General features: G+C 74.0%; 43 protein-coding genes and 1 riboswitch (2 of these 44 running past the window's edge). Of the genes, 20 read left to right on the forward strand and 23 right to left on the reverse strand.

Features of this window, described 5'->3' with window-relative positions; all coding sequences use genetic code 11:
- Positions 1-1117: the 3' portion of a helix-turn-helix transcriptional regulator gene (locus IF45_RS0109115; protein WP_030306696.1), read on the forward strand. Its footprint begins 137 nt before the window's first position; the window shows 1117 of its 1254 coding nt (coding positions 138-1254); its start codon lies off the left edge, out of view; its stop codon occupies positions 1115-1117.
- Between the two features lie 14 nt (positions 1118-1131).
- A complete protein-coding gene (locus IF45_RS0109120) occupies positions 1132-1503 on the forward strand; it encodes a hypothetical protein (protein ID WP_018470694.1) in 372 nt (123 codons plus the stop codon).
- An 80-nt stretch (positions 1504-1583) separates the two neighbouring features.
- On the opposite strand, the gene IF45_RS0109125 is transcribed toward IF45_RS0109120, so the two are convergent.
- Positions 1584-2207: a TetR/AcrR family transcriptional regulator gene (locus tag IF45_RS0109125; protein WP_008413091.1), complete on the reverse strand. Its 624-nt coding sequence runs from the start codon at positions 2205-2207 to the stop codon at positions 1584-1586.
- A 161-nt stretch (positions 2208-2368) separates the two neighbouring features.
- Between IF45_RS0109125 and IF45_RS0109130 the strand changes: the two genes are divergently transcribed.
- Positions 2369-3943: an MDR family MFS transporter gene (locus IF45_RS0109130; RefSeq protein ID WP_234344655.1), complete on the forward strand. Its 1575-nt coding sequence runs from the start codon at positions 2369-2371 to the stop codon at positions 3941-3943.
- Between the two features lie 299 nt (positions 3944-4242).
- Here IF45_RS0109130 and IF45_RS0109135 read toward each other — a convergent pair whose 3' ends face one another.
- Positions 4243-4827 carry a pyridoxamine 5'-phosphate oxidase family protein gene (locus tag IF45_RS0109135; protein ID WP_030306700.1) on the reverse strand — a complete coding sequence of 195 codons (585 nt, stop codon included), beginning with the start codon at positions 4825-4827 and terminating at the stop codon, positions 4243-4245.
- Positions 4828-5107: 280 nt separating this feature from the next.
- Here IF45_RS0109135 and IF45_RS0109140 point away from each other — a divergent pair, with 280 nt between their 5' ends.
- Both IF45_RS0109140 and IF45_RS0109145 read left to right on the forward strand, forming a co-directional pair.
- Positions 5108-8113 (forward strand): bifunctional [glutamine synthetase] adenylyltransferase/[glutamine synthetase]-adenylyl-L-tyrosine phosphorylase, encoded by a 3006-nt coding sequence (locus IF45_RS0109140; RefSeq protein WP_030306702.1) that lies wholly within the window; start codon positions 5108-5110, stop codon positions 8111-8113.
- Positions 8114-8519: 406 nt separating this feature from the next.
- Positions 8520-9446: a hypothetical protein gene (locus tag IF45_RS0109145; RefSeq protein ID WP_242536816.1), complete on the forward strand. Its 927-nt coding sequence runs from the start codon at positions 8520-8522 to the stop codon at positions 9444-9446.
- Positions 9447-9470: 24 nt separating this feature from the next.
- Here the strand turns inward: IF45_RS0109145 and IF45_RS0109150 are convergent, their stop codons facing one another.
- A complete protein-coding gene (locus IF45_RS0109150) occupies positions 9471-10085 on the reverse strand; it encodes a TetR/AcrR family transcriptional regulator (RefSeq protein ID WP_003947738.1) in 615 nt (204 codons plus the stop codon).
- A gap of 183 nt (positions 10086-10268) precedes the next feature.
- On the opposite strand from IF45_RS0109150, the gene IF45_RS0109155 reads away from it, so the two are divergent.
- Both IF45_RS0109155 and IF45_RS0109160 read left to right on the forward strand, forming a co-directional pair.
- A complete protein-coding gene (locus IF45_RS0109155; RefSeq protein WP_030306706.1) occupies positions 10269-11756 on the forward strand; it encodes an APC family permease in 1488 nt (495 codons plus the stop codon).
- Between the two features lie 34 nt (positions 11757-11790).
- Positions 11791-13371 (forward strand): amidohydrolase, encoded by a 1581-nt coding sequence (locus IF45_RS0109160; RefSeq protein WP_030306707.1) that lies wholly within the window; start codon positions 11791-11793, stop codon positions 13369-13371.
- Between the two features lie 18 nt (positions 13372-13389).
- Here the strand turns inward: IF45_RS0109160 and IF45_RS0109165 are convergent, their stop codons facing one another.
- From IF45_RS0109165 to IF45_RS0109175, 3 genes are all read right to left on the reverse strand, one after another.
- Complete coding sequence (locus IF45_RS0109165; RefSeq protein ID WP_030306709.1) at positions 13390-13803, reverse strand: hypothetical protein; 414 nt, start codon at positions 13801-13803, stop codon at positions 13390-13392.
- A gap of 125 nt (positions 13804-13928) precedes the next feature.
- Entirely contained in the window at positions 13929-14897 is a 969-nt protein-coding gene (locus IF45_RS0109170; RefSeq protein WP_030306711.1) for a phosphatase PAP2 family protein, read from the reverse strand.
- Positions 14898-15025: 128 nt separating this feature from the next.
- Positions 15026-16099, reverse strand: a complete 1074-nt coding sequence (locus IF45_RS0109175) for a LacI family DNA-binding transcriptional regulator (protein ID WP_008409232.1) — start codon at positions 16097-16099, stop codon at positions 15026-15028.
- 328 nt (positions 16100-16427) lie between these two features.
- On the opposite strand from IF45_RS0109175, the gene IF45_RS0109180 reads away from it, so the two are divergent.
- The 7 genes from IF45_RS0109180 (at position 16428) to pulA (ending at position 27116) form a co-directional block, all read left to right on the forward strand.
- Positions 16428-17711, forward strand: a complete 1284-nt coding sequence (locus IF45_RS0109180; protein ID WP_030306713.1) for an extracellular solute-binding protein — start codon at positions 16428-16430, stop codon at positions 17709-17711.
- An 83-nt stretch (positions 17712-17794) separates the two neighbouring features.
- Positions 17795-18805, forward strand: coding sequence for a carbohydrate ABC transporter permease (locus tag IF45_RS0109185; RefSeq protein ID WP_003947731.1), 1011 nt, complete (start codon positions 17795-17797; stop codon positions 18803-18805).
- A gap of 2 nt (positions 18806-18807) precedes the next feature.
- Positions 18808-19644, forward strand: a complete 837-nt coding sequence (locus IF45_RS0109190; protein ID WP_008409230.1) for a sugar ABC transporter permease — start codon at positions 18808-18810, stop codon at positions 19642-19644.
- A 47-nt stretch (positions 19645-19691) separates the two neighbouring features.
- Positions 19692-21353, forward strand: a complete 1662-nt coding sequence (locus tag IF45_RS0109195) for a glycoside hydrolase family 13 protein (protein ID WP_030306716.1) — start codon at positions 19692-19694, stop codon at positions 21351-21353.
- Positions 21338-22405, forward strand: a complete 1068-nt coding sequence (locus IF45_RS0109200; RefSeq protein WP_030306719.1) for a LacI family DNA-binding transcriptional regulator — start codon at positions 21338-21340, stop codon at positions 22403-22405. The genes IF45_RS0109195 and IF45_RS0109200 overlap by 16 nt, the downstream gene beginning before the upstream one ends.
- Positions 22406-22628: 223 nt before the next feature.
- Positions 22629-24329 carry a carbohydrate-binding module family 20 domain-containing protein gene (locus IF45_RS0109205; RefSeq protein WP_015507988.1) on the forward strand — a complete coding sequence of 567 codons (1701 nt, stop codon included), beginning with the start codon at positions 22629-22631 and terminating at the stop codon, positions 24327-24329.
- 111 nt (positions 24330-24440) lie between these two features.
- Positions 24441-27116: a pullulanase-type alpha-1,6-glucosidase gene (pulA, locus tag IF45_RS0109210; RefSeq protein ID WP_078842854.1), complete on the forward strand. Its 2676-nt coding sequence runs from the start codon at positions 24441-24443 to the stop codon at positions 27114-27116.
- 127 nt (positions 27117-27243) lie between these two features.
- Here the strand turns inward: pulA and IF45_RS0109215 are convergent, their stop codons facing one another.
- The 3 genes from IF45_RS0109215 to IF45_RS0109225 form a co-directional block, all read right to left on the reverse strand.
- Positions 27244-28005: a TetR/AcrR family transcriptional regulator gene (locus tag IF45_RS0109215; RefSeq protein WP_078842855.1), complete on the reverse strand. Its 762-nt coding sequence runs from the start codon at positions 28003-28005 to the stop codon at positions 27244-27246.
- Between the two features lie 186 nt (positions 28006-28191).
- Positions 28192-29274 (reverse strand): PDR/VanB family oxidoreductase, encoded by a 1083-nt coding sequence (locus IF45_RS0109220; RefSeq protein ID WP_030306724.1) that lies wholly within the window; start codon positions 29272-29274, stop codon positions 28192-28194.
- Positions 29274-30200, reverse strand: coding sequence for a metal-dependent hydrolase (locus IF45_RS0109225; RefSeq protein ID WP_030306726.1), 927 nt, complete (start codon positions 30198-30200; stop codon positions 29274-29276). The genes IF45_RS0109220 and IF45_RS0109225 overlap by 1 nt, the downstream gene beginning before the upstream one ends.
- Before the next feature lie 207 nt (positions 30201-30407).
- Here IF45_RS0109225 and IF45_RS0109230 point away from each other — a divergent pair, with 207 nt between their 5' ends.
- On the forward strand, positions 30408-30839 hold the full coding sequence (locus IF45_RS0109230) for a GNAT family N-acetyltransferase (protein ID WP_030306728.1): 432 nt from the start codon (positions 30408-30410) through the stop codon (positions 30837-30839).
- On the opposite strand, the gene IF45_RS0109235 is transcribed toward IF45_RS0109230, so the two are convergent.
- The 4 genes from IF45_RS0109235 to IF45_RS0109250 all read right to left on the reverse strand — a co-directional run bounded on the left by IF45_RS0109235 (position 30821) and on the right by IF45_RS0109250 (position 37615).
- The gene (locus IF45_RS0109235; RefSeq protein WP_030306730.1) at positions 30821-31846 is read right to left on the reverse strand and encodes an NAD-dependent epimerase/dehydratase family protein; all 1026 of its coding nucleotides are present in this window, start codon (positions 31844-31846) and stop codon (positions 30821-30823) included. The genes IF45_RS0109230 and IF45_RS0109235 overlap by 19 nt on opposite strands.
- 61 nt (positions 31847-31907) lie before the next feature.
- The gene (locus tag IF45_RS0109240; protein ID WP_030306732.1) at positions 31908-32549 is read right to left on the reverse strand and encodes a winged helix-turn-helix domain-containing protein; all 642 of its coding nucleotides are present in this window, start codon (positions 32547-32549) and stop codon (positions 31908-31910) included.
- Between the two features lie 390 nt (positions 32550-32939).
- Positions 32940-33959, reverse strand: a complete 1020-nt coding sequence (gene glnII / locus IF45_RS0109245; protein ID WP_008409218.1) for a glutamine synthetase — start codon at positions 33957-33959, stop codon at positions 32940-32942.
- A gap of 116 nt (positions 33960-34075) precedes the next feature.
- Positions 34076-37615 (reverse strand): NB-ARC domain-containing protein, encoded by a 3540-nt coding sequence (locus tag IF45_RS0109250; RefSeq protein ID WP_030306734.1) that lies wholly within the window; start codon positions 37613-37615, stop codon positions 34076-34078.
- A 97-nt stretch (positions 37616-37712) separates the two neighbouring features.
- On the opposite strand from IF45_RS0109250, the gene IF45_RS0109255 reads away from it, so the two are divergent.
- Positions 37713-38630 carry a Gfo/Idh/MocA family protein gene (locus tag IF45_RS0109255; protein ID WP_030306737.1) on the forward strand — a complete coding sequence of 306 codons (918 nt, stop codon included), beginning with the start codon at positions 37713-37715 and terminating at the stop codon, positions 38628-38630.
- Between the two features lie 16 nt (positions 38631-38646).
- Here IF45_RS0109255 and IF45_RS0109260 read toward each other — a convergent pair whose 3' ends face one another.
- On the reverse strand, positions 38647-39021 hold the full coding sequence (locus tag IF45_RS0109260; protein WP_003947715.1) for an arsenate reductase family protein: 375 nt from the start codon (positions 39019-39021) through the stop codon (positions 38647-38649).
- Between the two features lie 181 nt (positions 39022-39202).
- Between IF45_RS0109260 and IF45_RS0109265 the strand changes: the two genes are divergently transcribed.
- Positions 39203-39514, forward strand: coding sequence for a hypothetical protein (locus IF45_RS0109265; RefSeq protein ID WP_030306740.1), 312 nt, complete (start codon positions 39203-39205; stop codon positions 39512-39514).
- A 68-nt stretch (positions 39515-39582) separates the two neighbouring features.
- Here the strand turns inward: IF45_RS0109265 and IF45_RS0109270 are convergent, their stop codons facing one another.
- The 5 genes from IF45_RS0109270 to cobN all read right to left on the reverse strand — a co-directional run bounded on the left by IF45_RS0109270 (position 39583) and on the right by cobN (position 49967).
- The gene (locus IF45_RS0109270) at positions 39583-40959 is read right to left on the reverse strand and encodes an NAD-dependent succinate-semialdehyde dehydrogenase (RefSeq protein WP_003947713.1); all 1377 of its coding nucleotides are present in this window, start codon (positions 40957-40959) and stop codon (positions 39583-39585) included.
- A gap of 162 nt (positions 40960-41121) precedes the next feature.
- Positions 41122-42132, reverse strand: a complete 1011-nt coding sequence (gene meaB, locus IF45_RS0109275; protein WP_003947712.1) for a methylmalonyl Co-A mutase-associated GTPase MeaB — start codon at positions 42130-42132, stop codon at positions 41122-41124.
- A gap of 11 nt (positions 42133-42143) precedes the next feature.
- Positions 42144-44354 (reverse strand): methylmalonyl-CoA mutase, encoded by a 2211-nt coding sequence (scpA, locus tag IF45_RS0109280; RefSeq protein ID WP_030306743.1) that lies wholly within the window; start codon positions 44352-44354, stop codon positions 42144-42146.
- Positions 44354-46198: a methylmalonyl-CoA mutase family protein gene (locus tag IF45_RS0109285; protein WP_030306745.1), complete on the reverse strand. Its 1845-nt coding sequence runs from the start codon at positions 46196-46198 to the stop codon at positions 44354-44356. The genes scpA and IF45_RS0109285 overlap by 1 nt, the downstream gene beginning before the upstream one ends.
- A gap of 160 nt (positions 46199-46358) precedes the next feature.
- Positions 46359-49967, reverse strand: coding sequence for a cobaltochelatase subunit CobN (gene cobN, locus IF45_RS0109290; RefSeq protein ID WP_030306747.1), 3609 nt, complete (start codon positions 49965-49967; stop codon positions 46359-46361).
- 54 nt (positions 49968-50021) lie between these two features.
- Positions 50022-50099: riboswitch (cobalamin riboswitch) on the reverse strand.
- Positions 50100-50514: 415 nt separating this feature from the next.
- On the opposite strand from cobN, the gene cobG reads away from it, so the two are divergent.
- The 3 genes from cobG to IF45_RS0109305 are packed head-to-tail and all read left to right on the forward strand — an operon-like array spanning position 50515 to position 54033.
- Positions 50515-51852, forward strand: a complete 1338-nt coding sequence (cobG, locus tag IF45_RS0109295; RefSeq protein ID WP_030306749.1) for a precorrin-3B synthase — start codon at positions 50515-50517, stop codon at positions 51850-51852.
- Positions 51845-52471 carry a precorrin-8X methylmutase gene (locus IF45_RS0109300; protein ID WP_030306751.1) on the forward strand — a complete coding sequence of 209 codons (627 nt, stop codon included), beginning with the start codon at positions 51845-51847 and terminating at the stop codon, positions 52469-52471. Before cobG ends, IF45_RS0109300 begins: the two co-directional genes overlap by 8 nt.
- Entirely contained in the window at positions 52468-54033 is a 1566-nt protein-coding gene (locus IF45_RS0109305; protein ID WP_030306754.1) for a precorrin-2 C(20)-methyltransferase, read from the forward strand. Before IF45_RS0109300 ends, IF45_RS0109305 begins: the two co-directional genes overlap by 4 nt.
- Positions 54034-54154: 121 nt before the next feature.
- Here the strand turns inward: IF45_RS0109305 and IF45_RS0109310 are convergent, their stop codons facing one another.
- The 4 genes from IF45_RS0109310 to IF45_RS0109325 form a co-directional block, all read right to left on the reverse strand.
- The gene (locus IF45_RS0109310; protein WP_008409268.1) at positions 54155-54925 is read right to left on the reverse strand and encodes a cobalt-precorrin-6A reductase; all 771 of its coding nucleotides are present in this window, start codon (positions 54923-54925) and stop codon (positions 54155-54157) included.
- Positions 54909-55661 (reverse strand): precorrin-4 C(11)-methyltransferase, encoded by a 753-nt coding sequence (gene cobM, locus IF45_RS0109315; RefSeq protein ID WP_008409267.1) that lies wholly within the window; start codon positions 55659-55661, stop codon positions 54909-54911. The genes IF45_RS0109310 and cobM overlap by 17 nt, the downstream gene beginning before the upstream one ends.
- Positions 55662-55725: 64 nt before the next feature.
- Positions 55726-56964 (reverse strand): bifunctional cobalt-precorrin-7 (C(5))-methyltransferase/cobalt-precorrin-6B (C(15))-methyltransferase, encoded by a 1239-nt coding sequence (locus IF45_RS0109320; RefSeq protein ID WP_030306757.1) that lies wholly within the window; start codon positions 56962-56964, stop codon positions 55726-55728.
- 144 nt (positions 56965-57108) lie between these two features.
- Positions 57109-57478, reverse strand: the 3' portion of a protein-coding gene (locus IF45_RS0109325; protein ID WP_030306759.1) for a DoxX family membrane protein. It continues 317 nt past the right edge of the window; the window shows 370 of its 687 coding nt (coding positions 318-687); its start codon lies beyond the right edge, outside the window — the gene reads right to left on this strand; the stop codon is at positions 57109-57111.

Here is a 57478-nt window from a genome sequence, read left to right on the forward strand (position 1 = left end):
CGCCCACGCTCTCGGGCTCAGCCTGGACGAGTTGGACTGCCTCTTGGCGATGCCTGCCGTTAGGGTCCAGGAGACCGCTCGGTGCCAGACCGAGGAATCCCCGACACCGGGAGACTCCGACGAGATGATGCGTCGCGCTTTTCTTCGCGTGCTGAGCGTCAGCGGTGCGTTGGCGGTGCTGCCCGTCGACGAGGCCGAGGCACTCCAGGAAGGGGCCGGCCTGGGTGCTTCGGCAGACTTCGACCGGATGAACGGTCATCTCTGGCAGGTCTACCAACTGGCCCGTTCCAAGAAAGCTGTGCACCCCGTCCTTCGTGACCAGTTGTCGATGCTGAACGAAGCCCTGGCGAGCGGGCGGGGACCCACCCGCTCCCTGTTGAGCGCCGCTGCCGACCTCTTCCAGCTGGCCGGTGAGGTCGCCTTCGACGGCAACCGCTACTCCGAGGCAGCCTCCTCGTACGCCCTCGCGGCCTCGGTCGGAAGGGAGGCCGACGCCTACGACCTGTGGGCCTGCGCCCTGGTACGCCATGCCTACGTGGAGATGTCGGAACGGCGCCACCGGCAGGCAGTGCAGTTGCTCGGGGCGGCGGCGCGGCTGGCCCGTCGGGGAGACAGTGCTCTGTCGACCCGGCAGTGGGTCGCGTCCGTGCAGGCGGAGGCGTATGCCGGGCTCGGTGATCTGACGGCCTGCGAGCGGGCGATGGACCAGGCCGAGACCGTGCGTGAGCTGGCCGGGGGCAGTGCCAACGGCGGGTGGCTGCGGTTCGACGGGGCGCGGCTCTCGGAGGAGCGGGGAGCGCGTTACGTCCAGCTCGGACGGTTCGACCGGGCCGAGGAGACGCTGACGGACGCGTTGAAGCAGTCGGATCTTGCGGCCGGCCACTCGTACCGGAGGCGGGGTGCGGTGCTCACCGATCTCGCGGTGATCGGTGTGCGGCGGGGTGACGCCGAGCAGGTGGTGGCGTACGGAGGTGAGGCTGTGGGGCTGGCTCGGGCTACGGGTTCGGGTTATGTGGTTCATAGACTCCAGGCTCTGCGTGGTGAGTTGGGCTCCCTGAGTGAGGACCGCCGGGTGGCCGGACTGGGTGCGGAGATTGCCGCGCTGGGCATGTCGTGACGAGAGGGGTAGGTATGTCGGAGGTTGACGGGGCGCGGTTGTTTCGGGAGGGGTGGATCGCTGGGGTGCGGCGGCATTTTCCCGGGGAGCCGAAGGCAGGTTATGTCACGCCGTGGGAGGGGACTCCGGAGTGGGAGCGGGAGGCCGCCGGGGCTGTGTGTGCGCAGGTGAGGCAGTTCGTGGAGGTGAGTGCGGGGAAGGCGGGGCGGCTTTCGCGGGAGCAGAAGGGGCGGTTCGTCGCCACCTGCTGGACGGCTCAGATGTACAAGCATTTCGAGGAGCCGAAGCCCGGATATGTGGCCGACTGGGCCGAACTGCCGAAGTGGCAGCAGGAGACCGACGCCGACATCTTCGAGGCGATCGAGAGGCATTTCCCGCCGAGTTGAGCGGGATGGGTGCTGAAAGCCAGAAGTGAAAAGGGGGGTGGGCGCGCATGCAGGCGCGCTCACCCCCCTTTCGTGTGCGGTCAGACGAACCGTGCGCCCATTTCGTCCATGGTGATCATCATCAGTTCCATGGGGTCCTCGGCCTGTTCGTTCTCCTCGATCCAGAGTTGCATGGCGATGCGGAGGGCGACGAGGAAGGCGGCGGCCATGACGCGGGCGCGGACCGGGTCGGTGGGGCTGCGGGCGGTGAGGGTGGCGGCCAGGTCGCTTTCGAGGGTGGCGAGGGTGCTGAGCTGGCGGCCGAGGAGGGAGGGGTGGCTCATCGCGAGGCGGGTCTGCTGGGCCCATTCGCGGCGCGGGGGGTCGAGGCGGGGGTCGCGGAGCACCTGGGTGGCGGCGCGCAGGGCCTGCCAGTTGGTCTCCTCGGCGGGGCGGTCGCGTACCGCGTCCAGGAGGCGCTGGATGTACTGCTCCTTGCCGTAGAGGAGGGCGTCCTCCTTGCCGGCGAAGTAGTTGGAGAACGTGCGCCGGGAGATGCCGGCGGCGTCGGCGATGGCCTCCACCGTGACGTGGTCCAGGCCGTGCTCGCGGGTGAGCCGCATCGCGGCCTCGTGGACGGCCTGGCGGGTGGCGGCCTTCTTGCGTTCGCGCAGGCCGAGCGGTGCGTCGGGGGTGGCCGCCGGGGTCTCCTCGGTGCTGTCCATGGGGCAGATATTACTCACTCATTACCCAGTGGGCATTATTGCAGGGTGAGCAAACTTGCCCAGTGTGCATGTATGGTGAATCAGTCACCTCATCTGCTCATCACCTCCGGAGGTTGCGCGTGAGCGCACACTCGGCCGCCGCGCCGACGGCCGCCGCCCCGATGGACCACCGGCACGTCATGCGCGCCTTCAGCGGTCTGCTGGTCGTCCTGTTCGTGGCGATGATCAGCGGCACCGTGGTCTCCGTCGCGCTGCCCCAGATCATCGGCTCGCTCGACGGAACCCAGTCGCAGTACACCTGGGTCGTCACCGCGACGCTGCTGGCCTCCACGGCCTCGACGCCCATCTGGGGCAAGCTCGCCGACCTGTTCAGCAAGAAGCTGCTGCTCCAGATCGCCATCGGCCTGTTCATCGTCGCCTCGCTGGCCTGCGGCTTCGCCCAGAACACCGGCCAGCTCATCGGCTTCCGCGTCATCCAGGGCCTCGGGATGGGCGCTCTCCAGGTGCTGGTCCAGGTGATCATCGCCGCGATGATCAGCCCCAAGGAGCGCGGCCGGTACAACGGCTACCTCGGCGGGGTCATGGCCGTCGCCACCGTCGGCGGGCCGCTGCTCGGCGGGTTCATCACCGACACCTCCTGGCTCGGCTGGCGCTGGTGCTTCTTCATCGCGGTGCCCTTCACCCTGATCGCCCTGGTGATGCTGACCCGCACCCTGCACCTGGACGAGATCAAGCGCCCCGACACCAAGGTCGACTACCTCGGCGCCGCGCTGATCGCCGCCGGTGTCTCGCTGCTGCTGCTCTGGGTCACCTTCGTCGGCAACAACTTCGACTGGATCTCCTGGCAGACCCTTGCCATGGTCGCGGGCAGCGTGCTGCTGCTGGGGGCCGCCGTCATGGTCGAGGCCAAGGTCGCCGAGCCGATCGTGCCGCTGCACGTGGTGCGGCGGCGTGACCCCGCGCTCGCCATCGTCGCCTCCCTCGCGGTGGGCATGGCGATGTTCGGCGGGGCCGTCTTCCTCGGGCAGTACTTCCAGATCGGGCGTGGTTACTCGCCGACCGAGGCGGGGCTGCTCACCATCCCGATGATGGCGGGCGTGCTCATCTCCTCCACCGTCGCCGGGCGGCTGGTCTCCAAGTCCGGCAAGGTCAAGCCGTACATCATCGCCGGTGTGGTGCTGCTGACCGTGGGCTTCCTCGGGCTCTCGCTGATCGACCACAAGACCTCGCTGGTCGGGGTCTCGCTGGGGATGCTCGCCGTGGGGGCCGGGGTCGGTATGTCGATGCAGAACCTGGTGCTGGTCCTCCAGAACACCGTGCCGCTCTCCGAGCTGGGGGCGGCCAGTGGGTCGATCACCTTCTTCCGGTCGCTCGGGGGGACCGTCGGGGTGTCCGTGCTCGGGGCGGTACTCGCCAACCAGGTGTCGGCGAAGATCGCCGACGGGCTCAGCCGGATCGGGGTTGATCCGGCGGCCGGGGGGTCCGGGAGCGGGACGCTCAACATCGCCGCGATGCCGCCGCAGATTCAGGAGATCGTGCGGGCGGCCTACGGGGAGGCGACCGGGCACATCTTCCTGATCTCTGCGGGGATCGCGCTCATCGGGGTCGTGGCCACGATCTTCCTCACGCCCACTCGGCTGCGGGACAGTGTTGACCTCGCCGACGGCTCGGGTGACGCGGGCGGCGCCGGGGGCGCCGGGGAGGCCGGGGAGCGCGTTCCCGCTGCTGCGGGGTGAGCCCTCCGGGGTGCTGAGGTCGGGCCTTGCCGCCCCTGCTGGGTTCGCCCGGTGGGGGCGGTGGTGTTTGCCTCGGGTGGGGCTGGGGTGGGGTGGCCTCAAGCGCCGGCCGGGCTTGGATTGGGCTGGGATGTGGCTGCGGGTGGTTGTCCGCTGCGGGTCACAGATGGCCTCAAGCGCCGGCCGGGCTGAGATTCGCCGGACTGAGATTCGCCGGGCTGAGATTGGCCGGGCTGAGATTCGCCGGGCTGAGATTGGCCGGGCTGAGATTGGCCGGGCCGGGCCGGGCTGGCGTCGGGTCAGGTGAAGTTCCAGCGGGTCTGGCTGAACGGGGTGCCCTTGGTGAAGCCGAAGACCCGGTGTGGGGGGACGGCGAAGACGAGGGCGCTGGCGCCGTCGGGGTGGTGGAAGGTGCCGTCGGCCACCTCGAAGGCCCAGTCGGGGCCGTACTTGGTACACCAGGCGGTGGCCAGGGAGGTCAGGCGGTCGGTGTCGCTGACCAGGCAGGCTTCGCCCTCCACCACCAGGTCGAGGCCGTCCGACAGGGTGTTGGTGCCGGTGGTCAGGATGACCTGCTGGTTCTGGGCGAGGTTGCGGGCCTTGCGTTCCTCGGCGCCGGTGGCGAAGTGCAGGGCGCCGTGCTGCCAGACGGCCAGGAGCGGGGTGACGTGCGGGCGGCCGTCCGGGCGTACCGTCGTCAGCCAGAAGATCTCCGAGCGGTGCAGGAGGTCCTCGGCGGTGGACCAGGGGACGGCTTCGGCGTCGGGGGTGCTGTAGCGCGGGTCGAGCGTCGTCGACGCCGGGCGCTGGGCAGAGCCGCCGTGGCCGGCGGGTGCGGCCGCCGTGGTGTTCGTGTCCGCGTCAGTGTCCGGGTGCGTGCCCATCGGTCCCACTCTCCTTGATCCCCGTTGTCAGGAACGGCCCCGCCCGGCCGCCCGGCCCGGGCGAACCGGGTGACGGGGCGGGGGCCGCCGTCCTTACGACCGGGGCGGTGCGCGGAACTCATCGGTGTCCGGCGGCCTTCTTTGCGCGACGCCTGGCCCGGCGGCTCCCGGGGGCGGGAGGGCGAGGCGCTAGGCTCGGGAGCTGCCGGGCGTGTCCGACCCCGAGGACCCGTCCCGACCAGCACATTTCCGGCACGCGGGCAGGCAGGGAGACGGGCGCATGACCATCCCGCAGGGACGACGGAGCAGTACCTTCACCCGGCTGCTGCGGCACGGTTTCACCGACCCCTCCACCGCCGAGCGGCTGCTCGGCTCCGAGGCGCTCGCACCGGTCGCCGAGGACACCGTCCTGCTCGACGCGCTCGCCGCCACCGCCGACCCCGACCTCGCCCTCCTCGGCCTGGTCCGCCTCGCCGAGGCCGAGCCGGAGGAGGAGCGGCAGCGGCTGCTCTCCACCGTGGTGACCGCCAAACCGCTGCGCGACCGGCTGCTCGGCGTGCTCGGCGCCTCCGAGGCGCTCGGCGACCACCTCGCCCGCCACCCGCAGGACTGGCGGGCGCTGGCCATCTACGAGTCGGCCGATCTCCACCCGGGCGTCGAGGAGTTCACCCGGGGCCTCGCCGACGCCACCGACCCGGACTCGCTGCGCGTCGCCTACCGCCGCTGCCTGCTCTCCATCGCCGCCCGCGACGTCTGCGGCACCATCGACGTCGCCGAGACCGCAGCCGAACTGGCCGACCTCGCCACCGCCACCCTCCGCGCCGCCCTGCGCATCGCCGAGGCCGCCGCGCCCGAGGACGCCGCCCGCTGCCGGCTCGCCGTCATCGCCATGGGCAAGTGCGGCGGCCACGAGCTGAACTACGTCTCCGACGTCGACGTCATCTTCGTCGCCGAACCGGCCGACTCCGTCGACGCCGACGAGGCACCCGCCCTCCAGGCCGCCAACCGGCTCGCCGCCCACCTGATGCGGATCTGCTCCGAGACCACCGTCGAGGGCACCATCTGGCCGGTCGACGCCAACCTCCGCCCCGAGGGCCGCAACGGCCCGCTGGTCCGCACCCTCTCCAGCCACCTCGCCTACTACCAGAGGTGGGCCAAGACCTGGGAGTTCCAGGCGCTGCTGAAGGCCCGCCCGGTCGCCGGCGACGCCGAGCTGGGCGCCGCGTACATCGAGACCATCGCGCCGCTGGTCTGGCAGGCGGCCGAGCGGGACAACTTCGTGCCGGACGTGCAGAAGATGCGCCGCCGGGTGGTCGACACCATCCCGGCGCACGAGATCGAGCGGGAGCTGAAGCTCGGCCCGGGCGGTCTGCGCGACGTGGAGTTCGCCGTGCAGCTCCTCCAGCTGGTGCACGGCCGCAGCGACCCGTCCCTGCGCTCCGGCACCACCCTCGACGCCCTCGCCGCGCTCGCCGCCGGCGGCTACGTCGGGCGGACCGACGCCGCCCAGCTCGACGACGCGTACCGCTTCCTGCGCTCCATGGAGCACCGCATCCAGCTCTACCGGCTGCGCCGCACCCACCTCGTCCCCGAGGGTGAGGCGGATCTGCGGCGGCTGGGCAGGTCGCTGGGGCTGCGGACCGAACCGGTGGTCGCGCTCAACCGGGCCTGGCGCCGTCACGCGGGGGTCGTCCGCCGTCTGCACGAGAAGCTGTTCTACCGGCCGCTGCTCGACGCCGTCGCCCAACTCGCCCCGGGCGAGGCGCGGTTGTCCACCGAGGCGGCCCGCGAACGGCTCGTCGCGCTCGGCTACGACGACCCCAGTGACGCCCTGCGCCACCTGGAGGCCCTCGCCTCCGGCGTCAGCCGCAAGGCCGCCATCCAGCGCACCCTGCTGCCGGTGCTGCTCGGCTGGTTCGCCGACTCCGCCGACCCGGACGCGGGGCTGCTCAACTTCCGCAAGGTCTCCGACGCCCTCGGCCAGACCCCGTGGTACCTGCGGCTGCTGCGCGACGAGGGGGCCGCCGCCGAGAACCTGGCCCGCGTCCTGTCGGCCGGCCGGCTCGCCCCCGACCTGCTGATGCGCGCCCCCGAGGCGGTCGCCCTCCTCGGCGACGTACGCGGCCTGGAGCCGCGCGGCCGCGCCCAGCTGGAACAGGAGGTGCTGGCCGCCGTCCGCCGCTCCGACAACGCCGAGCACGCCGTCGCCGTGGCCCGGGGCGTGCGCCGCCGCGAACTCTTCCGCACCGCCGCGGGCGACCTCATCGGCTCGTACGGCACCGAGGAGAGCCCCGCCGAGGCCGACCCCGGCGCCCTAGTCGACCGGGTCGGCTCCGCCCTCTCCGACCTCAACGCCGCCACCCTCGCCGGGACGTTGCGCGCCGTGGTCCGCGACGGCTGGGGGGACACCCTGCCGACCCGCTTCACCGTCATCGGCATGGGCCGCTTCGGCGGCCACGAGCAGGGGTACGGCTCCGACGCCGACGTGCTCTTCGTCCACGAGCCGCGTGAGGGCGTCGACGAGCAGGAGGCGGCCAAGGCGGCCAACCGGGTCGTCGCCGAACTGCGCCGCCTGCTGGAGATCCCCAGCGCCGACCCGCCGCTGGTCATCGACCCCGACCTGCGGCCCGAGGGCAAGACCGGCCCGCTGGTCCGCACGCTCGCCTCCTACGCCGCGTACTACCGGCGCTGGTCGCAGGTGTGGGAGGCGCAGGCGCTGCTGCGGGCCGAGCCGGTCGCGGGCGACGACGAACTCGGGGCGCGCTTCGTCGAGTTGGTCGACCCGCTGCGCTACCCGGCGGAGGGGCTCGGCGAGGACGGGGCCCGCGAGATCCGCCGCCTGAAGGCCCGCATGGAGTCCGAGCGGCTGCCGCGCGGCGCCGACCCGACCCTCCACACCAAGCTGGGCCGGGGCGGCCTCTCCGACGTCGAGTGGACCGTCCAGCTCCTCCAGATGCGGCACGGCGCGGCCGAACCCGGGCTGCGCACCACCAGCACCCGCCCCGCCCTGGCCGCCGCCGTCGCCGCCGGTCTGCTCCCCGCCGAGGAGGCCGCCATGCTCGACGAGGCATGGGTGCTCGCCACCCGGGTCCGCAACGCCGTCATGCTGGTCCGGGGCCGCCCGGGCGACACCTTCCCCTCCGACGGCCGCGAACTGGCCGCCGTCGCCCGCTACCTGGGGTACGAGCCGGGCCACGTCGGCGACATGCTGGACGACTACCGGCGCACGACCCGCCGGGCCCGGGCCGTGGTGGACGAGGTGTTCTACGGGGCGGCGGCCCACTGAGGCGCCGCTGAACTGCGGCGATGTGGACGCGGGCGTGATCGTTCCGTTAGGGGAACGGTGCGGTCCGTCGCTTCCGGGTGGGCAGGGAAGGGCGTAGACAAGGAGAGTCCGTCCGTCCTGACCGCCTGTCACCTCCCCCCACCTGTGCGGTGAGTCCTGCAAGGGGAGTGCTGTGCCGTCCGACGCCGAGAGGGACGGGCTGCGGCCCGGCCCCCTGGAGCCTTCCGCCCCGCTGAGCCCGGCACCGCGCCTCGATCTTCCCTCGGCCGCCGCCGGCCGGGAGGCCCCCGCGGACCGGTCCCGGCGCCGGGGCAGGCAGGCCGCGCCTCCCCAGCCCCGTACCGCTTCCGTCCGGAGGCGCGGGCTCGGGCGACGGACGCGGGCCACGGCCCAGTGGGCGGAGACGGTGAAGCGTGTGGCGGGTGCGGGCACACCGGTGCCCCGGCAGTCGTTCTGGCGGCGCTGGTGGAAGGCCGGAGTCGTCGGAGTCGTATGCGTCCTGGTCGTCGTGGTCGGCCTGTCGTTGCCCGGCGAGGAGGGGGAGACGGGGCCCCCGCCGCGCAACGCCCGGACGGTCGCGGCGGTCGACCTCGGGATGTGGGACTGCCTCGTGACCCAGGAGCTGCTGGAGCTGTCCCCGGCCGACAGCCGCACGGTCGGGGAGGTCACCGTCGCCGACTGCGGGGGCCCGCACGGCGGGGAGGTCTTCAGCAGGGTGAGCCTCGTGGGGACCGCCGCCGAGAACGAGGACGGGACCTTCCGTGGCGCGGCCCAGGCCGAGGACGCCGCCCGGGCCGCCTGCGCCGAGGAGTTCGCCGAGGGGATGACCGACCCCTACAGCCACGACTTCACCGTGCGGGTCATCCATCCCGCGTCCTCCGAGGAGTGGACGGTCCGGCAGTCGGCCGCCTGCTGGATGTCGGCGCGCGGGCTGCCCGAGTACTGCCTCGTCTGCGAGACGAAGCTGACCGATGACCAGGAGGCGTTCCGGCGCGCACTGGTGCCGTACACCCGGGCCTGGGCGGGGCGGCCTCCCGAGGACGCGTCCCTGGGCGCCCGACGGGCCTGGGCGTCCACCATGGGGCGGGGCATCGAGGAGGCCGCCTGGCTGCTGAGGGGCAAGCCGGAGCTGCGCCGCCTCGGTCCCGAAGCGGGCGCGGACTTGGCGGACGCGCTGACCGCCCAGATCCCGTACTGGCGGGAGGCGGCCGCCGCCAAGGACCCGGAGGCCCACGAGAAGGCGGTGACCGAGGCGGAGTTGGCGCACTCGGCGGGTGGCGAGGTCGCCCGCGCCCGCGACCTCATCGGGCTGGCGCCGGTCATCACCGAGTGAGCCCGGCGGCCGCCCGGCGCCCCCTCACCCCTCGTACCCCTCCAGCACCCCCCGCGCGTACCCCATGAACGCCGCCAGGGCGATCTCGAACGCCGCGTCCGCGCGGCCCTCGCCGATGGCGGCCAGGGCCTGGCTGAGGCGGGGGGTGGAGGTGGTGTCGGCCGGTTCCCACATGGTCTCGGGGGCGGCGAGGTCGAGGGCGGAGCCGAGGACGGTGTTCTCCAGGGCGGTGATCAGGGGCATCACGTCGACCGTGGCGAAGCCGGCGTCCATCAGGACGCGGACCACCCGCTCGTACTGGTCGAGCATGCCGGGGGCGCGGACCGGGTGGGTGGTCAGCAGCGGGATGACCTTGGGGTGGGCGGCGAAGGCGGCGCGGTAGGAGCGGGCCCAGTCCTGGAGGGCGGTGTCCCAGGTGGGGGCGGAGAGGGTGGAGACGTCGATGGCCTCGGTGACGCGTTCGCGGATCAGCTCGATGACACCGTCCCGGCCGTCCACGTGGTGGTAGAGCGAACCGGTCTGCACCCCGAGCCGTCTGGCGATCGCCGGGACGCTGAACTCGCCGTTGGCGTCGACGAGTTCGAGCGCGACGGTGGCGATGCGCGGGCGGTCGATCAGCGGTGTGCGTGGGCGTCCCATGGTTCTCCGGCTGCTCGGCGGCGGTCGGGCCCGGGGGAGGAAAGGTCTTCCCCGGAGTCTGAACCGGAGGTTACATTGCGGAAACCGAAAGCCTTTAGATTCTGCTTCCCGGCCCGCGATCCAGGCCCCCCTTCTCTTTCCTGCCGTCCTGCCGTCCTGCCGTCAGAAGGGCTCTGCCTCCGCATGTCCGTACCACCGCAGCCCCCGCCGCCCCCGCACCCCGCCGCCCCCGGACTGCGTACCGGCACCCTCACCACCGCCGACATCTCCTTCTTCGTCGTTTCGGCCGCCGCCCCGCTCACCGTCATGGCCGGCGTCGCCCCCATCGCCATCATGCTCGGCGGCATCGGCGCCCCCGCCGGGTACCTCCTCGCCGGCATCACCCTCACCGTCTTCGCCGTCGGCTTCACCACGATGAGCCGCCACGTCGGCCACGGCGGCGGCTTCTACGCGTACATCACCCGGGGCCTGGGCCGCCCCGCCGGAATGGGCGCCGCCCTGCTGGCGATGCTCGGGTACAACGGCATGGAGATCGGCGTCTACGGGCTGCTCGGCAGCGCGAGCCAGGACACCGCGCTCGCCCTGTTCGGTGTGGAGATCCCCTGGCTGCCCGTCTCGCTCGCCGGGCTCGTCCTCATCTGGTACCTCGGCTACCGCTCCATCGACTTCGGCGCCAAGGTGCTCGGCGTGCTCCTCGTCGCCGAGACCGGCATCCTGCTGCTGCTCGCCGGGGGCGTCCTCCTCGACGGCGGCGCGAGCGGCCTCACCCTCGACTCCTTCGCCCCGGCCAACGTCGCCGTCCCCGGCATGGCCGCCGTCCTCGCCTGCGCCTTCGCCGCCTTCACCGGCTTCGAGTCCACCGCCATCTACCGCCGCGAGGCCCGCGACCCCCGCCGCACCATCCCGCGCGCCACCTTCATCGCCGTCGCCTTCCTCGGCCTCTTCTACGCCTTCATCGTCTGGACCGTCATCCAGGCGTACGGCTCCGACAAGGTCGTCCAGGCCGCCACCGACGACGCGGGCGGACTCTTCTTCGCCGCCATCACGACGTACGTCGGTGGCTGGGCGGCCGACCTGATGCACGTCCTCATCGTCAGCAGCGTCATCGCCTCGCTGCTCGCCTTCCACAACGCCATCAACCGCTACACCCTCTCGCTCACCGAGGAAGGGCTGCTGCCGCCGGTGCTCGGGCGCATCCACCCGCGCCACCGCTCGCCGTACCTCGCGGGCGCCGCGCAGACCGCCGTGGGCGCCGTCGTGGTCGCCGGGTTCGCGCTGGCCGGCGCCGACCCGTACACGCAACTGCTGCTCTGGGTGAACACGCCCGGCATGATCGGGCTCATGGCGCTCCAACTGCTCGCCGCCGCGGCCGTCCTCGGTTACTTCCGGCGCGCCCGGCACCAGGAAGGGGTCTGGCGGACGGTGGTCGCGCCGGTCGCCGCCATCGCCCTGCTCGGCGCCGCCCTCGCCCTGGTCACCGCCAACGTCGAGCTGTTCTCCGGCGCCGGGACCGGCACCAACATCGTCCTCGTCTCCCTCGTCCCGGCCGTCTTCACCCTCGGCGTCGCCCTCGCCCTGCGCCTGCGCCGCACCCGGCCCGAGGTCTACGCACGGTTCGCCGCCGAACCGGAAGGGGAGACCCCGGCCGCACGTGAACCCGCCACCCGCTGACCGCCGCCCCCCCCCCCCGCAAGGAGCCGCACCCGTGCCCGCAGCCGACCTCGTCCTCACCGCCGCCCGCGTCCACACCCTCGACCCGGCCAGGCCCCGCGCCGAAGCCGTCGCGGTCAAGGACGGCACGATCGTGGCCGTCGGCGACCGCACCGACACCGCCGACTGGACCGGGCCCGGCACCGACACCGTCGACCTCGGCGCAGCCACCCTCACCCCCGGCCTCGTCGACGCCCACAGCCACCCCGTGTGGGGCCTGGAGATGGCGGCCGGCACCGACCTCTCCGCCGTCACCGGCCTCGACGGACTCCGCGCCGCCCTGCACGCCGCCACCCCCACCGACGGCTGGCTCCTCGGCTGGGGCCTGGACCACAACGCCTTCGGCGACCAGCCCCTGGACCGCCGCCTGATCGAGGACATCCACCCCGGCGTCCCCGTCTTCCTCCGCCTCTACGACGGCCACTCCGCCCTGGTCAACGGCGCCGCCCTCGACCGCGCCGGGATCACCGGCCCGCGCACCTTCGGCCAGCGCGCCAGCGTGGTCTGCGACGCCGGCGGGCGCCCCACCGGCCACCTGATCGAGCACGCCGCCATGGACCTCGTCCAGCCCCACCTGCCCACCCCCTCCGACGCCGAGCGGATCGCCCGGCTGCGCACCCTGCTCGGCGAGATGGCCGCCACCGGACTGACCGGCGCCCACGTCATGGACCTCGGCGACGGCACCGTGCCCGAGCTGCTCACCGCCTTCGAGGCCGAGGGGGAGCTGCCGTTGCGGCTGCGGCTCGCCCCCTGGTGCATGCCCGGCTCCACCCCGGCCGACCTCGCCGAGCTGATCGCCCTCCAGTCGCACGCCGGGCGGCTGTGGCGGGTCGGCGGGGTCAAGTTCTTCATGGACGGCACCGTGGAGGGCGGCACCGCCTGGCTCGAACACGCCGACTGCCACGGCCAGGGCACCGACGCCTTCTGGCCGGACCCCGAGGCGTACAGCGCGGCCGTCCGCACCCTGGACGCGGCCGGGGTCGGCACCGCCACCCACGCCATCGGCGACGCCGCCGTGCGGCATGTTCTCGACACCGTCGCCACGCTCGGCCCCGGCGCCCGGGGACGGCACCGGATCGAGCACATCGAGACGGTCCCCGACGACCAGCTGCCGCGCTTCGCCGAGCTGGGCGTCGCCGCCTCCATGCAGCCGCCGCACACCGCCTACACCCGCGCCGACCACAGCGACGCCTGGTCCCGCAGGCTCGGCCCCGAGCGGGCCGGACGCGCCTGGCGCATCCGGGAGCTGCGCGAGGCCGGGGCGTACGTGGCGCTCGGCTCGGACTGGCCCATCGCCCACCACGACGCCCGCCAGGTGCTGGCCCTCGCCCAGGAGCCGCGCGGCGCCGCGCGTCGGGGCGGCGGGCTCAGCGCCCTGATGGCGCTGGAGGGCGTCACCAGCCACGCGGCCGCCGCGGCGGGCGAGGCTGACGTGGCCGGGCGGATCGCCCCCGGCCACCGCGCCGACCTGACCGCCTTCGCCGCCGACCCGCTCACCACCCCCGCGGGCGAACTGCCCGGGACGCCGATCGCCCTCACCGTGGTGGGCGGCTCCGTCCGCCACCGCGCCGTCTGAGGCGCGCCGGGAGCCCGGTCAGGAGCGCCGCCGCCGCTTCAGCTCCGCCTCGTGGAGGTGGCGGCGGCCTCCGGCGAGCCGGTCGGTCAGCTCGGCCTCCAGGGCGGCGAAGGGGCGGTAGTAGCCGTCGTCGTACTCCTCGACCAGCTGGAACGTCCAGTGACCCGGGGTGACGTTGCGGCCCACCAGTTCGGTGCGGACCCGCTCCGCCTCCTCGGCGTGGCCGGCCTCCCGCAGCAGGCGGACCGCCTCGTCGAGCTGGAAGTCGGCGGTGCCGGTCAGCTGGTGGAAGGAGTAGAGGTGGCCGCGGGCCCGCTCGGTGGTCTCCCGGGCCTTGGAGAGCGCCCCCAGCGCCTCGACGGCCGTGTCGCTCATCTCCCCGGGGCGCCGGTGCGCGGGGTCCGGCCGCCCGTCGTCGTGGTCCTTGGTCATGTCTGGCCTGTGCCCGGCGGGGTCCGGTGCGTATCGCCCGGGCGGCGCGCTTTCGGCGAGCCTCGCCCGACTGGCCGGGCGTCCGGGTGGCCTCAGACGCCGGCCGGGCTGTTCGGGGCCGGGCGTCAGGACTCGGGGGCGGGGGCGGGGGACGGTTCCGGGGAGGCGCGGGTCAGGGCGGTGGCGCCTCTCGGGCCGGGGCCCGTGGGGGAGGGCACGGGGTGCTCCTCGGCCGGGGGCGGCTCGGTGGAGCGGGCCGGTTCGGGGGCCGGGGGTGTGGGGGCCGCCGCCGGGGGAGCCGTGGCTTCCCGCCGGTCGTCCGGGACCTGCTGGGGCAGGCCCTTCGGGAGTGCCCCGTAGCAGAGGCGGGCGACCAGGTAGCCGAAGAGGAGGCAGGCGAGGCCGCCGACCGCGTCGAGCCAGAAGTGGTTGGCGGTGGCCACGATGACGACCAGGGTGAGCGCCGGGTAGAGCAGGCCGAGCACCTTGGCCCAGGGCACGGAGGCGAGGGCGAAGATGGTCAGGCCGCACCAGAGCGACCAGCCGATGTGCATCGAGGGCATCGCCGCGTACTGGTTCGACATGTGCTTCAGGTCGCCGGAGGCCATCGAACCCCAGGTCTGGTGGACCAGGACGGTGTCGATGAAGTGCTGCCCGTTCATCAGGCGGGGTGGCGCCAGCGGGTAGAGGTAGTAGCCGACCAGGGCGACGGCGGTGGTGGCGAACAGGACGGTGCGGGCCGCCGCGTACCGCCCTGGATGGCGGCGGTAGAGCCAGACCAGCACGCCGAGGGTGACGACGAAGTGCAGGGTGGCGTAGTAGTAGTTCATCCCCACGATCAGCCAGGTCACCGAGTTGACCGCGTGGTTGACGCCGTGCTCCACCGCGATGCCGAGCCGCTGCTCGGCCTCCCAGATCCAGTCGGCGTTGGCCATCGCCTGCGCCTTCTGCTCCGGTACCGCGTTGCGGATGAGGGAGTACACCCAGTAACTGACGGCGATGAGCAGGATCTCGAACCAGATCCGGGGCCGCCGTGGAGTGCGCAGGCGGCGTAGGGGGCCCGTGGGCGGCGTGGAGCGCCCTGCCGGGCCCATGGGCGAGGAGTTTTCGGCCGGTCCGCGGCCTTCAGAAGTCGTCACAGTCGTCTCACCCATAGGGAGGGATTCTGTCAGAATCGCGCCTACCGACCGATCATCCCTCGGACGGGTCAGGCCCGCATTCTCTACGCCTTACGGACGATCTCCCTCTGGGGGACCTCACCCACGCCGGGGGCGTCGGGAGGGGGTGCCGAGGCGGTCGAACCGCGTACCACCAGCTCCGGCATGAAGACGAACTCGCTGGGCGGCGCGGGGGTCCCGCCGATCTCCTCCAGCAGGGCGCGGACCGCCGCCTGCCCCATCGCCGTGACCGGCTTGCGGACCGTGGTGAGCGGTGGATCGGTGAAGGCGATCAGCGGGGAGTCGTCGAAGCCGACGACGGAGACGTCGGCGGGGACGTCCAGGCCCCGGCGGCGTACCGCGCGGATGGCGCCGAGCGCCATCATGTCGCTGGCGCACACCACCGCCGTGCACCCGCCGTCCAGCAGGGAGTCGGCGGCGGCCTGGCCGCCCTCCAGCGTGTACAGGGAGTGCCGGACGAACTCCCGCCCGGCCTCGGCCGCGTCGATCCCGAAGGTGTCGTGCAGGGCCCGGGTGAACCCCTCCGTCTTGCGGACCACCGGGACGAAGCGCTTGGGGCCGAGGGCCAGCCCGATCCGGGTGTGGCCCAGTGAGGCGAGGTGGGTGACGGCCAGCCGCATCGCCGCCCGGTCGTCGGGGGAGATGAACGGGGCCCGTACCTGGTCGGTGAAGCCGTCGATGAGGACGAACGGGACGCCCTGGCCGCGCAGCCGGTCGTACCGGGTCATGTCGGCGGTGGTGTCGGCGTGCAGCCCGGAGACGAAGATGATGCCGGAGACGCCCCGGTCGACCAGCATCTCGGTCAGCTCGTCCTCGGTGGAGCCGCCGGGGGTCTGGGTGGCCAGCACCGGCGTGTACCCCTGCCGGGTCAGGGCCTGCCCGATGACCTGGGCCAGCGCCGGGAAGATCGGGTTCTCCAGCTCCGGGGTGATCAGGCCGACCAGTCCGGCGCTGCGGCGGCGCAGCCGCACCGGACGTTCGTAGCCGAGGACGTCGAGCGCGGCGAGGACGGATTCGCGGGTGGCCGCGGCGACGCCCTGTTTGCCGTTGAGGACCCGGCTCACGGTCGCTTCGCTGACCCCCGCCTGGGCTGCGATGTCAGCGAGTCGCGCGGTCATGACACGGGACTGTACCGGCCGGGTCCGCGCTTGCCCATCGGCCGGGGGAAGCGGGCCGGTTTCCGGAGATGTCAGGAGCTGGCTCCCGGCCACGGCGGCAACGGCTTGCAAGCCCTTTCATCCACGAAGATCACCGTCCTGGTCGGGAACGGTGCACCGAATGGACACGTGGAGGTAACAATCGGCTCGCCTTGCAGAAATTTCTCGCAAGCTCTTTCGGACAGTTTTCAGGGCTGTTACGTTCCTGCCGACCCGAAGCCGCGAAGGAGCGGCAGGCACGGCTGCCCTCAGCCCTCGCCGGATCGGGACCGTGCTTGAAGGAGTACACATGCGACGTGGCATAGCGGCTACCGCGCTCGTGGCGAGCCTGGCGCTCGCGGCGACGGCCTGCGGCGGGGACACCACCGACGAGAGCGGCGCCAAGGGCGGCAAGAGCGGCGGCGAACTGGCCGGCACGGTCACCTGGTGGGACACCTCGACCGTCGGCAGTGAGGACAAGGTCTTCAAGGCGCTGGCCGAGGGCTTCGAGAAGGAGCACCCGAAGGTCAAGGTCAACTACGTCAACGTGCCCTTCGCGGACGCGCAGAACAAGTTCAAGAACGCCGCCTCCTCCGGCTCCGGCGCCCCCGACGTGATCCGCTCCGAGGTCGCCTGGACCCCGGACTTCGCCTCGCTCGGCTACCTCGCCCCGCTCGACGGCACCGCCGCCCTCGACAAGGAGGACGACTACCTCAAGCAGGCCGCCGCCTCCACCAAGTACGACGGCAAGACCTTCGGTGTCCCGCAGGTCATCGACTCGGTCGGCATCTTCTACAACAAGAAGCTGCTCAAGGAGGCCGGCGTCGAGGTGCCCAAGACCCTCGACGAGCTGACCGAGGCCGCCAAGGTGATCAAGTCGAAGACCGGCAAGGCCGCCCTGTACCTGCGCGGCGACGACGCGTACTGGTTCCTGTCGTTCCTCTACGGCGAGGGCGGCGACATGATCAACACCAAGGACAAGTCGGTCACCATCGACGACAAGCCCGCGATCGACGCCTTCAAGGCCGTCAAGGAACTGGTCGACTCCAAGGCGGCCGTCACCGACGCCACCAACGGCTGGGACAACATGCAGAAGGCCATCAAGGACGGCGAGGTCGCCATGGCGATCAACGGCCCCTGGGCCGTGACCGACACCCTCGCCGGTGACGCCTTCAAGGACAAGGCCAACTTCGGTGTCGCCCCGGTCCCGGCCGGCTCCAAGACCGCCGGCTCCCCGCAGGGCGGCCACAACTACGCCGTCTACGCCGGGTCGAAGAACCTCGACGCCTCCTACGAGTTCGTCAAGTACATGAGCTCCGCCAAGGTCCAGGCCGAGGTCACCGAGAAGCTCAGCCTGCTGCCGACGCGCGCCTCGGTCTACGGCGAGCCGAAGGTCGCGGAGAACGAGATCGTGCAGTTCTTCAAGCCGGTCGTCGAGACCGCCGTCGAGCGCCCCTGGGTCCCCGAGGGCGGCAGCCTCTTCGCGCCGCTGCAGACCCAGTACACCAAGGTCCTCACCGGCCAGGCCACGCCCGAGCAGGCCGCCAAGTCCACCGGTGACTCCTACCGCAAGCTCCTGAAGGACTACAAGTAACCGACCCGGCCGCGTGCCGCCGCCGCACCTCGCGAGCGGCGGCACGCCCCACCCGTACGGAGAAGAAGGAGGCCGGCCGACCGATGGCTGTGCACACGGGCCCGTCGGTGGCCAAGGCGCCGGGGAAGGCAACCGTCCCCGGGCCGCGCCGCCCGGCCAGAACGCGGGAGAGCGGAGTACGCCGCGCCCTCTCCACGCACTGGTACGCCTGGACCATGGTGGCGCCCGTCGTCATCGTCCTCGCGATCATCGTCGGCTACCCGCTGGGCAGGGGTATCTGGCTCTCGCTCACCGACGCCACCGAGGCCAACGTCGAGCGGACCATCGGCGTCAACCACATCCCGGCCACCTACGAGTTCACCGGCCTCCAGAACTACGTGGACGCCTTCGGCGACCCGGTCTTCCTCCAGCGCCTGGTCTGGACGATCGTGTGGACCGTCGCCTGCGTCTCCATCACGTACAGCCTGGGCCTGGCGCTCGCCACCCTGCTCAACCGGCAGGTCGCCGGGCGCGGCTTCTACCGGATGGCGCTGGTCGTGCCGTGGGCCATCCCCGGCTTCGTCTCCGTCTTCTCCTGGAACTTCCTCTACAACGAGAAGCACGGCCTGCTCAACAAGATCCTGGTGGGCGGCGGCATCGACGCCGTGCCGTGGCTCAACGACCCGACGATCGCCAAGCTCTCGGTGATCGCGGTCAACGTCTGGCTCGGCGTCCCCTTCATGATGGTGGCCCTCCTCGGCGGCCTGCAGTCCATCCCCGGCGACCTCTACGAGGCGGCCGAGATGGACGGCGCCAGCGCCTGGCAGCGGTTTAGGCACATCACCCTGCCCGGGCTGCGGCCCGTCTCCACCACGGTGATCCTGCTCTCCACCATCTGGACCTTCAACATGTTCCCGGTGATCTTCCTGCTCACCCGGGGCGGGCCCGGCGACGCCACCGAGATCCTGGTCACCCAGGCGTTCCGGATGACCTTCGTCGACAGCCCGCGCAACTTCTCCACCTCGGCGACCTGGGGCGTCATCATCCTGCTCCTGCTGCTGGTGTTCGCCTTCTTCTACCGCCGCGTCCTCAAGAAGCAGGGAGAGGTGTGGTGACCATGCCCAACACCCGCCGCAGTCGCAGCCCGCTCGCCTCGATCGGCCTGCACGGCACACTGCTGATCGCCACCGTTGTCGCCGTCTTCCCCGCCCTGTGGGTGCTGCTGACCTCGCTCAAGCCGGCGAAGTTCGCCACCACCACCGACTTCTTCCACGACACCACCCTCGCCAACTACACCCACCTGCTGGGGGACACCAAGTTCCTCACCTGGTTCGGCAACTCGGTGATCGTCGCCGCCACCACCACCGTGATCGGCGTCTTCCTCGCCGCCACCACCGGTTACGCGGTCAGCCGCTTCCGCTTCCCCGGGATGCGGCCGCTGATGTGGGTGCTGCTCATCACCCAGATGTTCCCGATGGCGATCCTCATCGTGCCGCTGTACAACCTCTTCTCCTCGATGGGGCTGCTCAACCAGCCGGTCGGCCTGGTCATCACCTACCTGACCATCGCCGTGCCGTTCTGCGCCTGGATGATGAAGGGCTTCTTCGACGCGATACCCGTCGAGATCGACGAGTCCGGACGCGTCGACGGGCTCAACCCCTTCGGCACCTTCTGGCGGCTCATCCTGCCGCTGGCCCGGCCGGGCCTCGCCGTCACCGGCTTCTACTCGTTCATCACCGCCTGGGGCGAGGTCGCGTACGCCTCCGCCTTCATGGTCGGCGAGGACAACATGACGCTCGCCGGAGGACTCCAGACCTTCGTCAACCAGTACACGGCCCAGTGGGGACCGATGACCGCCGCCTCCGTGCTGATCGCCGTCCCGGCCGTCATCGTCTTCGTCCTCGTCCAGCGCCACCTGGTCACCGGCATGACCGCCGGCGCCACCAAGGGCTGAACGGCCTTGCCGCGCCCCCAGGCCACCCCCATGACTCCAGGGAAGACATGACCCAGCACCTCACTGCCCCCGCCCCCACCGCCCCGGCCGCCGACACCGCTCCCGGCTGGTGGCGCGACGCGGTGATCTACCAGGTCTACCCCCGCAGCTTCGCCGACGCCGACGGCGACGGCATGGGCGACCTGCCCGGCATCCGGGCCCGCCTGCCCTACCTCAGGGAACTGGGCGTCGACGCCGTCTGGCTCAGCCCCTTCTACGCCTCCCCGCAGGCCGACGCCGGATACGACGTCGCCGACTACCGGGCCATCGACCCGATGTTCGGCACCCTCGCCGACGCCGAGGCGCTCATCGCCGACGCGCGGGCGCTGGGGCTGCGCACCATCGTCGACCTCGTCCCCAACCACTCCTCCGACCAGCACGCCTGGTTCCGCCAGGCGCTCGCCGAGGGCCCCGGCTCGCCGCTGCGGGAGCGCTACCACTTCCGCCCCGGCAAGGGCACCGACGGCGAACTCCCGCCCAACGACTGGGAGTCCATCTTCGGCGGGCCCGCCTGGACGCGTACCGCCGACGGCGAGTGGTACCTGCACCTCTTCGCACCCGAGCAGCCCGACTTCAACTGGGAGCACCCGGCCGTCCGCGACGAGTTCCGCTCCATCCTGCGGTTCTGGCTCGACATCGGGGTCGACGGCTTCCGCGTCGACGTGGCGCACGGCCTGATCAAGGCCGAGGGGCTGCCCGACATCGGCGCCGGAGAGCAGGTCAAGCTGCTCGGCAACGAGGTCATGCCCTTCTTCGACCAGGACGGCGTCCACGCGGTCTACCGCGACTGGCGCGCGCTCCTCGCCGAGTACGGCGACGACCGCGTCCTGGTCGCCGAGGCCTGGACGCCCACCGTCGAGCGGACCGCCCACTACGTCCGTCCCGACGAGATGCACCAGGCGTTCAACTTCCAGTACCTGAGCACCTACTGGGACGCCGAGGCGCTGCGCGAGGTCATCGACGCCTCGCTCGCCGCGATGCGCCCGGTCGGCGCCCCCACCACCTGGGTCCTCTCCAACCACGACGTGACCCGGCACGCCACCCGCTTCGCCAACCCGCCCGGCGGCACCCAGCTGCGCACCCCCGGCGACCGCGCGCTCGGCCTGCGCCGGGCCCGCGCCGCCACCCTGCTGATGCTCGCCCTGCCCGGCTCCGCCTACGTCTACCAGGGCGAGGAGCTGGGCCTGCCCGACGTCACCGACCTGCCCGACGAGGTCCGCCAGGACCCCTCGTACTTCCGGGCCGCCGGACAGGACGGCTTCCGGGACGGCTGCCGGGTGCCGATCCCGTGGACCGTCGAGGGGCCCTCGGCCGGCTTCGGGCCCGGCGGCAGCTGGCTCCCGCAGCCCGCGGGCTGGGGCGAGCTGAGCGTCGAGGCGCAGACCGGCGACCCCACCTCCACCCTGGAGCTGTACCGGGCCGCGCTCGCCGTCCGCCGGGAACACCCCGGGCTCGGCGCGGGTCAGGAGATCACCTGGCGGGAGGCGCCGGAGGGCGTCCTCGCCTTCGCCCGCCCCGCGTTCGCCTGCACCGCCAACACCACCGGCGCCCCGGTCCGGCTCCCCGCCCCCGGCCGCCCGCTGCTCGCCTCCCAGGGCGCGGCCCCGGCCGTCGCCGAGGACGGGACCGTCGAGCTGCCCGCCGACACCACGGTGTGGTGGACGGTGTGACCCTGCCCGCCCCGCGGGACGGCTCCCCGGCCGTCCCGCGGCTCGCGGACATCGCCGCGCAGGCCCAGGTCAGCGAGGCGACCGCCAGCCGTGTCCTCAACGGCCGCCCCGGCGTCGCGCACTCCACCCGGCAGCGCGTCCTCGCCGCCCTGGACCTGCTCGGCTACGAGCGGCCCACCCGGCTGCGCCGCCGCAGCGCCGGGCTCATCGGCCTGGTCACCCCCGAGCTGACCAACCCGATCTTCCCGGCCTTCGCCCAGGTCGTCGAACAGGCGCTGGCCGGCTACGGCTACACCCCGGTGCTCTGCACCCAGATCCCCGGCGGCGCCACCGAGGACGAACTGGTCGAGCAGCTGGAGGAGCGCGGCGTCAACGGCATCGTCTTCCTCTCCGGCCTGCACGCCGACACCACCGCCGACCCGCGCCGCTACGCCCGGCTGACCGAGCGCGGCGTCCCCTTCGTCCTCATCAACGGCTACAACGAGCGCATCCGCGCCCCCTTCGTCTCCCCGGACGACCGCTCGGCGGTCCGGATGGCGGTGCGCCACCTCGCCGACCTCGGCCACCGCCGGATCGGTCTCGCCGTGGGGCCCGACCGGTACGTGCCCTCGCGCCGCAAGGCGGAAGGTTTCGCCGACGCCCTCGCCGAGATCCTCGGCACGCCCCGGGACCAGGCCGAACAGCACGTCCGCCGCACCCTGTTCAGCGTCGAGGGCGGCCACGCCGCGGCCGGGTCGCTGCTGGAGCAGGGGTGCACGGGGCTGGTCTGCGGCAGCGACCTGATGGCGCTCGGCGCCGTCCGTGCCGCCCGGGAACGGGGGCTCGACGTCCCCGCCGACCTCTCGGTGGTCGGCTTCGACGACTCGCAGCTGGTCGCCTTCACCGACCCGCCGCTGACCACGGTCCGCCAGCCGGTCCACGCGATGGCCACCGCCGCCGTCGGCGCCCTGCTGGAGGAGATCGCCCACCAGACCGTGCAGCGCACCGAGTTCGTCTTCCAGCCGGAGCTGGTGGTGCGCGGCTCCACCGCCCAGCGGGTGCCCGGCGGCTGAGGGGACGTACGGGGCGCTTCGTCCGGAGCCGCCCGCAATCTCTTGCAGAGGCTTGCGGGCCCTGCTGCCCGGCGCCCAACCCCCTTGATGTCCGTGGTGTTTCGGGTTCGTGTCCAAAGGGTTGACCGCGGGTACCGCTCGCTCTACGGTCTGCTTCGCGACGCTCCTTGCAGTTTTGCTGCAAGAGAATTCAGCCCTCCGCCCCCCGATCAGGAGGCACCACATGGCCCGCAGACTCGCCACCGCGTCCCTAGCCGTGCTGGCGGCGGCCGCCACCGCCCTCACCGCGCCCACACCCGCCGCTGCCGCCCCGCCCGGGGCGAAGGACGTCACCGCCGTCCTCTTCGAGTGGAAGTTCGCCTCCGTAGCCCGCGCCTGCACCGACAGCCTCGGCCCGGCCGGCTACGGATACGTCCAGGTCTCCCCGCCCCAGGAGCACATCCAGGGCAGCCAGTGGTGGACCTCCTACCAGCCCGTCAGCTACAAGATCGCCGGACGGCTCGGCGACCGCGCCGCCTTCAAGTCCATGGTCGACACCTGCCACGCGGCCGGCGTCAAGGTCGTCGCCGACTCGGTCATCAACCACATGGCCGCGGGTTCCGGCACCGGCACCGGCGGCAGCGCGTACCAGAAGTACGACTACCCGGGCATCTGGTCCGGCGCCGACATGGACGACTGCCGCAGCGAGATCAACGACTACGGCAACCGCGCCAACGTCCAGAACTGCGAACTGGTCGGCCTCGCCGACCTCGACACCGGTGAGCCGTACGTCCGCGACCGCATCGCCGCCTACCTCAACGACCTGCTCTCGCTCGGTGTGGACGGCTTCCGCATCGACGCCGCCAAGCACATGCCGGCCGCCGACCTCACCGCCATCAAGGCCAAGGTCGGCAACGGGAGCACGTACTGGAAGCAGGAGGCCATCCACGGCGCGGGCGAGGCCGTCCAGCCCAGCGAGTACCTCGGCACCGGCGACGTCCAGGAGTTCCGCTACGCCCGCGACCTCAAGCGGGTCTTCCAGAACGAGAACCTCGCCCACCTGAAGAACTTCGGCGAGGACTGGGGCTACATGGCGAGCGGCAAGTCCGCCGTCTTCGTCGACAACCACGACACCGAGCGGGGCGGCGACACCCTCAACTACAAGAACGGCTCCGCCTACACCCTCGCCGGCGTCTTCATGCTGGCCTGGCCCTACGGCTCCCCGGACGTCCACTCCGGCTACGAGTTCACCGACCACGACGCCGGCCCGCCCAACGGCGGCACCGTCAACGCCTGCTACAGCGACGGCTGGAAGTGCCAGCACGCCTGGCCCGAGCTCTCCTCCATGGTCGGCCTGCGCAACACCGCCTCCGGGCAGCCCGTCACCAACTGGTGGGACAACGGCGGCGACCAGATCGCCTTCGGCCGCGGCGACAAGGCGTACGTCGCCATCAACCACGAGGGCTCCGCGCTGAACCGCACCTTCCAGAGCGGCCTGCCCGGCGGCGCCTACTGCGACGTCCAGAGCGGCAGGTCCGTCACGGTCGGCTCCGACGGCACCTTCACCGCCACCGTCGCCGCGGGCACCGCCCTGGCCCTGCACACCGGGGCCCGCACCTGCTCCGGCGGCGGAACCGGCCCCGGCACCGGGCAGACCTCCGCCTCCTTCCACGTCAACGCCACCACCGCCTGGGGCGAGAACATCTACGTCACCGGTGACCAGGCCGCCCTCGGCAACTGGGACCCGGCCCGCGCCCTCAAGCTCGACCCGGCCGCCTACCCGGTGTGGAAGCTCGACGTGCCGCTGGCCGCCGGAACCCCCTTCCAGTACAAGTACCTGCGCAAGGACGCCGCGGGGAAGGCCGTCTGGGAGTCCGGCGCCAACCGCACGGCGACCGTCGGCACCACCGGCGCCCTCACCCTCAACGACACCTGGCGCGGCTGACCCCGCCCCCATTCGGCCCGGCGCCCGCCTCCCCGCGGACGCCGGGCCGCTGCCGCACCCGCCCCGCGAACCCCGCCCGGCGGCCCCCGCCCCCGAAGGAGACCCGTCCCCGTGCGACGGACCACCATCCTCGCGGTGAGTCTCGGCCTGTGCGCCGCCCTCACCGCCACCCTCCCGGCCACCGCCGACACCCCCGACGCCCCGGCCGCGCGGGCCACCGCCGCCGAGGACACCGCCGAGGCCGTCTGGCTCGACGCCCGCACCGTCGCCTGGCCGCGCGCCGCGCAGACCACGAGCGCCCGCCTCCTCGCCCCGGCCCAGGAGGCCGAACGGCAGGAGGCGGCGAAGATACGCCCCGGCTCCGCCACCCGCGCACTGCGGCTCGCCCCGGGCAAGCTCACCCCCGCCCAGCTGAAGAGGTTCCCGCACCTCGCCGCGTACGACGCCTGGCGCGTCGACCCCCGTGACCGGCGCCTCGCCGCCGAGGCCCTGCGCGGCCGGCTCGTCGCCCAGCAGCTGGCCGCCGACGGCACCGTCACCGCCGCCACCGCCGTGCAGACCGCCGGAGTTCTCGACGACCTCTACGCGGACGCCGCCCAGCGCCGCGCGCTCGGCGCCACCTTCGACCGCGCCGGCCGGCCCACCCTCTCCGTCTGGGCCCCCACCGCCCGCCGCGTCGCCCTCGACCTCGACGGACGCACCGTCCCGATGCGCCGCGACGCCGCCTCCGGCGTCTGGACGGTCACCGGCGAACGCGGCTGGAAGGACCGGGAGTACGCCTACGACGTCACCGTCTACGCCCCCGAGGCCGGCCGCACCGTCACCAACACCGTGACCGACCCCTACGCCGTCGCGCTCACCACCGACTCCCGCCGCAGCCTCGTCACCGACCTGGACGACCCGAAGCTCGCCCCGCCCGGCTGGAAGAACCTCCGCAAGCCGAAGGCCGTCCCGCTGCGCGACGCCCAGATCCAGGAACTCCACGTCCGGGACTTCTCCGCCTCAGACCCGACCAACGCCCACCCCGGCACCTACCGCGCCTTCACCGACCGCTCCAGCGACGGCGCCCGCCACCTGCGCCGCCTCGCCGACGCCGGCACCACCCACGTCCACCTCCTCCCCGTCTTCGACATCGCCACCATCCCGGAGAAGGACGCCAAGACCCCCGACTGCGACCTGCCCGCGCTCCCCGCCGACTCCCCGCGCCAGCAGGAGTGCGTCACCGCCGGCGCCGCCGAGGACGCCTACAACTGGGGGTACGACCCGCTGCACTACACCGTGCCCGAGGGCTCCTACGCCACCGACCCCGAAGGGCCGGGCCGCACCCGCGAGTTCCGCGAGATGGTCGGCTCCCTCAACCGGGACGGGCTCGGCGTCGTCATGGACGTCGTCTACAACCACACCGCCGCCTCAGGCCAGGCCGACACCTCCGTCCTCGACCGGATCGTCCCCGGCTACTACCAGCGCCTGCTGGCCGACGGCTCCGTCGCGAACTCCACCTGCTGCGCCAACACCGCGCCCGAGAACGCCATGATGGGCCGCCTCGTCGTCGACTCCGTCGTCACCTGGGCCAAGCAGTACAAGGTCGACGGCTTCCGCTTCGACCTCATGGGCCACCACCCCAAGGCCAACATGGTCGCCGTCCGCAAGGCCCTCGACGCGCTCACCCCGGCCCGCGACGGCGTCGACGGCAAGCGGATCATCCTCTACGGCGAGGGGTGGACCTTCGGCGAGGTCGCCGACGACGCCCGCTTCGTCCAGGCCGGCCAGGCCAACATGGCCGGCACCGGCATCGCCACCTTCTCCGACCGCGCCCGCGACGCCGTCCGCGGCGGCGGCCCCTTCGACGAGGATCCCGGCGTCCAGGGCTTCGCCTCCGGCCTCTACACCGACCCCAACGACTCGCCCGCCAACGGCACCCGAGCCGAACAGCGCGCCCGGCTCCTGCACTACCAGGACCTGATCAAGGTCGGCCTCACCGGCAACCTCGCCGACTACCGCCTCACCGACTCCACCGGCCGCCGCACCACCGGCGCCGGGGTCGACTACAACGGCGCCCCCGCCGGCTACGCCGAACGCCCCGGCGACGCCCTCGCCTACGCCGACGCCCACGACAACGAGACCCTCTTCGACGCCCTCGCCTTCAAGCTGCCGGCCGGCACCCCGGCCGCCGACCGGGCCCGCATGCAGATCCTCGCGATGGCCACCGCCACCCTCTCCCAGGGCCCCGCCCTCTCCCAGGCCGGCACCGACCGGCTCCGCTCCAAGTCCCTGGACCGCAACTCCTACGACAGCGGCGACTGGTTCAACGCCCTGCACTGGGACTGCCGCCAGGGCAACGGCTTCGGCCGGGGCCTGCCGCCCGCCGCCGACAACCAGGACAAGTGGGAGTACGCCAAGCCGCTGCTCACCACCGTCTCCGTCGGCTGCGCCGAGATCGAGGCGAGCGCCGCCGCCCACCGCGACCTGCTCACCCTGCGCGCCACCGAACCCGCCTTCTCCCTGCGCACCACCGCCGAGGTCCAGCGCGCCCTGAGCTTCCCGCTCTCCGGCCCCGACGAGACCCCCGGCGTCGTCACCATGCGCCTCGCCGACCTGGTCGTCGTCCTCAACGCCACCCCCGACACCCAGGACCAGCGCCTGACCTCGGCCACCGGCACCCGCTACGCCCTCCACCCCGTCCAGGTCCGCGGCTCGGACCCGGTCGTCAAGGACGCCGCCTACGACCGCCGCACCGGCACCTTCACCGTCCCCGCCCGCACGGTCGCGGTCTTCCGCGCGGGCTGAGCCCCACCAGCCAGGGAGCGCCCGCGCGATCCCGCGCGGGCGCTCCGGGCTGTGCCGAGCGGATGAGCCACGTGCAGTGCACGTACGTCGTCCCCGAGGAGCGGGACGGCCCGCGCCAGGTGACCCCTCACTCCACCGGGGCCGCCTGCGCCGGCACCTCGGCCTCCGCCTCGGCCTCGGCCGGGAGGAGGGTGAGGAGGCGTACCGCGAGGTCGGTGAACGGGCCGTCCGGGGGTTCCTGGGCGAGGATGCGGCGGACCACCCCGGCGATCTCCTCGTCGTAGGCGCCGGCCACCGCCACCAGGGCGCCGAAGTCGTGCACCAGCTGGAGTTCCAGCGCGGCCCGTTCGGTCCTGCGGCCGTCGAGCCAGAGCAGCGCCGTCGACTCCGCCAGCGAGACCCAGGACCGCACCACCAGCTCCAGCCGGGGCGGCACCGCGACCAGGTCCAGGTGGGAGACGATCTGCTCGTACGCCGCCTGCCGCACGGAGTCGATCAGGGCCGTCGCCGCCGAGGAGGAGCCGGGGTCGCCGCTGACCGACTGGGCGGGGCCGCCGCGCATCAACGCCGAGAAACCGGGGCCGTGTTCGTCCACGAAGTCGAAGAACCGGCCCATCACGCGCTGGAGCCGGGCCCCCAGCGGGCCCTCGCGCGGCTCGTCGAAGCGCTGGGCCAGGTCCTCGGCGGCCCGGCGCAGCGCCGCCTCGTACAGGCTCGTCTTGCCCGGGAAGTAGTGGTAGACGAGGGGGCGCGAGATGCCCGCGGCCGCGGCTATCTCGTCGATGGACACCTCGTCGGGGGAGCGGTTGCTGAACAGCTCCAGCGCAACCCCGATGAGCTGCTGCCGCCGCTCCTCGACACCCATTCTGCGGCGCGTCCCGGTCGTCATACCGAACAGACTACCGACCTGCGGGAGTCGGGGGTGCCCCTGTGCGCCCGGTGAGAACGGCGAGCGCCGTCGGCGAGTGCGCCACCGCCCTGTTCGGGGAGGGCCGGGCATCGCCGACGGCGCCGACCCCCACCGCCGCGTCCGCGCCGTCCTCACCTACCTGAACCAGGGGTGAGGCGGGCCCGTTCAGAGGTCCAGCACGATCCGTCCGCCCCGGGAGCGGGAGACGCAGAGCAGCATCGCCTCGTCGCGTTCGCTGTCGGTCAGGAGTTCGTCGCGGTGGTCGACCTCGCCGGAGACGACCCGCTGGCGGCAGGTCCCGCAGAACCCCTGCGTGCAGGAGTACGGGGCGTCCGGCAGCTCCTCGCGTACCGCCTCCAGGGCCGTGCGGTCGGCGGGGACGGTCACCGTGCGGCCGGTGCGACGCAGTTCGACCTCGAAGGGGAGGTCGCCGCGGGCGGCCGAGGGGCGCCCGGTCGGGCCGCCGGCGAAGCGTTCGGTGCGCAGGAGGCAGCCCGCGGGCAGGGCCGCCTCGACCGCCGCCATCAGCCCCTCGGGGCCGCAGCAGTAGACGGTGGTGCCCTCGGGGGTGCCGGCCAGCGCCGCCGCCAGGTCGGGCCGGCCGCTCTCGTCCTCGGCGGCCAGGGTGACCCGCTCGGGGCCGCCCAGCTTCTCCAGCTCGTCGGCGAAGGGCATCGAGGCCCGGGTGCGGCCGCCGTAGAGCAGTTTCCAGTCGGCGCCGGCCGCCTGGGCCGCCCGCACCATCGGCAGCAGCGGGGTGATGCCGATGCCGCCGGCGACGAAGACGTAGGCGGGAGCGGCGGTGAGCGGGAAGCGGTTGCGCGGTCCGCGGACCGTCACCTCCGTGCCCTCGCGCAGCTCCCGGTGGAGCTCCAGCGAACCGCCCCGGCCGCCCTCGGCCGCCTCGATCAGCCGGGTCGCCACGGTGTACGCCGACCGGTCGGCCGGGTCGCCGCAGAGCGAGTACTGCCGGACCGTGCCCGAGGGGAGCACCAGGTCGAGGTGGGCGCCCGGCTCCCAGGCCGGCAGTTCGCCCGTACCCTCCAGCCGGAGCCGCACCACCCCGTCGGCCGGGGTGTCCCGCCGCACGACGCGCAGGGTCGTCGCCCGGCTGCGCGGCCGCCCCGAGACCGGCTCCTCCAGGGCGGGCAGAGGCCACAGCGGCGAGCGGCGGATACGGGTCCGCAGCGCGCGCCGCACCAGGACGGCGGCGCCGGCCGCGAGGACGACGGTACGCAGACGGGCCATCAGCGGGCGTCCTTCGGGGCGTCGGGTGCGGTGGCGGCCTCGGCGGCCAGCGCGGCCGGGGAGGAGGCCAGGTAGGCGACGGCCTGGGCCGTGCTGCCCTCCTGCGAGGGGTGGTAGTCACGGTGCAGGTAGGTCGGCACCGACTTGAGGATCGCCGGGGTGCTCGGCAGCATCCCCGCCCGGCCCTTGCGGTAGAACTCGGTGAAGCTGCCCTTGCCCTCCAGCAGTGTCGGGTCGTTCTCCATGAAGAACCGCACCCCGCGCTGCCAGAGGAAGAGCAGCGCGCCGAAGGCGGTGGCCCAGGTGCGGGCCCGGCGCCGGTAGCCGCCGTCGACGTGCTGGAAGAGGTCGAAGGCGACCGAGCGGTGCTCGACCTCCTCGGCGCCGTGCCAGCGCAGCAGGTCGAGCATGGTCGGATCGGCCCCGGCCGTGTCCAGCCGCTCGGCGTTGAGCACCCAGTCGCCGAGGAAGGCGGTGTAGTGCTCGATGGCGGCGATCAGCGCCACCCGCTCCATCAGCCACCACCGGCGCGCCCGCCCGGGCGGCAGGGTCCGGTCGCCGAGCATCTTCTCGAACATCCAGTCCACCTGCGCGGTGTACGGCGTCGGGTCGAGCCCCTGCTCGCGCAGGTGCGGCAGCACCTCGTCGTGGGCCTGCGCGTGCATCGCCTCCTGGCCGATGAAGCCGATGACGTCCTCGCGCAGCTTCTCGTCCCGGATGTACGGCAGGACCTGCTGGTAGACGTGGACGAACCACCGCTCACCGGCGGGCAGCAGCAGGTGCAGCACGTTGATGGTGTGCGTGGTGAACGGATCGCCGGGCACCCAGTGCAGCGGCGTCTCCTCCCAGGCGAAGGAGACCTTCCGCGCTTTGAGCGGGGTGTGCTCCGAGGCGACCGGCCCCCCGCCCTTCGTCGTATTAGGCATGGCGTCAATGTACGTTCGGGTAAGTCCGCTGCCCAGCCCCCTGCACCGCCTTTCTGCCTGGCCAACTCCCCGCGCCCGCACGGCGGCCAGGAGAAAAACGGCTGCGCCTGCCCGCCCCCTGTGCGACAGTCCTCCGCCGTGGACACCGACACCGACACCGACACCGGCACCGACACGCACACCCGCACCGGCGGACCGGCCGTACTCCTGCGCCGCGCCCTGCCCGCCGACGCCCCCGCCCTCGCCGAGGTCTGGCTGCGCTCCTTCGCCGCCGCCCTGCCGACGGTCCGCCGGGCCCACGGGGACGACGCGGTACGCGGCTGGTTCGCCCACCTCGTCACCGGGTGCGAGACCTGGGGCGCCTTCGACGGGGAGCACGCCGTCGGCCTCCTGGTGCTGGACGGCGACGAGCTGGACCAGCTCTACCTCGCCCCTGATCGGCGCGGCCGGGGCCTCGGCGACCGCCTCGTCTCCCTCGCCAAGGAACGCCGCCCCGGCGGCCTCGCCCTGTGGACTTTCCAGGTCAACACGCCCGCCCGCCGCTTCTACGAACGCCACGGCTTCACCGAGACCGAGCGCACCGACGGCACCCGCAACGAGGAACGCGAGCCGGACGTGCGTTACGTCTGGACGCCCTGACCCCGCCCCAGCAGCGCCGCCTCCTTCTCCTCGGGCAGCCCCACCACCGGCCGGTCGGGGCGCTGTGGTGCCACCCGGCCGGGCAGGGTGGCGAGCCACGCCCAGGTGTCCCGTACCGTCTCGGCCACCGGGCGGCACCGCAACCCGGCCGCCAGGGCCTTCGACACGTCGCTGCCGTGCAGGGCCGCGTGGTCCGGGGTGGCCGGCGGAATCCACACCGGCAGTTCGAGCCACGGTTCGGCGCCCGCAGCCAGCACCGCCTCCGGGGTGAGCCAGCGCAGGTCGGCGGTGGAGCCGGTCACCGTCACGCAGGTGTCGAGGAGTTCGCCCATGGTGGTGAAGCCGGCCGGGCTCACCAGGTCGTACGCCCCGTGGAGTCCGGCCTGCCCGGCCGCGAGCAGCCACGCGGCGAGGTCACGGGCGTCGATGTACTGGACGGGCAGGTCGCGGGGGCCCGGCGCCGGGACCTCGCCGCCCCGGGCGATCCGGGTGAGCCACCACGGCAGGCGGCCGATGTTCTCCCACGGGCCGAGGATCAGCCCGGCCCGCGCCCACAGCGTGCGCTCCTCGCCGAAGGCGCGGGCCGCCGCCAGTTCGCCGCCGCGCTTGTCCTCCGCGTAGCTCCGCGCCGCCGCGTCCGGGTCGCCCGCGACGACCGGGGCGCTCTCGTCGGCGCCGCGCGCCACCGGCGGCCCGTACACCGAGCGGCTGGAGACGTACGCGTACCGCCCGGCGTACGGGGCGAGCAGTTCGGCGCTGTCCCGGACCACCGAGGGCGCCCCCGACCAGGTGTCCACCACCAGGTCCCAGCCGGGCCCCTCGGTGGCGGCCCGGGCCAGGGCGTCGAGCCCGCCCGGCGCCGTCCGGTCCCCGAACAGGGCCCGGGCCCCGGCCGGTGCCGGATGGCGCCCCCGGTGGAGGAGATCCACCTCCCAGCCCCCGGCCAGTGCCGCCTCGACGACCGCGCGCCCCACGAACTCCGTACCGCCCAGCACCAGAAGTCTCATGGGGCCACTCTGCGCCACCGGGGGCACGGCGCGGGCCGGGTTCTGCTACGGGAAGAGCCGGTCAGTCGCGGGCGGTGGAGGGGGTGTACTTGTAGCCGACCCGGCGCACCGTCTGGATGGAGCGGCGGTACTCGGCGCCCAGCTTGCGGCGGAGCCGGGCGATGTGGACGTCCACGGTCCGCCCGTCGCCGACGTGCCCGTACCCCCAGACGGTGGTGACGAGCTGGTCGCGGGTGTGCACCCGGTGCGGGTGGCGGACCAGGTGGGCCAGGAGCTCGAACTCCAGGTAGGTCAGCTCCAGCGGGCGGCCGTCCACGAAGGCGGTGCGCCGCTGGGGGTCGACCCGTACCGGGTGCCCCTCGCCCTCGGGGGCCGCCTCCTCGACGGGTGCCGCCGGGGCGGGTTCGGGGACGGGCGGGGCGGCGGCGGGCGCGGTGAGCGGCGCCTCGCCGGCCGGGACCAGCACCAGGTAGCCGATCATCGGCGGGCGGCCCGGCAGCGAGGGCAGGGTGTGCGGGGGAGCGGGCAGCCAGGTGGCGCCGGGCGGCAGCAGCGCGGCGACCTCGGCCGGGGGGACGGTCTCGTCGCGGTCGACGGCGCGCAGGCGGTGGCGGGCGAGCGGCGGGCGGCCCTCGGTCCGGCCGCCGGCGGCGGGGGTGAGGGTGGGAGCGGTGGACGCGGTGAACGTACGGGTGTTCGCCATGGTGGGGTCAGCTCTTTCGCGCGGAGGGGAGATCGGGACCGTCGCGGCGGGAGCCGTCCGGGAGGACGGGCCGGGGCCTGACGGGATGTCCGTGCGCGGGCCGAAGACCGGGTGAGCGGTGTTCAGAGGGCCTGCGCGGTCACGCGCGGCAACACACCCGGTCGAAGTCGTGGTGCTGACGGGACGGCCAGAACGGTTCGAGGTCGCATCGCCCCGTGGTGGTGTACTGGTAGCCGGCCATGGAGCCATTGAAGCACGGGCCCGCTCCGCGCAGCAGCCTTCCTGGACACCTTGTCCACTCCTTGATACGCCGACCGTCCAGGGTGCCCAACGCCGCCGGGGACGCCCGCCGTTCGGCGGACGCCCCCGGGCGGGCGGTCGTGGCGCGGCTCAGACCTGGCCGGCCTTCTCCAGCGCGGTGCAGCAGGTGTCCACGATGAGGCGGGTCACCACGTACGGGTCGACGTTGGCGTTGGGGCGGCGGTCCTCGATGTACCCCTTCCGGTCCTGCTCGACCTGCCACGGGATGCGGACCGAGGCGCCGCGGTCGGAGACGCCGTAGCTGTACTCGTTCCACGGGGCGGTCTCGTGCAGGCCCGTGAGGCGGTCGTCGATGCCCGCGCCGTAGTGCTTGACGTGGTCCATCGGCTTCGAGCCCTCGCCGAGCGACTCGCAGGCGGTGATGATCGCCTCGTACCCCTCGCGCATCGCCTTGGTGGAGAAGTTGGTGTGGGCGCCGGCGCCGTTCCAGTCGCCCTTGACCGGCTTCGGGTCGAGGGTCGCGGAGATGCCGAACTCCTCGGCCGTGCGGTAGAGCAGCCAGCGGGCCACCCACATCTGGTCGGAGACCTCCAGCGGCGAGAGCGGGCCGACCTGGAACTCCCACTGGCCGGGCATGACCTCGGCGTTGATGCCGGAGATGCCGAGACCGGCGGCGAGGCAGTGGTCGAGGTGCTTCTCGACGATCTCGCGGCCGAAGATCTCGTCGGCGCCGACACCGCAGTAGTAGCCGCCCTGCGCGGCCGGGAAGCCGCCCTCGGGGAAGCCGAGCGGGCGCTGCCCGTCGAAGAAGGTGTACTCCTGCTCGATGCCGAAGACCGGCTCCTGGCCCGCGAACTGCTCGGCGACCGGGCGCAGCAGGGCGCGGGTGTTCGACTCGTGCGGGGTCATGTCGATGTGGAAGACCTCGCAGAGCACGAGGATGTCGTCGCCGCCGCGGATCGGGTCCGGGCACTGGAAGACCGGCTTCAGCACGCGGTCCGAGGCGTGGCCCTCGGCCTGGTTGGTGCTGGAGCCGTCGAAGCCCCAGATGCCCGGCTCGGCACCGTCCGCGAGGATCTTGGTCTTGGACCGCAGCTTGGCGGTCGGCTCGGTGCCGTCGATCCAGATGTACTCAGCCTTGAAGGTCACGAACGCCATCCTTTGCGGGTGCTGCGGGGTATAGCGGGCAGCTTGCCAACGCCCGATGTCACGTCCGTTGCCCGAGTGTGAATCCCGTGTTACCCGCGCCCGCCCCTCCGGCCGCCTCAGCCCTCCGGCCGGTGGGGCGCCGACGGGCCCGGACGGAAGAGGTACGTGTGGACGCCCCGGTCGGAGTCGGCGTGGACGAGGAAGCCGTCGGGGGCGGGGGTGAGGGAGCAGGCGGTGAAGGCGGACGGGGTGCGGAGGCGGGCCAGGAGGGTCAGGCCGGGGAGGGCGAGGATTTCGGTCAGGCCGCCGGAGGTGACCATGCAGCACCAGGTGCCGTCGGGGGAGACGGCGAGGTCGGCGGGGTCGAGGACGCGACGCGTCGCCAGGGCGGAGCCGGTGGTGAGGTCGTGCAGGACGAGGGTGTCCGACCAGCCCACCAGGAGGCGGTCCGCGTCCGGGAGGGCGGCGGTGCAGGTGGCGCGTTCGTAGGCGTTCGGGCGCGTCTCCCTGGCCGGTGTCCTGAGGGTGCGGGTCCGGCCGTCGCGGTACAGCACGCCCACCACCAGGTCGCCGAAGTGCCTCTCGGCGGACGACACGGTGCGGCGCCGCACCGAGGCGACCCAGGAGCCGTCCGGCGCCACGGCCAGGAGTGCCGCGTCCGACGGAAGCGTCTCGGCCCGCCCGCCGAAGACCACGTCACCGGTGGCCGTCTCCCGTACCTCCACGACGTCGTCGTACGCCAGGGCGAACAGGGTGCCGTCGTCGGTCCAGGTGACGCTGCCGAAGGGGGAACCGAACTCCACGAGGGGCAGGGCCGCCGCCGCGCCGGGGCGGACGAGCCCCACCTGGGCGACCGGCTGCTGCCAGTGGAGCGGCAGGTCCTCGACGGCCATCGGGGTGGCGACCCCGAAGTCCCGGTCCCGCCCGGCGGCGCCGGCCCCGGGCACCCAGCAGTCGCACCGCCACGGCGTCCAGACCACCAGAACCGTTCCGCCGGCCAGTTCGACCGCGTGGACCCGGGTCAGCTCGCGGGGAGCCGCCTCGCCCGGCTCCCGTCCGGGGTCGGAGACGACCACTCCGCTCCGCACGGTGCGTGCCATGCGGCCGCCGCCGTCGACCGCGACCCGCACCGTCTGCCCCTCGCCGTTGTGGAAGGCGGCGGGAGCGTCGTCCGCCCGGATCTCCCGCCACCCGTGGCCGGCGGAGGCCAGGCGGGCGTAGAGGGCGGTCCCGTCCGGGGAGACCGCGAGCCCGTGCGCGGAGGGGTCGCAGGGCCGGTCGTCTTCCGCCCCGGTCAGCAGGTCGCGGAGGCGGACCTCGCCCCCGACGGCGTAGGCGAGGAAGTTCCCGGCGGCCTCGGCGAGGCGCACGTCCCGCGCACCGAGGACCGTCGGCGTACCGTCCGCCCCCGTCGCCCGCCAGTCGTGGAGCACCAGGTCGCTCCCGACATGGACCATGGTGACGGCTCCGCCCGAGGAGACCGCCAGGCAGCGCACCCACCCCTCGGGCCGTCCTGCCCGGCGGGGTGCCCGGTCCGGGTCGCCGACGCCCTCGACGGGGCACACCGCCACTTCGTCCTCGAAGCAGCAGGCGACCCATTCCCCGTCCGGCGAGACCGCCACCGAGACCAGGGCGTCGGGGGGACACGGCGCCACGCGCTCGTTCTCCGTCGCCACCTCCCACACCAGGGCCCGGCCACGGCGGACGTGGACGAACCAGCGCCCGTCCGCGCTGAGGGCGTAGTTACTGCCGATCTGGGCCGATTCCTCCTGGAGGGTGTACAGCGGCACGAACTCCCGCTCCCACAGCACCCTTCCCGAGTCCACGTCCCGCTGCCGGACGTACAGGCCGTCCACGGTCGTGACGGTCCGGCCGTCCGGTGAGAGGCCGACCCCCATGGCCGGGCCCTCGGTGGGCAGCACCCGGACGACCGACGAGCCCGACAGGTCGGGCGGCGGGCCCTGGTTGACGAGGACCGGGCCGGGGAGCAGAGCGGCCCGCTCCTCCGCCTGCTCCGCCCAGTGCCGCTGCCCGCCCAGCCGGCTGTACAGCACGGCCGCACGCCCGGCCCAGCCGTCCGCGGGCGCCAGCAGATGCCCCACCGCCGACAGTTCGCTCGCCCGCCGCGCCGCCGCTGGGGTGGGGACCAGCCGCGCGTCGTTGAACGGCGCGCTCGCGTCCCGCTGCCGCAGCCGCAGTTCCACCCAGCGCAGGTCGCCGACGAGAGCCTCCGCCTCGTCCGTCAGCCCGGCCTCGACCAGGTGCCGCACCAGATGGTCGTGCAGGTAGCCCTCGCCCAGTTCCCACCACGGCGTCGGAGCGGGAGCGGGCCTGACCCCCGCGACCAGGTGGCCGTGGGCGGCCGTCAGCCGCCCCGCCCCCAGCTCCGCCCGCAGGTAGTCGCGGATGACGTCGTGGAGGACCAGGCCCCCGGAGTCGGTCAGCCCCACCAGGGCCACGTCCCGCAGGCGGCGGCAGAGCGCCCGCGACCGGACCGGCTCGTACCCGGCCGACTCCCGCCACAGGGCGCAGACCAGCTCCACCGGGACCACCTCGTCCTCCGCGAACACGCCGAGCTCCAGCAGCCGTTCGCGCTCGCCCGCCGACTCGGAGAGCAGCCGTACCGACGCCTCGACCGTGGCGCGTACCGCCTTCTCCCGCTCGGCCGGGTCGTCCAGGCCGAGCGGGTGCGCCCCGCTGCCGAGGTCGGCCCCGGCGGGCCCGGCCGCGCGCAGCAGGGCCAGGGTCTGGGCCCAGGCGTCGGCGGTGGTGAGGCCGGTGGCGGTCTCGGCGGCGAGGAGGCGGTTGACGAGGCGGAGCAGGAGCGGCCAGCCGCCGGTGACGCCGAGGAGGGCCGCCACCTGGGCGTCGGTGAGGTCGAGGCCGGTGGTGAGGACGGCGCGGGCCTGGTCGTCGGTCATCCGGTCCACGAGGACCCGGGAGGCGTCGTCAGGGAGGGCGGCGGGGATGCGGGTGGTGACCAGGCGGACGCAGTGCCGGCCGCCCACCAGGAAGGGCGCGAGCTGGGCCTCGCTCCACACGTCGTCCAGGACGAGCAGCAGCGGTCCGCGCAGGCCGTCCAGGGCGCGGCCGAGCTGCGCCCCGGCCAGCGCCGGGTCCTCGTGGAACAGCGCTTCCTCGCCGGTGACCAGGCGGATCACCTCGGCCGCCTTGGCGGCGATCCGCGGGCCGCCGCGCAGGTCGCCGCCGAGCGTGACGAAGACGACGGTGGGGAAGCGGCGCCGGACCCGCTCGTCCGCGCAGACCGCCTTGGCCAGGGTGGTCTTCCCGAAGCCGCCCGCGCCCTGGAGCCCGGTGGTCAGCCCGACCGTGCCCGCGTTCCCCGCGAGGACGGCTTCGACGGCCCGTTCGGTCTCCTCCCGGTCGACCAGCCAGGCCGGGGGCGGCGGGACGACGCTGGGCGGGGGAGCGGGGCGCACGGAGGCCGCCTCGCGCCGCCGGTCGAGGGCGAGCAGCGCCCCCGTCAGCACCAGCATGACGGCGAGGGAGGCCCACGGGTGGCGCCGCAGCACGTCCAGCACCCCGGGCCAGCGTGCCGCCTCGGTCGCGGCGTTCCCGGCGAGCGAGGCGGCCAGCGGGATCGCCGCCGCCAGCACCACCGCGACCGCTCCTCCGACGACCTCCCGCGCCCGCATCGCCGTTCCCCCCAACCACGTTGCCCGCCCCGCGTGTCGGGGCGAGCGTAACCGGACACGCACGGCCCGGGACCGCCCCGCCGGGCACACTGGCCCCATGAGCGCAGACAACAGCCCCACGCCCCCCGCCAGGACCAGGGTCGCCCTGCTCGGCACCGGCCCCTGGGCGCGGTCCACGCACGCCCCCGCGATCGCCGCGCACCCCGGTGCCGAACTCGCCGGCGTCTGGGGCCGCCGCGCCGAGGCCGCGGCCGAGCTGGCGGGGGAGTACGACGTGCCCGCGTACACCGGGGAGGACGGGCTCGGGGAACTCCTCGCCGAGGCCGACGCGGTGGCGATCGCGCTGCCGCCGGACGTGCAGGCGCCCCTCGCGGTCCGGGCCGCCGAGGCCGGGTGCCACCTGCTCCTCGACAAGCCGGTGGCCACCACGCCCGCGGCGGCCCACGAGGTGGCGGCGGCGGCCGGGGCGGCGCGGGTGGCCTCGGTGGTCTTCTGCACGCTGCGGTTCGCCCCGCCCACCGCGGCCTGGATCGCCGAACAGGCCGGGCGCGGCGGCTGGTTCACCGCCCGCGCCCAGTGGCTCGCGCCGCTCTTCGTGCCGGGCTCCACCCACGAGTACGCCTCGCCCTGGCGCAAGGAGAAGGGCGCCCTGTGGGACGTGGGCCCGCACGCCCTGTCCGTGCTGATCCCGGTCCTCGGCGACGTCACTGCCGTCACCGCCGCCACCGGCCCGAACGGCACCGCCCACCTCGTCCTGCGCCACGCCTCGGGCGCCTCCTCCACCGCCACCCTCGGCCTGGGCGCCCCGCCCGCCGCCGGCGGCGTCGAGATCGCCCTGTACGGCGAGCACGGCACCGCCGAACCCCCGCGCTGGGGCGAGTCGGTGACCGCCTACGGCGCGGCCCTCGACGCCCTGCTGGAAGCGGCCCGCACCGGCCGCCCGCACCCCTGCGACGCCGCCTTCGGCGCCCGCCTCACCGAGATCCTCGCCGAGGCGCAGGCCCAGCTCGGCTGAGCGGGGCGGGACCCGGTCAGCCCGCGTCCCGCCCCCGCCCCAGCGCCTCGCGGACCGCCTCCTCGGTGCGGCCCACCACGGCCGAGCCGTCGTCGGCGGTGATCAGGGGCCGCTGGATGAGGCGAGGGTGGTCGGCGAGCGCGGTGACCCAGCGGTCCCGGGCGGCCTCCTCGCGCGGCCAGGAGCCGAGGCCCAGTTCCTTCGCCTCCGGCTCGCCGGTCCGGGTGATGTCCCAGGGCTCCAGGCCGAGCCGGTCCAGCACGGCACGGATCTCCGCCTCGGTGGGCACGTCCTCCAGGTACCTGCGCACGGTGTACGAGGCCCCTTCGGCGTCGAGCAGGGACAGGGCGCTGCGGCACTTCGAACAGGCCGGGTTGATCCAGATCTCCATGGCCTCACGGTAGCCGCGCCGTCCCCTCCCAAACCTCCCGCACCCCCCGTCTGTTCGAATCCGGCCAACCTCCGCCGAAGCCCGTGGAACCCGTTCTGGCCAGGGCTGATTGTCAGTCCCCCGCAGTAGAATTGACCCAGTGTTCGAGGGAAGCCGGGGGGTTTCCCGAACCGACAGGAGGATGCCCGTGGCCGTGCTCCACGCAACCGAACCCCTGCCGACCGTCGCGCCCGCCGACCCGCCCGGCCGGCAGCCGTCCGCCCCGCTCGCCAAGCGCCGGCTGCCGGCCGGACGGCCCCGCGAGTGGTACGTCCGGCACAACCGCCGCCTCAAGGCCATGCGCCTGGCCATCGCCCTGCTCGACGCGGGCGCCCACGGCCCGGGATTCGTCCACGACCGCACCATCCGGGCCGCCGCCGTGCGCCTGGGCATCCACCCGCCGTCCACCGCCACCTGCCGGATGGTCCGGCAGCTCATGCACTACCCGCGCTGACGCGGACGCGACGGGGCCCGGCGCGGGAGACTCCCCGCGCCGGGCCCCGGCCGTACGCCCGCCCCGCGTCAGCGGCGCTTGACGCGCACCAGCTTCTTGTTGACGAACTCCTCCATGCCGTACTTGCCCAGCTCCCGGCCGATGCCCGAGCGCTTCACGCCGCCGAAGGGCAGTTCGGCGGCGCTCCCCTCGGCCTGGTTGATGTAGACCATGCCGGTGTCCAGCCGGGAGGCGATCTCCAGCGCCCGGTCCTCGTCGGCGCACTGGATGGCCGCGCCGAGACCGTAGGGCGTGTTGTTGGCCAGCTCCACCGCCTCGTCCTCCGAGGAGACCCGGTAGATGACCGCGGCCGGGCCGAACAGCTCCTCCTCGAAGGCGCGCATCCCCGGCTCCACACCGGTCAGCACGGTCGGCTCGTACCAGGCGCCCTCCCGGTCGATGCGGCGGCCTCCGGCCAGCACCGTGGCGCCCTTGGCGACCGCGTCCTCGATCTGCGCGGCGAGCGTCTCGACGGCGCCCGCCGAGGAGAGCGGGCCCATGAAGGTCGACGGGTCCGAGGGGTCACCCGGCACCACCGTGCCGACCGCCGCGGTGAACTTGTCGACGAAGGCGTCGTAGTGCTCGTCCAGGACGATGATGCGCTTGGCCGCGTTGCACGCCTGCCCGGCGTTGCCGAACCGGCCCGTCACCGCGTACTTGACCGTCTTGTCCAGGTCCTCCGGCTGGAGCACCAGGAACGGGTCCGAGCCGCCCAGCTCCAGCACCACCTTCTTCAGGTGCCGCCCCGCCTGCTCCGCGACGGCCGACCCGGCCCGCTCCGAGCCGGTCAGCGAGACGCCCTGGACGCGCGGGTCCGCGATGATGGTGGAGACCTGCTCGTTGGTGGCGAAGAGGTTGACGTAGGTGCCGTCGGGCGCGCCCGCCTCCGCGAAGATCCGCTCCATCGCCAGCGCCGACTCGGGACACTGCGGGGCGTGCTTCAGCAGGATGGTGTTGCCGAGCATCAGGTTGGGCGCCGCGAACCGCGCCACCTGGTAGTAGGGGAAGTTCCACGGCATGATCCCGAGCAGCGCGCCGATGCCCTCCTTGCGGACCACCGCGCTGCCGCCGCCGGCCACCTCCAGCTCCTCGTCCACCAGGAACTTGGGGCCGTTGGCGGCGTAGTAGCGGTAGATGGAGACGACGATGTCGATCTCGCCGCGGGCCTGGGCGACCGGCTTGCCCATCTCCCGGGTGATGATCGCCGCCAGCTCGTCCTTGCGCTCCGCGTACAGCTCCGCGACCCGGTTCAGCAGCGCCACCCGGTCCTCCTGGCCGCTGGCCCGCCAGCCGCCGAACGCCTGGTGGGCGCGGTCCACCGCTGCCTGGATCTCGGCGTCGGTGGCCTCGGGGAACTCCCGCTCGGTCTTGCCCGTCGCGGGGTTGACGATCTTGTACGTGGTCATGCGGTCTCCCAATCTGAGGCGGCCCGCGCGTACGCGGGCGGTGCTGCCCGGTCCCGGTCGTCCGGCACGCGGCCCGGCCCCCGCCACAGGGGCGGGGAACCGGGCCGCGCGGAAGTCACTCCGCCACCGTCTCACCCGAAGGCGGCCGGGCGAAGAAGGCCGTCACCCGTCGGGGTGTGCCCCCGGGCCGTTCCGCCCGAACGCGGCGAGGACCGACTCCGCGGCCAGCGTCGCCGTCAGCTCCCCGGCCCGGACCCGGGCCTCCAGTTCCGGTGCCACCTCGCGTACCCGCGGATCGGCGTGCAAACGGTCGAGGAGTGTGTCGTGCACCATGGCCCAGACCCACTCGACCTGCTGGTCACGGCGTTTCGCGGCGAGCCGCCCGGTGGAGTCCAGCAGCGTGCGGTGCTGCTCCAGCCGCTCCCAGACCGTCTCCAGGCCGGAGCCCTCGCGCGCCGAGCAGTGCAGCACCGGCGGCGTCCACGCGGCGTCCGCCGGGTGCATCAGCCTCAGCGCCCCCGCCAGTTCCCGCGCCGCCGACCGGGCGTCCCGCTCGTGCGGGCCGTCGGCCTTGTTGACCGCGATCACGTCGGCCAGCTCCAGCACGCCCTTCTTGATGCCCTGGAGCTGGTCACCGGTGCGGGCCAGGGTCAGCAGCAGGAAGGTGTCGACCATCTGCGCGACCGCCGTCTCCGACTGGCCCACGCCGACCGTCTCCACCAGCACCACGTCGTACCCGGCGGCCTCCATCACCACCATCGACTCCCGGGTCGCCTTCGCCACCCCGCCGAGCGTCCCCGCCGAGGGCGAGGGCCGCACGAAGGCCGCCGGGTCGACCGCCAGCCGCTCCATCCGGGTCTTGTCGCCCAGGATGGAGCCGCCGGTACGTCCCGAGGACGGGTCGACGGCGAGCACCGCCACCCGGTGCCCGAGCCCCGTCAGCAGCGTGCCGAAGGCGTCGATGAAGGTGGACTTGCCGACCCCGGGCACCCCGCTGATGCCGATCCGGCGGGCCCGCCCGGAGTGCGGCAGCAGCTCGGTCAGCAACCGCTGGGCCGCCACCCGGTGGGCGGGCCGGGTCGACTCCACCAGGGTGATGGCGCGGGCGATCTGCGCGCGCCGCCCGTCGAGCACGCCCTTCACATAGCTGTCGAGATCGATCGTCGCCGCCATCCGTCAGCGGCTCACAGCTCGTGGCCGAGCGACGCGGCAAGCCGCTCGACCAGGTCGTACGCCGCGTCCGGGATGACCGTGCCGGGCGGGAAGACCGCCGTGGCGCCCGCCTCGTGCAGCGCCTCGACGTCCTGCGGCGGGATGACGCCGCCGACCACGATCATGATGTCGTCCCGGCCCTCGGCGGCGAGCTGCTCACGCAGCGCCGGGACGAGGGTGAGGTGACCGGCGGCCAGCGAGGAGACGCCGACCACGTGCACGTCGGCCTCCACCGCCTGCCGGGCGACCTCCTCCGGCGTCTGGAACAGCGGGCCGACGTCCACGTCGAAACCGAGGTCGGCGAAGGCCGTCGCGATGACCTTCTGCCCCCGGTCGTGGCCGTCCTGGCCCATCTTGGCGACGAGGATGCGGGGCCGGCGGCCCTCCTCCTCGTCGAACTTCTCCACCAGTGCGCGGGTCCGCTCCACCGAGGGCGACTCCCCAGCCTCGTTCCGGTACACCCCGGAGATCGTACGGATCTGCCCGGCGTGCCTGCCGTACACCTTCTCCAGCGCGTCGGAGATCTCGCCGACCGTCGCCTTGGCGCGGGCCGCGTCGACCGCCAGCGCCAGCAGGTTGCCCTCCAGGCCCTGGCCGGAGCCGCGCTCCGCCGAGGCGGTCAGCGCGCGCAGCGCGTCCTGGCAGGCCGCCTCGTCGCGCTCCTCGCGCAGCCGCCGCAACTTGGCGATCTGCTGGGTGCGGACCGAGGAGTTGTCGACCTTCAGCACGTCGATCTGCTCGTCGCTGTCCACCCGGTACTTGTTGACGCCGATCACCGGCTGGCGCCCCGAGTCGATCCGCGCCTGGGTACGCGCCGCCGCCTCCTCGACGCGCAGCTTCGGGATGCCCGCGTCGATGGCCTGGGCCATGCCGCCGGCCGCCTCGACCTCCTCGATGTGCTGCCAGGCCCGCCGCGCCAGGTCGTAGGTGAGCTTCTCGACGTACGCGCTGCCGCCCCACGGGTCGATCGACCGCGTGGTCCCCGACTCCTGCTGGAGCAGCAGCTGGGTGTTGCGGGCGATCCGCGCCGAGAAGTCGGTGGGCAGCGCCAGCGCCTCGTCCAGGGCGTTGGTGTGCAGCGACTGGGTGTGGCCCTGGGTGGCGGCCATCGCCTCCACGCAGGTGCGGGTCACGTTGTTGAAGACGTCCTGGGCCGTCAGCGACCAGCCCGAGGTCTGCGAATGGGTGCGCAGCGAGAGCGACTTGGCGTTCTTCGGGTCGAACTGCTTCACCAGCTTCGCCCAGAGCAGGCGGGCCGCGCGGAGCTTGGCGACCTCCATGAAGAAGTTCATGCCGATCGCCCAGAAGAACGACAGCCGGGGCGCGAACGCGTCCACGTCCAGCCCGGCCTTCTGCCCGGCCCGCAGGTACTCCACGCCGTCCGCCAGCGTGTACGCCAGCTCCAGGTCGGCCGTGGCCCCGGCCTCCTGGATGTGGTAGCCGGAGATGGAGATCGAGTTGTAGCGCGGCATCTTCTGCGAGGTGTACGCGAAGATGTCGGAGATGATCCGCATCGAGGGCGACGGCGGATAGATGTAGGTGTTGCGGACCATGAACTCCTTGAGGATGTCGTTCTGGATGGTCCCCGCCAGCTTCTCGGGCGCCACCCCCTGCTCCTCGGCCGCCACGATGTACAGCGCCAGCACGGGCAGCACCGCGCCGTTCATCGTCATCGACACCGACATCCTGTCCAGCGGAATCCCGTCGAACAGCTGGCGCATGTCGTAGATGGAGTCGATCGCCACCCCCGCCATGCCGACGTCGCCGGTGACCCGCGGATGGTCGGAGTCGTACCCGCGGTGGGTCGGCAGGTCGAAGGCGACCGACAGGCCCTTCTGGCCCGCCGCCAGGTTCCGCCGGTAGAAGGCGTTGGACTCCTCGGCCGTCGAGAACCCGGCGTACTGCCGGATCGTCCACGGCTGGTTCACGTACATCGTCGGGTACGGGCCGCGCAGGTACGGCGCGATCCCCGGGTACGTGCCGAGGAAGTCCAGCCCCTCCACGTCCCGGCCGGTGTACAGCGGCTTCACGCCGATGCCCTCCGGCGTCTCCCAGCGCAGGTCGGCGACGTCGCTGCCGGACGCCTCCTTGACCGCGCTGCGCCACTGCTCCTCACCGGCCGCCGCGCCCGCCCCGGAGGCGAGGCCGACGGTGGAGAAGTCCGGGATCTCGGGCTGGGACATCACGCCACCCCCATGTGGTCGAGAAGAGAGGCGAGCAGGTCCACGGCGGCACACCCGGCGTAGACCTGCCGGTCGACGCCGCCGAACTCGCCCTTGCCCGCGAGGAGTACCTGCCCGGCACCGGCCGCCCTCAGTGCGGCGGCCACCGGTTCGGCCTCCTCGGCGTAGAGCGCGTCGCTGGAGCAGACGCAGGCCACGGCCGCGCCGCTCGCCGTGAACGCCTCCGCCACCGTCCCGGCGGTGACCGTCACCGGGTCGTGCACCGGCTCGATGCCGCCCGCCTGGAAGAGGTTGGCCGCGAAGGTCACCCGCGCGGTGTGCGCGGCGGCCGGACCCAGCGCCGCCAGGAACACCTTCGGCCGCGACCCGGTCGCCGCCAGGTGGGCGTCCGAGCGGGCCCGCAGCGCCTCGAACGCCTCGTCACGCCGCACCCGGGGCAGGCCCCCGGCCGGCACGGCGGGCGCCGGGGCGCGCTCGGGCAGCTTCTCGGTGAGGTTCGGGAACTCGCTCACCCCGGTCACCGGCTCCTTGCGGCGCGCCAGCTTCGCGCTGCGCTCCGCCCAGGTCGCCGCCAGCCGCTCGCCGACCAGGCCCGCGCGCAGCGCCTTCGCCTGGCCGCCGGCCCGCTCGATCTCCTGGAAGAACGCCCAGGCCGCCTCGGCCACCTGGTCGGTCAGGGACTCCACGTAGTACGAGCCGCCCGCCGGGTCGGTGACCCGGGCCAGGTGCGACTCCTCGATGAGGATGGTGGAGGTGTTCCGCGCGATCCGCCGGGCGAACGCGTCGGGCACGCCCAGCTCCTGGTCGAAGGGGAGCACCGTCACCGCGTCGGCCCCGCCGACCCCCGCGCCCAGCGCCGCGACCGTGGTGCGCAGCATGTTCACCCACGGGTCCCGACGGGTCATCATCACCGGCGAGGTCACCGCGTGCTGGCGCTGCGCGCCCGCCTCCGGCACCCCGCACACCTCCGCGACCCGCGCCCAGACCCGGCGGGCCGCGCGCAACTTGGCGATGGTGAGGAACTGGTCGGCGACGGCGGCGTACCGGAACTCGATCTGCCCGAACGCCTCGGCCAGGGTGAGCCCCGCGCCGGTCAGCTCGCGGACGTAGGCGAGCCCGGTGGCGAGCGAGGCACCCAGCTCCTGCGCGGCCGAGCCGCCCGCCTCGTGGAAGGGGAGCGCGTCGACGGTCAGCGCCCGGATGCCCGGGTGACCGGCGACAGCCTTGCGGGCCAGCGCGACCGCGGTGGCGGTGTCCCCGGCGGTGCCGGTGCGCGCCTCGTACCCGAGCGGGTCGGCGCCGAAGGTGCCGCGCAGGGCGTCGGCGGCGACCCCGCGCTCCTCGGCGATCCGCAGCCAGGCGTCGGCCGCCTCGGCGGTCTCGGCGCCCGCGTCCAGGGCGACGGGTGCCAGGTCGAGGTAGACGCCCTCCAGCGCGCGGTCCAGCCCGGCGACGGGCAGGCCGCCCTCGCCGAGCGGCAGCCAGAGTGAGGTGACCCCGTTCTCCAGGTCGGCGAGGACCGCTTCGCGCAGGGCCTGAGCGTCGCTGCCGGTGTGCCGCTGGCGTACGTCCCAGCCGCCCGGGGTGTTGCCCTCGGCCCGCGCGCCCCGCACGAAGGGGGCGAAGCCGGGCAGGCCCCGGTCGGGCACGGCGTCGGCCGTGTAGAGCGGGCGGGCGTGGAGCCCGTCGTCGAACGTCGTGGACAGCTCGTCCTCGGCCGCCGTCCCGCTGATGTCCTTGCCCGCTTTGCGCAGTACGCCCGACACCAGGCGCTGCCACTCGTCGTGGGTTGCATCAGGGAACTCGGCGGCCAGAGAGAGCCCGTCGTCAGGCAGGACCGTCATGCTCAGATGCTAGGACAGCGCGGCAGGCGTGCAGCAGTACCCGCGCCTGTGACCTTGCCCTCTCCGCAACGCTGCTGATCCGGTACAGGCAGTGACGTATCCGCACCGCGGGGGCGGCGGGGTTCCCGTCCGGGAAGAGGCAACCCCGCCGCCCGCGCGCTCACTCCTCGTCCCGGCCGCTCTCCAGGTCGCCCTCGGTCTCCAGGTACGCCTGGCGCAGCGCGGCCAGGATCTCCGGGTCCGGCTCGGCCCACATCCCGCGCGACTCGGCCTCCAGCAGCCGCTCGGCGATGCCGTGCAGCGCCCAGGGGTTGGCCTCCTGGAGGAACGCCCGGTTCTCCGGGTCCAGGACGTAGGTCTCGGTGAGCTTGTCGTACATCCAGTCGGCGACCACGCCGGTCGTCGCGTCGTAGCCGAAGAGGTAGTCGACGGTGGCCGCCAGCTCGAAGGCGCCCTTGTAGCCGTGGCGGCGCATCGCCTCGATCCACTTCGGGTTGACCACCCGGGCCCGGAAGACCCGCGAGGTCTCCTCGACCAGCGTCCGGGTCCGCACCGTCTCCGGGCGTGTCGAGTCCCCGATGTACGCCTCGGGCGCGGTGCCCTTGAGCGCGCGGACCGTCGCGACCATGCCGCCGTGGTACTGGAAGTAGTCGTCCGAGTCGGCGATGTCGTGCTCACGCGTGTCGGTGTTCTTCGCCGCCACCGCGATCCGCCGGTAGGCGCTCTCCATCTCGGCCCGCGCCTCGCGCCCCTCCAGCTCCCGGCCGTACGCGTAGCCGCCCCACACCGTGTAGACCTCGGCGAGGTCGGCGTCGGTGCGCCAGTCGCGGGAGTCGATGAGCTGGAGCAGGCCCGCGCCGTAGGTGCCCGGGCGGGAGCCGAAGATGCGGGTGGTGGCGCGGCGTTCGTCGCCGTGCTCGGCGAGGTCGGCGCGGGCGTGCGCCGCCACGTGGTTGTCCTTGTCCGGCTCGTCCAGCCCGGCCACCAGCCGCACCGCGTCGTCCAGCAGCCCGATGGTGTGCGGGAAGGCGTCCCGGAAGAACCCGGAGATCCTGAGCGTCACGTCGACGCGCGGGCGGCCCAGTTCCTCCAGCGGCACCGCCTCCAGACCGGTGACGCGCCGCGAGGCGTCGTCCCAGACCGGGCGGACCCCGAGCAGCGCCAGCGCCTCGGCCACGTCGTCGCCGGAGGTCCGCATCGCGCTGGTGCCCCAGAGCGAGAGCCCCACCGAGACCGGCCAGTCGCCGTGGTCGGCCCGGTACCGCTCCAGGAGCGAGTCGGCGAGTGCCTGCCCGGTCTCCCAGGCGAGGCGGCTGGGCACCGCCTTCGGGTCGACGGAGTAGAAGTTCCGGCCGGTCGGCAGGACGTTGACCAGGCCGCGCAGCGGCGAGCCCGAGGGGCCGGCCGGGACGAAACCGCCGTTCAGCGCGTGCACCGCGTGGTCCAGCTCGTCCGTGGTCGCGGCCAGGCGCGGCACCACCTCGCGGGCGGCGAACGCCAGGATGTCCGCGACCGCCTGCCCGTGGCCCTCGGCGACCCGCGCCGCCGCCTGCGGGTCCCAGCCCGCGTCGTCCATCGCCTGGACCAGCGCCCGGGCCCGCTCCTCGGCCTCGTCGGCGGTGGTGCGGGTGGCGGCCGACTCGTCCAGGCCCAGCGCCTCGCGCAGCCCGGGCAGCGCCGTGGTGCCGCCCCAGATCTGGCGGGCCCGCAGGATCGCCAGGACCAGGCTCACCCGGGCCTCGTCGGCCGGGGCCGAGCCCAGCACGTGCAGGCCGTCGCGGATCTGCGCGTCCTTCACCTCGCAGAGCCAGCCGTCGACATGGAGCAGGAAGTCGTCGAACCCGTCGTCGTCCGGCCGGGCTTCCAGGCCCAGGTCGTGGTCGAGCTTGGCGGCCTGGATCAGCGTCCAGATCTGCGCCCGGATCGCCGGGAGCTTGGCGGGGTCCATCGAGGAGATCGCCGCGTACTCGTCGAGCAGCTGCTCCAGGCGCGCGATGTCGCCGTAGCTCTCCGCGCGGGCCATCGGCGGCACCAGGTGGTCGACGAGGGTGGCGTGCACCCGGCGCTTGGCCTGGGTGCCCTCGCCCGGGTCGTTGACGAGGAAGGGGTAGACCAGCGGCAGGTCACCGAGGGCCGCGTCGGGGCCGCAGGCCGCCGAGAGGCCCGCGTTCTTGCCGGGCAGCCACTCCAGGTTGCCGTGCTTGCCCAGGTGCACCATGGCGTCGGCGCCGAAACCGCCGTCCTCGGCGCGCGCCTGTATCCAGCGGTAGGCGGCCAGGTAGTGGTGGGAGGGCGGCAGGTCCGGGTCGTGGTAGATCGCGATCGGGTTCTCGCCGAAGCCGCGCGGCGGCTGGATCAGGATCAGCAGCCGCCCGAACCGCAGCGCCGCCAGGACGATGTCGCCCTCCGGGTTGCGGCTGCGGTCGACGAACATCTCGCCGGGCGGCGGCCCCCAGTGCTCCTCGACCTGCTCGCGCAGCTCGGCGGGGAGCGTGCCGTACCAGCGGCGGTAGTCGGCCGCCGGGATACGCACCGGGTTGCGGGCCAGCTGCTCCTCGGTCAGCCAGTCCTGGTCGTGGCCGCCCGCCTCGATCAGCGCGTAGATCAGCTCGTCGCCGTCGCCCGACTCCAGCCCGGGGATGGCCTCGTCGCCGAAGTCGTACCCCTCGGCGATCAGCCGCCGCAGCAGAGCCACCGCGCTCGCCGGGGTGTCCAGCCCCACCGCGTTGCCGATCCGGGAGTGCTTCGTCGGGTACGCGGAGAGGACCAGGGCCAGGCGCTTCTCGGCGTTGGGGAGGTGGCGCAGGCGGGCGTGGCGCACCGCGGTGCCGGCCACCCGGGCGGCGCGCTCGGTGTCGGCGACGTAGACCGGCAGGCCGTCCGCGTCCAGCTCCTTGAAGGAGAACGGCACCGTGATCAGGCGGCCGTCGAACTCCGGGACGGCGATCTGGCTCGCCGCGTCCAGCGGGGAGAGTCCCTCGTCGTTCTCCTCCCAGTCGGCGCGCGAGCTGGTCAGGCAGAGCGCCTGGAGGATCGGCACGTCGAGCGCGGCCAGCGCCCCCGCGTCCCACGACTCGTCGTCGCCCCCGGCCGAGGCCCCGGCCGGCTTGGTGCCGCCCGCCGCCAGCACCGTGGTCACCAGCGCGTCCGCGCGGCCCAGTTCGGCCAGCAGCTCCGGCTCGGGGGAGCGCAGCGAGGCCACGTACAGCGGCAGGGCGCGGCCGCCCGCCTCCTCGATCGCCCCGCAGAGCGTGTCGACGAAACCGGTGTTGCCGCTCATGTGGTGGGCGCGGTAGTAGAGCACCGCGATCAGCGGGCCCGAGGCGTCCGGGGCCGGGGTGCGCTCCAGCGGGCCCCAGGACGGGGCGGGCGCCGGTGCCTCGAAGCCGTGGCCGGTGAGCAGCACGGTGTCGGAGAGGAAACGGGCCAGCTGCTCCAGGTTGGCCGGGCCGCCGTGGGCGAGGTACGCGTGGGCCTCGGCCGCCACCCCGATCGGGACCGTGGACGCCTCCATCAGCTGGGCGTCCGGGGCCTGTTCACCGGTGAGGACCACCACGGGACGGTCCTGCGCCAGCAGCGCGTCGATCCCCTCCTGCCAGGCACGCACCCCGCCCAGCAGCCGCACCACGACCAGGTCGGCGCCGTCCAGCAGCTCCGGCAGGTCGTCCAGCGGCAGCCGCGAGGGGTTGGCGAAGCGGTACGGGACCGGGCCGCCGGCGCTGCGGGCGCTCAACAGGTCGGTGTCGGACGTCGACAGGAGCAGGATCATGCGGCGTCAAGCCTTCCTCCGAGGTCCGCGCCTCGGGGTGGGACACAACGGCGGGAGTTCCTGGCTCGCCCGCCCCTTGCGGGGCGGGGTTCACAGTGGCGGGACCGCGCCGGATTCGCACCGGGCTTCCTCCCCTGCCGAGTGCGGCGAGGGCCCGGCCCGGTACCGGCCCGGGCCAAGTCCTCGGCGCACTGGGCGCGCCGTTCTGGCGATGACGGGCCGGACGGCCCGCCGCGAGCATAGTAAGGGCCGCCTGGCAGTTCGGGGTATGCCGCCCCTGCCTCCACCTGGGCCGATGCTCCCGGGCCGCGGGGGAGCCCCCGCCGGTCAGAGCTGGCCTCAAACGCCGGCCGGGCTCAAGTGGCCTCAAACGCCGGCCGGGCTCAAGTGGCCTCAAACGCCGGCCGGGCTATAGATAGCCCGGCCGGCGCTTGAGGCCACTCTTTGGCCGGCGGCGGGCAGCCGGACCGCACAGAACTCAGCCCGGCCGGCGCAGACGGCCGCCCCTCGGCCCAGTGGCCGCGACGCCCCTCGTATCATCGCGGCCATGCCCACTCCCGCCAGGGGCGACGCCTGCCCCGGCGCGCTCCGCCTCCACGAGGCCGCAGACGGCCACCTGGCCCGCGTCCGCATCCCGGGCGGCCTGCTCCGGGCACCCCAGGCCATGGCCCTGGCGAGGGCGGCCGAGGACCTGGGCGACGCCCACCTCGACCTGACCTCACGCGGCAACGTCCAGCTCCGCGCCCTCCCCGCCGACGCGGACCGGGAACTGGCGGCCCGCCTCGCCGAGGCGGACCTGCTCCCGTCCCCCGCGCACGAGCGGATACGCAACCTCGTCGCGTCCCCCCTGTCGGGCCTGGACGACGAGGGCCACGCGGACGTGACCCCCCTGGTCCCCGCCGTGGACGCGGCGCTCCTCGCGGACCCGGCCACCACGGCCCTCTCGGGCCGCTTCCTCTTCGCCCTCGACGACGGCCGCGGCGACACCGCCGCCCTCGACGCCGATGTGACAATGCTCGCAACGCCCGACGGCGACCTGGCCCTGACCCTGCCGGGCGTCCCGGGCAGCCTCCGCCTCCTGCCCGACCAGGCCCCGGCCGCCGCGCACGCCGCCGCCCTGCTCTTCCTGGCCGCCGCCCGCGCGAGCGGCACCCGCGCCTGGCGCGTCGCCGAACTCCCGCCCGGACAGGCCCTGTCCACCGCCACCCTCACCGAACTGGCGGCCCGCGTCCGCGGCAGCCGTACCGCCCCGGCCCCCGAGCCCCCGGCCCCGTACGGCGGCCCGCGTCCGGGGCCGACCCCGCCCCGCGCGGGCCGGTCGGCGCTGCACGCGCTGGCCCCGCTGGGCCGCCTCACCGCGTACCACTGGCGGGAGTTGGCGGAGCTGGCCGCCCGCCACGGCGCGGGCACGCTGCGGGCCACGCCCTGGCGCGGGATCGTCGTCCCGGGCCTGACCCCGGACCGGGCCGCCGAGGCCGCCGCCGGTCTGGCCCGGGCGGGCCTGGTCACCGGCGAGGGCTCGCCCTGGGAGGGCGTCGGCGCCTGCACCGGCAGGCCCGGCTGTGTCAAGTCCCTGGCCGATGTGCGGGCCGACGCCCGCGCCGCCCTGGATGCGGCACCGGGCGGGCTTCCTGTCTACTGGTCCGGTTGCGAGCGCCGCTGCGGCCATCCCCGGGGAACGGCCTGGGTGGACGCCGTGGCGACCGGCACCGGCTACGACCTGGCCCACCGCCCGGCCGACCCGGCGGCGGAGCCCCGGCCCGCCGGACGGGACGTACCGGCGCACCGGCTGCCCGAGGCGCTCGCGGCCGCCCGCCGGACCCCATCGACCCCCCGGCCCACGCGGCACGGCGCCGTCAGGAAAGAGCGAGAGCAGAGTGTTTGAGTACGAGAAGGACGGCGCGGCCATCTACCGCGAGTCCTTTGCCACGATCCGTGCCGAGGCCGACCTCACCGGGCTGCCCCCGGACGTCGCCCAGGTCGCCGTCCGCATGATCCACGCCTGCGGCATGACCGACCTGCCCCGCGACCTCGGCCACACCCCGCAGGTCGTGGCCCGCGCCCGCCGGGCGCTGCGCGCCGGGGCGCCGATCCTCTGCGACGCCAACATGGTCGCCAGCGGCGTCACCCGCAAGCGGCTCCCCGCCGACAACGAGGTGATCTGCACCCTCGCCGACCCGTCCGTGCCGGAGCTGGCCGCGCGGCTGGGCACCACCCGCAGCGCCGCCGCCCTCGAACTCTGGCGGGACCGCCTGGACGGCGCCGTGGTCGCCGTCGGCAACGCCCCCACCGCCCTCTTCCGCCTCCTGGAGATGATCGAGGAGGGCGCGCCCCGCCCGGCCGCCGTCATCGGTGTCCCGGTCGGCTTCGTCGGCGCCGCCGAGTCCAAGGACGCACTGGCCGCCCACTCCTCGGGCCTGGACCACCTGATCGTGCGCGGCCGGCGCGGCGGCAGCGCCATGGCCGCCGCCGCCCTCAACGCGATCGCGAGCGAAACCGAATGAGCACCCCCGCCCCCGGCCGTCTCTACGGCGTCGGACTCGGCCCAGGCGACCCGAACCTGATGACCCTGCGCGCCGTCCAGGTCATCGCGGACGCCGACGTCGTCGCGTACCACAGCGCCCGCCACGGCCGCTCGATCGCCCGCTCGATCGCCGCCGCCCACCTGCGCCCCGACCACATCGAGGAAGCCCTGGTCTACCCGGTCACCACCGGCACCACCGACCACCCGGGCGGCTACCAGGGCGCCATGGACGACTTCTACGCGGCCTGCGCCGAACGGCTCGCCGTCCACCTCGACGCGGGCCGGACCGTCGCCGTCATCTCCGAGGGCGACCCGCTCTTCTACGGCTCGTACATGCACATGCACAAGCGGCTGGCCCACCGCTACCCGACCGAGGTCATCCCCGGTGTCACCTCGGTCAGCGCCGCCTCCGCCCGGCTCGGCGCGCCCCTGGTCGAGGGCGAGGAGGTACTGACCATCCTCCCCGGCACCCTGCCCGAGGAGGAGCTGACCGCACGCCTCGCCGCCACCGACTCGGCCGTGGTGATGAAGCTCGGCCGCACCTTCCCGGCCGTACGCGGCGCCCTGGAGGCGAGCGGACGGCTGGCCGAGGCCCGTTACGTGGAACGCGCCACCATGGAGGGCGAGCGCACCGGGCACCTCGCCGACACCGACCCGGAGTCGGTGCCGTACTTCGCCGTCGCGGTGGTCCCCAGCCGGGTCGCCGCCCTCCCCGTCGACGCCCCCGCCACCGGGCAGGCGGCCGTGCCCGCCGAGGAGGAGGCCGCCGCGGTACCGGCCGGCGAGGTCGTCGTGGTCGGCACCGGCCCGGCCGGCCCGCTCTGGCTCACCCCCGAGACGCGGGGCGCGCTCGCCGCCGCCCAGGACCTCGTCGGCTACACCACCTACCTCGACCGGGTGCCGCACCGCCCCGGCCAGATCCGGCACGGCTCCGACAACAAGGTCGAGGCCGAACGCGCCGAGTTCGCCCTCGACCTGGCCCGCCGGGGCCGCCGCGTCGCCGTCGTCTCCGGCGGCGACCCCGGGGTCTTCGCCATGGCCACCGCCGTCCTGGAGGCCGCCGCCGAAGGCCCGTACCGGGACGTGCCGGTCCGTGTGCTGCCGGGGGTCACCGCCGCCAACGCCGCCGCCGCCCGCGCCGGGGCGCCGCTCGGCCACGACTACGCGGTGATCTCCCTCTCCGACCGGCTCAAGCCCTGGGAGGTCATCGCCGAACGGCTCGCCGCCGCCGCCCGCGCCGACCTCGCCCTCGCCCTGTACAACCCGGGCTCCCGCAGCCGCACCTGGCAGGTCGGCAAGGCCCGCGACCTGCTCCTGGAGCACCGGAGCCCCGACACCCCCGTGGTCCTCGCCCGCGACGTCGGCGGCCCCCGCGAACGCGTCCGCACCGTCCGCCTCGCCGACCTGGACCCGGCCGAGGTCGACATGCGGACCCTGCTGATCATCGGCTCCTCCCAGACCCGCGCGGTCCGCCGCACCCCGGACGCCCCCGAGACGGTCTGGACTCCACGCCGCTACCCGGAGCCGACCACCGGCGCCTGAGAGCCGCAACCTCGGCGAACACCCCCGCACCCACGGGGGTGTTCGCCGAAGTCCGGGCCGTGCCGCAGACCGAGGCCGCCGGGCCGCCCTCCGGCACCCCGAACCCCGGCCGCCCGACCGCTCAGCCGCCGCCCAGCCACGCCACCGCCTCCTCCGGCGTGCCCACCACCGGCACCCCCTCGGGCACCGGCGGACGCCGGACCACCACCACCGGAATCCCCGCCTCCCTGGCGGCGGTCAGCTTCGGCGCGGTCGCTTCACCCCCGCTGTCCTTGGTGACCAGCACCTCCACGCCGTAGGTCCGCAGCACCTCCCGCTCGCCCTCCAGGGTGAACGGGCCCCGGTCCAGGAGGACTTCGCACTCCTCGGGCCCCGGGCCCACCGGCGGGTCGACCGACCGCAGCAGGAACCACAGCCCGGGCGCGGCGTCCGCGAACGCCCCGAGCCCGCTCCGCCCCGTGGTCAGGAACACCCGCCGGCCCAGCGAGGGCAGCAGCGCGGCGGCCTCCTCCAGGGAGGCCACGGGGTACCAGCGGTCGCCCGGGCCCTGCCGCCACGAGGGGCGGCGCAGCGCCAGCAGCGGGACGCCCGCCCCGGCCGCCGCCTCGGCGGCGTGGAAGCTCATCACCCCGGCGAACGGATGGGTGGCGTCCACCACGGCGGCCACCCGCTCCTCGCGCAGGTACGCGGTCAGCCCGGCCACGCCGCCGAAGCCGCCGATCCGTACCTCGCCCTCGGGCAGCACGGGCCGCGCCACCCGCCCGGCCAGCGAGCTGACCACCCGCAGCGGACCGGCCGCGCCCCGCGTGAGCAGCGCGGCGAGCCGGCGGGACTCGCTCGTGCCGCCCAGGACCAGGACGAGCGGAGGGGCGGAGTCAGCAGACGTGGTCACGGTCGCGGTCCGGCGAGTAGAGGTGGCTGTCGCGGAACTGCTCGGCGCCCAGCGTGCGGCCGACCAGGATGACCGCGGTCCGCCTGATCCCCGCCTCACGCACCTGGCCGGCGATGTCGGCGAGGGTGCCGCGCAGCACCAGCTCCTCGGGCCTGCTCGCGAACGCCACCACCGCCGCCGGGCAGTCGGCCCCGTAGTGCGGCTCCAGCTCGGCGACGACCCGGTCCGCGTACCCGGTCGCCAGGTGCAGCACCAGCAGGGCCCCGCTGCGGCCCAGCGTCGCCAGGTCCTCGCCCTTGGGCATCGGCGTGGCCCGCTGCGCCACCCGGGTCAGGATCACGGTCTGCCCGACGGTCGGCACCGTCAGCTCCCGCTTGAGCGCGGCCGCGGCCGCCGCGAACGCCGGTACGCCCGGGACGACTTCGTACGGCACCCCGGCCGCGTCGAGCCGGCGCATCTGCTCGGCCACCGCGCTGAACACCGAGGTGTCGCCCGAGTGCAGCCGCGCCACGTCGTGCCCCTCCTCGTGGGCGCGGATCAGCTCGGCGGCGATCCGGTCCAGGTCGAGCTGGGCGGTGTCGACCAGCCGGGCGTCCGGCGGGCACTCGGCGAGGAGTTCGGTGGGGACGAGGCTGCCCGCGTAGAGGCAGACCTGGCAGGCGGCGAGGGTGCGCGCGCCCCGCAGGGTGATGAGGTCGGCGGCACCGGGGCCCGCTCCGATGAAGTACACGGTCATGGGGGTCTCCGGGAGAGGGGGAGGAGGCGAACGGGGTGTCAGGAGCCTTGTGGGGCGGGCGGGTTCACGTGTGTTCGGCGGGCTTCGTCACGGACCACTGGGTGACCGGCATCGCCTGCCGCCAGCCGGTGAACGAGCCGACCGGTACGGCCTGCGCCACCGCCAGCCGGGTCAGCTCCCCGCCGTGGCGGCGGTACCACTCGGTGAGCAGCGCATCCGACTCCAGCGTCACGGTGTTGGCGACCAGCCGCCCGCCCGCCGGCAGCGCCGCCCAGCACGTCTCCAGCAGCCCGGCCCCGGTCAGCCCGCCGCCGATGAACACCGCGTCCGGCACCGGCAGTCCGGCCAGCGCGCCCGGCGCGGCCCCCGTGACGACCTTGAGCCCGGGCACGCCCAGCGCCCGCGCGTTACGGGTGATCCGCCCGGCCCGCACCGGATCGCGCTCCACGCTCACCGCGCGGCAGGCCCGGTGGGCGCGCAGCCACTCCACGGCGATCGACCCGGAGCCGCCGCCCACGTCCCACAGCAGCTCCCCGGGGGCGGGCGCCAGCGCGGCCAGCGTCGCCGCCCGCACGTACTTCTTGGTGAGCTGCCCGTCGTGCTCGTAGGCGTCGTCCGGCAGCCCGGGGACCACCGGCAGCCGGGGCGTACCGGCGGCCCGTACGCACTCGACCGCGACCACGTTGAGCGGGTCGCCCGCCGGGGCGGACCAGGTGCCGGCCACGCCGTCCACCCGGTGCTCCGCCGGCCCGCCGAGCTGTTCGAGGACGGTCATCCGGCTCGGCCCGTACCCGCGCTCGCGCAGCAGTTCCGCGATCCTGGACGGGGTCGCGGCGTCCGGGGCGAGCACCAGCACCCGGCGCCCGTCGTGCAACGCCCCGGCCAGCGCCGCCGGGTCCCGGCCCACCGCCGACACCACCTCCACGTCCTGCATCGCCCAGCCCATCCGGGCACACGCGTACGAGACCGAGGACGGGTGGGGGAGGACGTGCAGAGCGGAAGGCCCCGCCTCCTCGGCGAGGGCCCGCCCGATCCCGTAGAACATCGGGTCACCGCTGGCCAGCACCGCCAGGCGCCGCCCCGCGTGCTCGGCGAGGAGCTTGGGTACGGCGGGCCGCAACGGCGAGGGCCACGCGACCCGCTCGCCCGCGCACTCCGGCGGCAGCAGGTCGAGCTGGCGCGGCCCCCCGACCACCACCTCGGCGGCGGCCAGCGCCTCCCGCCCGGCCGGACCGAGCCCGGCCCAGCCGTCGGCCCCGATCCCGACGACGGTCACGGCGGGCTGCTCGGATATCGGGGTCACGTGCGGATACCTCGTACGGGGCTGGGGGCCCGGGCGGCGGCCCGGCTGCGGAGAAGTCGCCTCGCACTCTAACGCGCGCCGCACCCGCCCCCACCTGCGGCAAGGCGGTGGGGTTGCTCACCCTCCCACGGCCTCGCCCACCGCTCAGTGGTGCGCCGGGCAGCCCTTCCGCCCGTGGCCGGGCCCGTGCCGGTGCGCGTGGTGGTGGCTGTGCCCGTCCGGCGAGACGCCCTTGGCCAGCCGCCTGGCCTCCTTCGCCTCCCGGGCCACCAGCTTGGCCTGCTTGAGATGCCCGTGGTGCCCGGGGTGCCCACCCTGCTCATGGTGACAGTGGTGCTTGTGACAGCCACCGTGGCCCTTCGCGTGCTTGACGTGCTTGACGTGCTGGGCGTGCTTGACGTGCTTGTGGTGCTTCTGGTGCGGGCTGAGGGTCAGGGCCAGGCCGATGGCCAGCAGCCAGCTGTCCTTGCTGACGCCGATCCCGTCCGGTGTGGGCCAGACGCTGCCCTCCTTG

The organism is Streptomyces albidoflavus, assembly GCF_000719955.1.
In the GTDB taxonomy this organism is placed as follows: domain Bacteria; phylum Actinomycetota; class Actinomycetes; order Streptomycetales; family Streptomycetaceae; genus Streptomyces; species Streptomyces albidoflavus.

What these genes read in the sequence shown, in the direction of transcription:
- cobM (WP_008409267.1), bottom strand. Translation starts at nt 55,661, where the DNA reads ATGACCGTGTACTTCATCGGAGCGGGCCCCGGTGCCGCCGACCTCATC.
- IF45_RS0109165 (WP_030306709.1), bottom strand. Translation starts at nt 13,803, where the DNA reads ATGACCAAGGACCACGACGACGGGCGGCCGGACCCCGCGCACCGGCGC.
- cobN (WP_030306747.1), bottom strand. Translation starts at nt 49,967, where the DNA reads ATGATCCTGCTCCTGTCGACGTCCGACACCGACCTGTTGAGCGCCCGC.
- IF45_RS0109305 (WP_030306754.1), top strand. Translation starts at nt 52,468, where the DNA reads ATGAGCACCCCCGCCCCCGGCCGTCTCTACGGCGTCGGACTCGGCCCA.
- IF45_RS0109270 (WP_003947713.1), bottom strand. Translation starts at nt 40,959, where the DNA reads ATGACCACGTACAAGATCGTCAACCCCGCGACGGGCAAGACCGAGCGG.
- IF45_RS0109180 (WP_030306713.1), top strand. Translation starts at nt 16,428, where the DNA reads ATGCGACGTGGCATAGCGGCTACCGCGCTCGTGGCGAGCCTGGCGCTC.
- scpA (WP_030306743.1), bottom strand. Translation starts at nt 44,354, where the DNA reads ATGTCCCAGCCCGAGATCCCGGACTTCTCCACCGTCGGCCTCGCCTCC.
- IF45_RS0109205 (WP_015507988.1), top strand. Translation starts at nt 22,629, where the DNA reads ATGGCCCGCAGACTCGCCACCGCGTCCCTAGCCGTGCTGGCGGCGGCC.
- IF45_RS0109140 (WP_030306702.1), top strand. Translation starts at nt 5,108, where the DNA reads ATGACCATCCCGCAGGGACGACGGAGCAGTACCTTCACCCGGCTGCTG.
- IF45_RS0109130 (WP_234344655.1), top strand. Translation starts at nt 2,369, where the DNA reads ATGGACCACCGGCACGTCATGCGCGCCTTCAGCGGTCTGCTGGTCGTC.
- cobG (WP_030306749.1), top strand. Translation starts at nt 50,515, where the DNA reads ATGCCCACTCCCGCCAGGGGCGACGCCTGCCCCGGCGCGCTCCGCCTC.
- IF45_RS0109120 (WP_018470694.1), top strand. Translation starts at nt 1,132, where the DNA reads ATGTCGGAGGTTGACGGGGCGCGGTTGTTTCGGGAGGGGTGGATCGCT.
- IF45_RS0109170 (WP_030306711.1), bottom strand. Translation starts at nt 14,897, where the DNA reads ATGGGCCCGGCAGGGCGCTCCACGCCGCCCACGGGCCCCCTACGCCGC.
- IF45_RS0109155 (WP_030306706.1), top strand. Translation starts at nt 10,269, where the DNA reads ATGTCCGTACCACCGCAGCCCCCGCCGCCCCCGCACCCCGCCGCCCCC.
- IF45_RS0109265 (WP_030306740.1), top strand. Translation starts at nt 39,203, where the DNA reads ATGCCCGTGGCCGTGCTCCACGCAACCGAACCCCTGCCGACCGTCGCG.
- meaB (WP_003947712.1), bottom strand. Translation starts at nt 42,132, where the DNA reads ATGGCGGCGACGATCGATCTCGACAGCTATGTGAAGGGCGTGCTCGAC.
- IF45_RS0109220 (WP_030306724.1), bottom strand. Translation starts at nt 29,274, where the DNA reads ATGGCCCGTCTGCGTACCGTCGTCCTCGCGGCCGGCGCCGCCGTCCTG.
- IF45_RS0109225 (WP_030306726.1), bottom strand. Translation starts at nt 30,200, where the DNA reads ATGCCTAATACGACGAAGGGCGGGGGGCCGGTCGCCTCGGAGCACACC.
- IF45_RS0109195 (WP_030306716.1), top strand. Translation starts at nt 19,692, where the DNA reads ATGACCCAGCACCTCACTGCCCCCGCCCCCACCGCCCCGGCCGCCGAC.
- IF45_RS0109175 (WP_008409232.1), bottom strand. Translation starts at nt 16,099, where the DNA reads ATGACCGCGCGACTCGCTGACATCGCAGCCCAGGCGGGGGTCAGCGAA.
- IF45_RS0109135 (WP_030306700.1), bottom strand. Translation starts at nt 4,827, where the DNA reads ATGGGCACGCACCCGGACACTGACGCGGACACGAACACCACGGCGGCC.
- IF45_RS0109150 (WP_003947738.1), bottom strand. Translation starts at nt 10,085, where the DNA reads ATGGGACGCCCACGCACACCGCTGATCGACCGCCCGCGCATCGCCACC.
- IF45_RS0109185 (WP_003947731.1), top strand. Translation starts at nt 17,795, where the DNA reads ATGGCTGTGCACACGGGCCCGTCGGTGGCCAAGGCGCCGGGGAAGGCA.
- IF45_RS0109285 (WP_030306745.1), bottom strand. Translation starts at nt 46,198, where the DNA reads ATGACGGTCCTGCCTGACGACGGGCTCTCTCTGGCCGCCGAGTTCCCT.
- IF45_RS0109215 (WP_078842855.1), bottom strand. Translation starts at nt 28,005, where the DNA reads ATGACGACCGGGACGCGCCGCAGAATGGGTGTCGAGGAGCGGCGGCAG.
- IF45_RS0109125 (WP_008413091.1), bottom strand. Translation starts at nt 2,207, where the DNA reads ATGGACAGCACCGAGGAGACCCCGGCGGCCACCCCCGACGCACCGCTC.
- IF45_RS0109255 (WP_030306737.1), top strand. Translation starts at nt 37,713, where the DNA reads ATGAGCGCAGACAACAGCCCCACGCCCCCCGCCAGGACCAGGGTCGCC.
- IF45_RS0109260 (WP_003947715.1), bottom strand. Translation starts at nt 39,021, where the DNA reads ATGGAGATCTGGATCAACCCGGCCTGTTCGAAGTGCCGCAGCGCCCTG.
- IF45_RS0109240 (WP_030306732.1), bottom strand. Translation starts at nt 32,549, where the DNA reads ATGGCGAACACCCGTACGTTCACCGCGTCCACCGCTCCCACCCTCACC.
- IF45_RS0109235 (WP_030306730.1), bottom strand. Translation starts at nt 31,846, where the DNA reads ATGAGACTTCTGGTGCTGGGCGGTACGGAGTTCGTGGGGCGCGCGGTC.
- IF45_RS0109250 (WP_030306734.1), bottom strand. Translation starts at nt 37,615, where the DNA reads ATGCGGGCGCGGGAGGTCGTCGGAGGAGCGGTCGCGGTGGTGCTGGCG.
- IF45_RS0109190 (WP_008409230.1), top strand. Translation starts at nt 18,808, where the DNA reads ATGCCCAACACCCGCCGCAGTCGCAGCCCGCTCGCCTCGATCGGCCTG.